Here is a 43,964-nt window from a genome sequence, read left to right on the forward strand (position 1 = left end):
TCGCACTCGCATCGCTTACCGCAATTCTTTTAAGTTACAGCTCAGTAAGACCATTTGCAATCTTTCCTAAATGGAGCACTGTACGCCGCGTCATAAAGCACATGGTAAGAACAAACAAAGAATACCGAGATCCGCATATCGAAAGAACGACACTGATGTAAACACCATAAAACAACCCAATCATAAGACTAAAACGATGAAATCCTCTGAAATCCGGGTGATTTCAGAGGATTTCATTATCCCTCAACGGCATTTCTACCCGGAATATTTCAGTATGCCGGCAGACATGAGCCCGGTTAGACATTTTTAGAACAGGTCATTTGTTTGAATTTCATCTTTCCAGAGATGGTCTTTCGGAAATGGCTTGGAATTCCATGCCTTCTGTGAAGTCCATTCAACCGGTGCATCAGTCCAGAACGGGTGAGCTGCCGGAAGCCCGAGAGGGAGAAATGCAAGCGCAGGTAAAAAAGGTGGCTATAAAATTTGCTTAAAAATTTAAGGATTTATTTCGCTTGTTTTTCAAATCTCTTGGGAAGAGTCACTTAGTGACCGCAAATTTAATAATTTTCCCGTAAATCAACGTCATTTTCGAGTAGAAATCATAGTTTGTTGAATATTAAATTGACAATTGTTTAGCAATTCCCCCAAAATATCATAATAAATAGCTGGAAATCAGCTCGTGTCGATATATAAGTGACTCTTCCCAAGAGTTGCTTAGTCCCAACATCGCTCTTGAGGTATCCAGAATTGGGGCGGTACAACCACCGGGGAAGTTCCTGGACAGGCTAATCCCGGAGATCCGAAGCCAAGGCTGACGGATGGTTGTGAATGATGCGTGGTCAAGACTATAATCTGCCGCCACGCAAGAGGATTAGAAGTATATTGACCGGAAGTGAATTATGGAGGAAAATACAGAGTGGTTTGCTATTAAGACCCGACAGGATTTCAAGGCAGAGGAAGTCCTGGCTGAATCATGTGAAGAAATTTTCTTCCCCAAAGAACGCATAAAGATGCCCGGCGGGAAATATCGCGAAAAGGCGACTATCCCCCATGTGCTTTTCATCAGGACCACCCGCGACAAGGCTCTCGCCCTGGAAAAAGACGGAAGGCTCTCTTCAGTAGCTTCAATCCCCTTTTGGATATACCGTTACCCCAAAAGTCCCGACATTCAAGTCATACCTCAAAAATCAATTGACCTCATGCGCCTTCTCACTGCCGATGACACTGCGGGATGCCGGATCTATACAGCCGAAAATTTCACGGTAGACACCCGCGTCAAAGTGACAGCAGGACAATACAAGGGATATGAGGGCTTTGTGAAGCGCATTGGAAAAAACAGGCATGTGGTGGTGAAAATAGAGGGCGTCTGCATGGTCATCCTCCCGTTCATTCACCCTGACCTCCTTCAAAAATTATAGAAACATACACAACTTATTGCTGATATTACTCACTAAACATCGGGCACCGGCACATAAACCTGCCGGCATCCCATTGACAACCGGACTATACTGAGACATGTCCAATCCCCGACTTGACATACGGTCCACAGATTTCTGTGACGCACACGCCATCGCCGACTCGGCTGCCGCCATATTTGAAGCGGCAAACGAGCTGGGACTTTTTATGTCCCATAGCAGGCGCTCGCGCGACGAAAAAGAGGTCAGGCAAGCCGCCGAAATGTGGGTAAGACATGTCGAATCCACAATAGACAGTCTCTCCCCTGCCGACGCGCTGACAGTCATCGCCCGATTTGACCTTGTCCACAGAATCGCGTTCAACAGCCCCGCACGCGAGCCCTACACAAGCCGCTATATCCTCCGGGCATTTGAGGCAAGCATAAGAGGCGATAAATCGGTCGACATATATGACCTGTACAGAGCGATCACCATCGAACTCAACAAACGCAACAAGTCATTTTTCGGCCGCCCGCTCGACTGGGCAAGCGACTGCCTTGCCCGCTGGCACAAGCAGTTCCGCCACGGCGAGTGCCTCGACCCGACACTCAGCGACTACGACATCACCCGCCGCGTCGACGCCCTCCTCACCTCCAACCTCGCCGCCTTCGAAGCCGCCAACGAACCTGCCTTCAAACGCACCCTCCTCACCCACCACCGCCCGACATTTCTCCATAATAATTGCTAAATAGCGAAGGAATACAACGAAGATTGTTGCAGCGATGGTAGATGATAAGGATTTTTGGATGAGTCTAAAAGGCTTAATTACCGTTTTGGTAATTTGTTGTGTGCTCTTTTTTATAGGATACGCATTGACTTACACTGCTAAATCTCCTAATGAGGCGGGTGATGCGGCAGGACTGGTAAACGGATTGTTTTCTGCCCTTGCTTTTGCCGGAGTAATATATGCCATATTCCTGCAACGTAACGAACTTGAACTGCAACGCAAGGAGCTTACTGACACAAGAGCCGAGTTCCAAATTCAGAATGAGACCCTGAAACGCCAGCGTTTTGAAAATACATTTTTCAATATGCTTCAATTACAGCAGCAGATTACGGACAACATAACCTATTCACACGCTTACAACAAGGAAAACGTAATTTATGGTAATAATCCCGACACCACTCGCTTTTCCCAAGTAAAAGTTGATTTAAAAGGGCGGGAGGTTTTCTATGGCGCGTTTGAAAGTGTCCCTCATGAAGCATCTGACGGTGAAGATTATTATGGCATGCGGGGTCTATTGGAAAAAGATGGCATGCGGGGATATGAAGACAATTTCACGCCAACCTATTTCGACCACTATTTCCGTCATCTATACCGTATATTCAAATTTGTGGCAACTTCACCGCTTATAAACGAAGAAGACAGATATGAATATGCTTCAATGGTTCGTGGTCAGCTCTCAAGGTACGAGTTAATATGGCTGTACTACAACGGGCTGTCGGCTTACGGACAAGAAAAGTTCAAGCCACTCATCGAAAAATTCGCTTTACTCAAAAATCTCCGTATTGACATGCTTGTGGAAGACATCGAAATAAAAAATCCATATACAAAATACGCTTATAGCCATCGCTAAATAACGATTCTAACATCAAAATCTCCAATTGCCACAACTAATTATGTCAGAGTCAGGACAAAATAAACGGATTGCCAAAAACTCCATTCTGTTGTATGTAAGAATGATTGTAGTTATGGCAATTGGTCTGTTCACCTCAAGAATTGTATTGCAGGCGCTTGGCGTTGAGGACTATGGTATCTATAATCTTGTCGGAGGACTTGTTACATTCTTTACGGTAATTAATGGGGCAATGTTGTCAGCAACTCAGCGATTTATCAATTATGGACTTGGCAACGGAGACAAGCATAAGCTGAAGGTAATTTTCAGCACAGCATGCACCATACATTTAATTATAGCTGCAATAATCATTGTTTTGGCAGAAACAATCGGGATTTGGCTATTGACTCACAAGTTACTTATACCGCAAGAAAGGTTTCCAGTGGCTATGCTTGTGTTCCAAATGAGTATGGCTACCGTAATAATTCAAGTTTTGACGTTGCCATATAATGCGGTAGTTGTGGCACATGAAAAAATGTCTGTTTTCGCTACGATTTCCATTATCCAGTCTGTGCTGTCATTAATTGTCGCCCTGTCGTTGCTGACATCATCAGATAGTGAGAGATTAAAGTTGTATGCCATTCTGACATGTTGCGTGCAGATAGTAATAGCTTTATTCTACTTTTTTTACAGCAAGGCCAAATTCAGCGAAAGTAGAAACTGGGTAAAATTCAACAAAGCAATTTTTAAGGAAATGTCCGTATTTGCCGGATGGTGCATGGTAGGATGCAGTGCCGGAATGATGTATACCCAAGGATTAAATATATTACTCGGAATGTTCTTTATGCCGTACGTTAACGCGGCAAGGGGGCTTGCAACAACCGTTCAAAATGCAGTCAACCAGATATTCAATAATGTACAAATAGCAGTTGTGCCGCAATTGATTCAATCGTATGCAAGAAAAGATTTCTCATATTTCTATTCTTTGATATTTAAAAGCTCAAAATATTTTTCTTTCTTATTGCTATTGGTGGCAGTGCCAATTGCAATAAGAGCGCCTTATATTCTTCAACTTTGGCTTGGCGAGTTACCGGAATATGTAGTTATTTTCGTTAGAATACTCTTGTGTATCAGTCTTGTGGATGCTATATCAGGACCGTTGATGAGGGCATCTGATGCTACCGGCGATATAAAAAAATATCATCTGGTTGTTGGTGGCGTACTCATGACAATTGTGCCTGTCGCATATATATTCCTTAAATTGGGTTATCCTCCTCAAAGTGTGTTTTACACATATTTGGTCATTTCAGTCTTAGCCTTGTGCGCACGTCTGATTATTCTGAGACAAAAGATACACTTGTCTTTAAGAGCATACATTGTGAATGTAATACTTCCAATTATCTATGTAACAACAATTACGGTGCCGGTTTCTTATTTGCTGTCTCAATACATAAGTCTTGATTTTGTTGGTCTTGTCCTGTTTGTCATCGCTTCCACAACAATTACCGTAATCGCAATTTATGTATTTGGAATAAACGATAATGAGAGGAAATTCATAAAAAACAAAGTTTCGATAATTCTACATAAGCAACATGATTAATCTCCCACACGAAAAATGTTATGGTTGTCAGGGGTGCTTGAATGTCTGCCCTAAAGATGCCATTTCCATGAAGGAGGATGGTTGTGGATACAGATATCCGTCCGTGGACTATAACAAATGCATCAGATGTGGTCTGTGTATTAAAGTCTGTCCTGAATTGAACGACTATGACTTGAATGCTCCGGCAAATGTGTATGCCGTCGTTTCGAAAGATAGATCAATTATTAAGACTACTGCCTCCGGCGGATTTTCAAGTGTTCTTGCTAACCATATAATATCCCATGGCGGTGTAGTTTACGGTTGCGCTGAAGAGAATTTTGAAAACATTGGACATATCCGCATTGACAATACCAATAATCTGGACAAAATAAAGAACAGCAAATATGTACATAGCGACATCCGCCTGACTTACCGAGAAGCCAAGGCCGATCTTGACAATGGCAAAGAAGTGTTATTTACAGGTACACCCTGTCAGATTTCAGGTCTTTTGGGCTTCCTGAGAAAACGTTACGACAATCTTTTGACAATGGATTTGGTTTGTCACGGAGTTCCGCCCATGAAAATGCTTCGCGAGCAAGTGCTTTCTTATCCTGAGGTAAAGAACGTGCCTCATGAGGATATATTCGTGGATTTTAGATGGAAGGAAGACCTCCGAAGCGGATACGGATGTATCCGCTTCGGATTGCGTACCGCAATCCGTAGCGGTGAACATATGAGAGTGGTCCGACAGGAAAATGACACTATAAATCCTTATATGCGTTGTTTCCAGACAGGAATCTCTTTACGAGAAAACTGCTTGCAATGTCCTTACGCTCGAAAAGAAAGAATTTCGGACATTACTGCTGCCGACTTTTGGGGACTTGGTCGGGATATAAATTCTGAAATGTTTGATCTTAATGGTGTTTCGCTTATTCTTGTGAATACGGCAAAAGGGATTCATTATTTTAATGAGATAAAAGATGCTTTCGACATACAGAAAAGAACATTTGAAGAGGCAAAATTACATAACAGATGCCTTTCACAACCTTTTGAAAGACTAAAAGAGCGAGATAGATTTCTGAAAATCTGTCGAGAAAAGGGGTTGAGAACTGCGGCAAAGGCTACCGATTCTGTCCATCGGTTTGAATCCAATGCTATTATACAGTGCTTACGAAAGAATCGGATAAGCAATTTCGGGGTAAGGTGTCTGTCTAAGGGATTAAGATTATTGCATATATTATAATGGAAAATAGAGATAAACCAATCGGTCTGATAACTTACCATGCGGCATACAATTTCGGCTCCGTGATGCAAACGTATGGCACGGTGAGAACTATAGAAAAATTGGGCCAATCAGTTGAGACCATTGATTATCGCACACCAAGCCAGACTTTTTGGTATCAGACTGACTTTTCCCGTAAAAAGGGGTTGCGCTCGATGATTGACAACTTCGGCTTCCAATTCATTAAGGCAGCGCGTAAGGAAAGAGCAAGAAAATATGAGGATTTCATTGCACGGTTTCTAAAACCGACCACCAAACGATATACCGGCTATGAGCAGTTGTGTGATGCCAATCTTGACTACGATGTGTTGGTTTCTGGAAGTGATCAGGTATGGAACATCGGCTGTGGCGAGTTTAAATATGAGCCACACAATGCTATATTGCCATACTTTCTTCAATTCGGCACTCCGAAAAAGAGAGTGGCTTACGCATCAAGTTTTGGCGGACAGACACTCCGCAATGTCAAGAAATACAAAGATTTGCTTTGTCAGTATGATGCACTGTCTACTCGTGAATCCATAATACGCGATTACATTGAAAAGGCTACCGGTAGAAACGTAGCACTGGTATGTGATCCTACTTGGCTTTTGGATAGGAGAGAATGGCTTTCATTGCCGGGAGTGTATCGCCCCGACATGAAACGTAAGTATATTTTCGTGTATGCGCTGTATTGGAACTTCAGGGCGCTTAACAACTGGCTTCCAAAGATAAAAGAACTTGCCGACAAAAACGATATGGATGTATACTGCGTCTCTCCGCTGAATTACCATCGCGACAAAGAGATAACCATGATTCAGGACGCAGGTCCGCTTGACATTTTGTCATATCTCGCAAATGCGGCATTGGTCATAACAAACACATTTCACGGCACTATTTTCTCAATGAATTTTGAAGTACCTTTCTATAGCTGCTGTGTCCAGCCCGGCTCACGTCAGGGACAGATGCTCGCTATGTGCGGACTTGAGGACAGGGTAATCAACAGCCCCTCAGAACTATTGGAAGACAGTGGATTTGACTGCGATTTCACAGAATCAACAAGTGCAATAAATAAACTGAGGAATAGTTCGATAGAATACCTAAAAAACAATTTGGATTTATGACAAATAACAAATCATAGACCAACGAATAGAATATGAAATATGACTATCTAATAGTAGGTGCCGGGCTGTTCGGCGCCACATTTGCGCATCTCGCCCGTAAGCAGGGCAAGCGTTGTCTTGTCATTGACAAGCGACCTCATGCGGGAGGCAATATATACTGCGAAGATATTGAGGGTATTAACGTACATAAGTACGGTGCACACATCTTCCATACATCTGACCGCGAGGTATGGGATTTTGTCAACTCTATCGTGCCGTTTAACCGCTACACCAATTGTCCTGTGGCTCAGGCCCCCGACGGCAAGCTCTACAATCTGCCGTTCAACATGAACACGTTCTACCGGATGTGGGGAGTCAAGACCCCGGCCGAGGCGCAGGCAAAGCTCGATGAACAGCGCCACGAGGCTGTGGAGCGCATGAAAGCCGACGGCATCGCAGAGCCGCGCAATCTTGAAGAGCAGGCGTTGACCCTCATAGGCAAGGACATCTACGAGCAGCTAATCAAGGGCTACACCGAAAAGCAGTGGGGTCGCAAATGCACCGAACTTCCTGCATTTATCATACGCCGGCTGCCGGTGCGCATGATATTTGACAACAACTACTTCAACGATGCATATCAAGGAATACCCATAGGTGGATACAACCGCCTCATCGACGGTCTTCTCGACGGCATCGAGGTGAAACTCGACGCCGATTTCTTTGCCGACCGCTGTCACTGGGAGTCGGTAGCTGATAAAATCGTGTTTACCGGAAAAATTGATGAATATTACGGCTACCGTTTTGGCAGGCTTGAATACCGCACCGTGCGCTTCGAGACCGAAATTCTCGATAACCCCAACTATCAAGGAAACGCAGTGGTCAACCATACTTCAGCCGATGTGCCATACACTCGCGTAATCGAGCACAAGCACTTCGAGAGCTTCGGTAATGCCGTCTACGACAATCCCAAGACAGTGATTTCGCGAGAATACTCCACAGAGTGGACCGACGGCATGGAGCCATTCTATCCCGTCAATGATGCCCGCAACCAGGCAGTTTACGAGCAATACCAAGCGCTCGCCGAGCAGGAAACCTCAGTGATATTCGGTGGGCGCCTCGCTGAATACAAATACTACGACATGGCACCTATTGTAGCCCAAGTCCTCAACCTATTTAAGTAAACCCAATGTCACGCCACGCTTACTGCATCATCGCACACAACGATCCATATTGTCTACAGACACTCGTCAGCACTATAGACGATGAGCGCAATGACATATTCCTGATACTTGATAAAAAAAGTGATATCAAAGATTTCGCCGGAATTAAAACCAGAAAAAGTCGTCTGATTACCCCCCCCAAGAGCAACGTATTGATATTCAATGGGGTAGCTTGTCGCAAATCCAAGCAGAATTACTTTCATTCAAGACTGCTATCGGATATGGGGAATATGATTACATTCATTTGTTGTCCGGGCAAGACCTGCCATTGAATACACAGGATTATATACACAGATTTTTCGATTCTTTGAAAAAAGGCACAAATCTGATTGGATTTGCACAAGGTGAGTTCAACCGACAAGACTTGGCTCTAAAGACAAATTATTATCATTTTTTTATTGACAAATACAGGTATCCAATACGATATGTCAGAGGCCTGCTCAATATTTACCGTGATGCAATGGTGTCATTGCAAAAGCGTATTGGTTTAAAAAGGCGGTGGAATATGAAACTCTATAAAGGGTGCAATTGGGTCTCGATAACCCCCGAGTTTGCCCGATACCTCGTGGATAAAGAACATTCTATATTGAAGATGTTCCGCTGGGTGCCCTGCGCTGATGAAATTTACAAGCAGACTCTGATGATGGAATCGCCATACAAACATACTGTTTACAGCAGAATACTTGATTTTGCAGGAATGACACGCAAAACCGACTGGACTCGGGGATGTCCTTATACATGGCATGAATATGATTTTCAGGAATTGATAACTTCAGATGCCCTGTTTGCAAGAAAATTCTCATCTAATATCGACAAAAAAATAATAGACAAAATATCTAACCATATTTTACTCAATGGAAGAAAAGAAGCAACCACGGATAAAGATACTCGTAGCTTGCCACAAAGCTGACCCCAACATACGCCAGGATGACATCTACATGCCCATACAGGTAGGCAAGGCGCTCCACCCCGAGCTCGACCTCGGGTTTCAGTGTGACAACACCGGTGACAACATCTCCGAGAAAAACGGCTCCTACTGCGAGCTTACCGCCCTCTACTGGGCATGGAAAAACCTCAAAGATGTCGACTATATCGGCCTCTGCCATTACCGCCGCTACTTCGACATGAGCAATGAACAATTATGTAAGATTGCTGATTCCAACGAAATATTGTTGGCAAAGCCTCTTACACTTCCTACATCAGTTTACAATGAACTTGTTTATTGGACATGCCTTGAAGATACCACTATATTTATAGATTCCCTTCTGTCTCTTTTCCCTGAATACAAGGAGGATGTAATATCATATTACTTTATGGGAAATAAATTCAGCCAATGCAATATGATGTTGATGTCAAAAGAAATGTTTGATGATTATTGCAATTTTATTTTTCTGGTACTTCAATTGACAGAAAGCAGGCTGAAAATTTCCGGTTACACGCGTCAACGCCGTGTACTTGGCTATCTTGCAGAAACGGCATTAGGACTATGGGCGAAACATAATAATCTTAATGTGAAAACGGTTGAAATTGTTATGGATACACCATCAAACAGAATAAAAGATCTGATTAATAATTTAAGATTTGATGCGGCTTTCAGACTTTCCAAACGTGTTAATTGCCCCACTACAGTCCCCATAGAACCACCTCTAAAAACCGGATTGATTTTAGATGGGATTATCTCTAAAGTTTATTAATACAGAACGAATGAATACGCCCTATATTTCCATAATTATACCTGTATATAATGTCGAAGACTTTATTGAAGCATGCCTGAATTCAGTAATCAATCAAACCTACAAAGATAATTTTGAATGTATTTTAATAGACGATTGTGGGAATGATAACAGCATGGAAATTGCTAAAAAGATTATTTCAAACTATCATGGTAATATAGAATTTAAAATTATAAGTCATTGCAAAAACAGTGGTTTATCAGCTGCAAGAAATACAGGAATTAAAAACGCAAAAGGAACATATATATTATTTCTTGATTCTGATGATGAATTAACAAAAACATCGTTAGAACTTCTTGCCAAGCCACTTAAAGAAGAAAAATATGATGTTGTCGTAGGCAGTTACGAGCTAATAGGTCAAGGACAGTTCGAGATATTGAAAATAGACAATGATATCAAGATTCTGAATCAAGAAGAAATCTTTAAAAAATTCATTTCACGCAAAATATATGAAATGGCGTGGAATAAGCTGATAAAAAGAGACTTTCTAATTGACAATAAAATTTGGTTTGAGGATGGATTATTACATGAAGATGTCCTTTGGTCGTTTTATCTATTTTACTACTGCCATAAACTAAAATTACTAATCGCACCGACTTATCGGTATAGAGTAAGAGAAAACGGAATTATTGGACAAAGAAATGCAAAAAACATCTTACATCTAAAACGAATATTTGATGACAAGCTAAAATTCATTAAGCAAAAAATTCTGTACAAGCACTATCCTGAACTGACAGAATATATGTATCGTCAGAAATTAGCCTTACTTAAAGGCTGTATAGTTTATAATATTGAGAAATCTGTTTTTAAGGATGTCCAACAACAAAAGTTATTGCTTGGCAATCACCACATTTCAATAAAAACAATTCCTTACTTAATCGCATCAAACATGCCTTACAAATTATTTAGTGTAATAATTAAAATATTTTCTCCTAAGTAAGTCGTAAAAATTAATTTATACTAAGCCGCATGGGCAAAATTGATATTGAGTTCAGATCCAAGAGCAGCCAACGCACGGTTGGTTGCATAGAGCATGGAATCTGTGGAACAATAATCTGCAGGTCTGAGCCATTTGCCCTTGAGGATTCTCCAGAGCGTCTCGATGATGGCAAAGATGGATTTCTTTTTGAAAAAAAGAAAAAGCTGTATCAATCATTAATTCATTTGCTAAAAATCCACAAGATATTGAGGCAATGATGTATGGTTGCCCGATTGTCGGAACAGAAGAAGCATTTGAGGGGTATGACATTGAATATGATAAAATCGGGGCACGATGCAATATACCAAAGGAATTTATTGATGCTATAGGTCAATTGAGAAATTCAAAGGGACGCTTGTTAAACAGTGCAAAATACTCTCGAATTACATTTCTTGAGAAATATGATACAAATGTGCTTAAAAATAAAATGACCGACTTTTTACGAAATGTAAAATATCCTACTTGATTCAATAAATTACAACGTGCTTCCGCTGAGGTAATGCTATTTCTCCATAACAATAGCTAAAGAAACAACAAGATATTTAGTAATATGTTATATTCTGATTCTTTTAAAGTCGGGATGGTCTATTTAGGACGTAAGGGTGGTGGTGCTACCTATTCTTACGAAATGTGTCGTGCATTATTGCGTAAGAATATAAAAATTTTCGCTATTGTCTCTGAAAATATAGAATCCCGTGACAGATGGATAAATCTTAAACAAGAAGGGAGCCTGATTCTATATTTTTTACCAACCTACACCAACCGATTTGAATTCATAAAAAGTTTTTTCCTGAGTCCTGGATATAAAAAATGTGTGAAGGAATTAAAAAAATGGAGTCCGGATGTCATTTATATCCCAATGCTTACATTAAATGCGTGGAAAATCGTTCGGCATTTTAACAGTGACAAGATTGTTACTACTATTCATGACTTAATTCCTCATCCGGGAGAAAGAAATCCTATACAAACTCTTATATTTAATTATATTAAACGAAAGAGTTCAAGATACATAGTTCTTACTGACAGTTTTAAATGCAAGGTCGCAGAGTGTTACGGAGTAACTCTAAATAAAGTCCTTGTATTACCACATGCCGGATTCTGTTTCAGAAAATCCGATACACCGCCGGATTTTGATATGATTCATTTTTCAATACTGTTTTTTGGCAGGATTACTCCATATAAGGGTTTGGGGGTTCTTCTTGGAGCGATTGATAAAATTAGAGATAGTATTCCCGAAATTAAACTTACAATCGCCGGGGAGGGAGAGCTTAGATCTTCTGAAATAGCTATGATTAAACGTAATTCGGACATAATTACTTTAATAAACCATTGGATATCGGAAGAGGAGATAGCTCAATTATTTGAGCAAAGTGATTTTTCATTACTCCCGTATACTGAAGCGTCTCAATCAGGGGTCGCTGCAGCATCCTTCGGGGCAGGAAGGACAGTTGTCGCAAGTGATGTCGGTGGACTGAAAGCACAAGTTGAAGCCGGTGGCGGAATTGTCATTGAAGCGGGTTCTTCAGAAGAATTGGCTGATGCGATAATTATGCTTTATAAAGATCCTCAGATTATAATAGCAAAGAATAAAGAAGCCTTTGCTTATTTTCAAAATGAATTGACTTGGGATGCTTCTGCATCAAAGCTAATTGAATTTTTACGTAATTGATTATAACTCGTATGTATTTATGAGGATAAATATTAGGCATAAATATCCCAGGTTTTGGGTAGCCTATTTTTGTGTCAGAATTTTTTATCTGTTATTTGATGTATTTGTCTACGGAAGAATATCCACGCTTGGCGATACTGCCAGATATTTAAGTGGAGGTAGTGCATTCCAAAATGGAGGTCTATCTTTATTTAATAGCACTTCTGTTATGGATATAATAGGTTTGATTCTTGGCCGAATATCTTTAGGAAATGAGCTGATTGCGAATCTCCCTTTTATGTTAATGTCTTTTTACTGTGTATATTGGACAATAACAAAAACAGAGATGTATAGATACATAAATAAGATTGTATTATTCATTCTTATTTCATTGCCTAATTTTTGTATTTGGACATCCATATTGTCAAAAGAGTCCGTCGGACTGGTCTTTTCTGCAATATTTAGTGTGTTGTTTATTAATTTTTTGAATAGAAAATTTAAAATCAGACTTAGAGATTATTTTGCAGCATATCTTTGTATTGTATTTAAGCCACAATATTTCCCATTTATATTTGGAAGTCTCCTCTTTATATACCTTTGTTCAAAATTACGAACTCCAGAGGCAAAGGGCTTGCTGTCCATATTTATTACAATCTTAGCTATTGCAGTATTATGGATTGCGCAGCCGCTTATTGATGTTTTAGCATTGCAGATGTATGCACATTTTGATTTTGCAGGAACCTCTACAAGGCCAAATATATTTGTCAATGAGGGCGATTTTATGCATTATGCGCCATATGGGATGTTACAGTCGTTTGTTGGACCTACATTTTCAGAAATGATTGGTTCTCCACTCAATTTTATTGCCGGACTGGAGGGCTGGGGTATTGTTCTGATATTTATCTGGCTTGCATCAAGAGGTATAATAAGAGTTGTGAAATTTGGCAAGCTTTCGCCCGTGCCATTATATTCAATTTCATTCACGGTGCTGGGTATATTATTTGTTCATTATCCTTTTGGTATTTTTAATGCCGGATCGGCAATTCGATATCGGACTAATTTTTTATTCTTGTTTATAATCTTGTTTTCATATTTGTATGCCTACTACAAACCCTCCAAAAAGCCAATGTATTCTATTTTGTGATAACTCTTTAAGGGAGTTGATCAATTTTAGAGAAGATGTTATAAACAGTTATGCGAATGCCGGTAAGCGTGTGATTTTGGTTGCTCCAAAGAATAGAGAATATAATCCTGAGTCTCCAAATATTAAATATATTCCTATTGATGTTGACAGAGGCGGAATGAACCCGATTCGGGATATAAAATATTTTATGAATTTATATGGAATATATCGAAGAGAAAGACCCGATTATATATTTCATTACACGATTAAACCTAATATATATGGTTCAATCGCTTCTAAGCTATTGAAAATCCCGTCAACTGCGATGATTGCCGGATTGGGATTTGTTTTCACTTCCGACAGTATCGGAAGTCAGATAGCGCGTAGGCTTTATAAGTTTGCCTTGAAATTTCCTGAGTGGGTGTTGGTGCTGAATAAATATAACAAGGATTTACTGATAAAGAAAAGTCTTATTTCCTCTGACCGGTTGATTCTCCTGAAAGGAGGGGAAGGTGTAAATCTATCTAAATTTGATATATAATGTGTAAATTTTTAATGATATCACGAGTGCTCTATGATAAGGGATATTCACAGTATGTAGAGTCAGCACGTCTAATTAAAAACTCCCATCCGTCTGCGAAGTTTATGCTCTTGGGTGATATAGATGAAGACTATCCTAATCATGTTCCTCGTGAGGTTGTGGAAAATGATGTCAGAAACGGACTGATTGATTATCTGGGCTACAGGTCAAATGTAAAGGAAATTATAATGGGCTGTGATTGCATCGTTCATCCGACATATTATAATGAGGGTCTGTCGCGTGTGCTAATGGAAGGCTTGGCGATGCGGAAGCCTATAATAACCACCGATATTCCAGGATGTAGAGAAACAGTCGATGATGGAGTAAACGGTTTTTTATGTGAACCTCGCAGTGTATTTTCTCTTACCGAATGTATTAAAAAATTTATCATGCTTTCGCATGAACAGCGTGTTATAATGGGAAAAGCCGGACGAATAAAAGCCGAAACTACTTTTGATATAAGTGATGTTATAAAAATATATCACTCTATAACAGATAAATACATGTGAAATTGGAATGTCGAATGGTAAACATTTCATTAGTGTCTATTCAGTGAACTCGCTGTGTCGGATGGCTTAGGGCTTACGACGTTATAGGGTGATACCGTGATGAAGCGGAATAAGGCGTTGCCATGCAGTAAGTGCGTGGCAACGTTTTTTGTTTATATTGGATTTAGGGAGGCTCTCCCGGTGTTGACCGGGGGGTTGAAGAGGCTTGAGTACAGGGGGTATGACTCGGCGGGGGTAGCGCTGATTAATGCTAATAATCAATACCGCTGCAGCTGCTTGCCTATTACATAGCCGTGCGCAAAGGGTGCAATGTCGACATGCCCCGCAACCTTGCGAAGTCCGTCACCGTCGAGTGACATCCGGCCCAATATTTAATCTAAGAAGAGGCTGTGTCATAAGCCGAACCCAACAGATACATCACCGTAGCGCGCCTTGATAAAAATTCCGATAACTGGTATGTCGGTGCAATCACCGATGAAAATCCAAGGACTGCAACCATTGACCTTGGTTTCCTGCCTAAAGATGGCAAATATGAAGCAACCATATATGAAGATGCGCCTGATGCCCATTGGAAAAACAATCCGCAGGCTTACCGGATCAGGACGATTAAGGTAAAACCCGGAATGAAACTTCGTCAACCGCTCGCACCGGGAGGCGGAGCCGCAATACAAATCAAGAAAATTTAAATCGCTTCTATAGTCCGAGGTTTCAATAAGTACAATTTCTCAAAAAAGATTGCTAAGGTTAAAAATTTAAACAAATGTTCTTTATGCTGGCTTGCGTGTGAACGTAGGTCAGTATTTTTTTATCTGACCGCCATCGTGATAACCACGGAAGAATACAGCTCTTTCATCGTAGATATCTCTCATCTCGGGGATAACATTCAACCATTAAGGCTAAATATATGTTGTATATTGTAAAAGTGTCTGTTAACCCTTATGTACGATCTGGTTATTATTATTGCGCTGATACTCCTTAACGGAGTTTTTTCCATGTCGGAAGTCGCCCTTATTTCTGCCCGCAAATCCAAGCTTGCCGCCGATGCAAAAAGCGGAAGCCGCAATGCCGCAACGGCACTGAAACTTCAAAGCGAGCCTGACCGCTTCCTGTCGACCGTACAGATAGGCATCACCCTCATCGGCATCCTCACCGGTCTTTTTTCCGGTGCCACCATAGCCACGGAGCTGGGCAATTACCTCGCGTCGTCGGGCATAGCGCCCAAGCTCGCCATGAGCCTGTCCAAAATCGTCATCGTGACGATAGTGACCTATCTCTCAATCGTCGTGGGCGAGCTTGTACCGAAACGCATCGGGCTTGGAAAAGCCGACACCATCGCCAAAACCGTAGCCGGACCGATGAAACTGCTCTCTATAATCACCTATCCGGTTGTGTGGCTGCTCTCCGTGTCGACATCTCTTCTAGTGAAGCTGCTAAACATAGGCAACAGCTCCTCGACAGTGACCGAAGAGGAAATCAAGTCGCTCATCAAGGAAGGCACCGATGCCGGTGAGGTAAGAGAAGTCGAGCAGGACATCATGGAGCGCGCGCTCGTGATGGGCGACAGCCGCATCGACGCCATCATGACGAGCCGCAAGGATGTCGCGGCTCTCACGATAGGCATGGACGAAGAAAACATCCGCAAGGTGCTTGCCACCGACCTACATTCGACCTATCCCGTGTTTGACCGCGAGAAAGAAGAGATATGTGGCGTCGTGTCGTTAAAGCAGCTCATATTATCGCTCGGCTCGCCCGGTTTCAATATTGAGAAAGAGCTTACATCCGGACTGTGCATGCCCGACACGATGACTTTCTATGACGCGCTTGAGACATTCAAGACCTCCGGCGAACACACGGCTCTCGTATATGACGAGTATGGCAACTTCCAGGGTATCGTGACTCTACGCGACATCCTCGACGGACTTATCGGAAACATCGTGCAGGGCGATGAAGGACCGATGATAGTCAAGCGTCCCGACAAGGAGGAATGGCTCGTTGACGGGCAATGCCCCATCTACGACTTCCTTGAATACTTTGGGTGCGAAGATCTCTACAAACCGTCAACCTACACCACTATCGGCGGTCTTATTCTGGAAGAGATGAAAAAGGTGCCTGTCGAAGGCGACCTCATCACATGGAATTGCTTCCGCCTTGAAATTGCCGACATGGACCGGGCGCGCATCGACAAGGTAGCGGTCGCCCGCACCACCCCCGACGCATAACCCCGATTACTTCTTTGACCTACGCCAGGAGCTAAAGCATACCGAGAGTCCTAATTCGGCAGTAAACACCGGCGTAGCGGAAATTTTATATCTTTGACGACTCAATTCTTTCCCGCTATAAACATCGGTCAATGATGTCTGAACAGTAGACGAGCCAGTTGGCACAACAAATCCAATGGAGGCTCGCAATCCTAAATGATGCCCCAAAATATACCATCCTGTCACTCTGGGGATCACGGTAAACATGCTATTACTACAATAATCGACCTGTAAACGACGCAGTTCATTGCGTCCTCGGCACTTCCCTAAATGTTCACCCTCTCCGGCATTTATCCAAGAAGAAACGCCAAGTCCCACCTCTGCCGACAGAAGAATATTCCTTATCACCATGCGGTATGTGGGAGCGACCGTAAAATATTGTATTCCAGCACACTTCTCTGAATCGTGATCAATATCCAAATAGCCGCTTTCAATCCCGAAATCCGCTATATCAGGCATCGGCACCATGGCTCCGGAAACCCGCCCATATTCTGCACTTACACCCCAATGTTGAAACGGATGCCAGAATATACCGAATCTAAATGAGAGTAAACTTTTCGTCAAATCGCCTCCTACATATCGGGGGTGGTCAGATGATATGGAGTTTTTCACCGCATATCCTACACCGAGAGAAAAAGATGCCCCATAACGGGTCTCGGCATAGATTGTGGAAATGGAATCAGTGGCACTTCCCTTTACCATAAACGTCACTATCAGCGACATCATGATTACTGTCACAATGCGTTTCATATCAAGGCAGTATTGGTAAGCATTACTCTTTCCGAAATATTTTCAAGGGTTTTGCCATCCCTGAACTCAAAAACGACCCGGAATTGAAACACCCCCGACAACGGCTCTCCATCAGGGACGTAAGCAAGATAAAAGTCATATTGCTCACGGACACTCTCAACCGGTGTCACCAATCTTTCACCCGTAGCGTCATATTCAAAATAAACCGCCCGCGGTTCAGTGTCATTATCATGAAGACTTAACGGCACAAGACATCTAAAATCGTTCATTACTCTTGCATTTCCGTTAACATCAATCGCCGTAATCCTGATTGCAGTTAACGGCTCAGGCAACTGATTTACATCGCCACTGCTTTGCGACCAACCCGGAATGACCCTTATCACCAAAGCCCCGGCATAACATTCGCCCGACACTGACATAGGAATTTCCAGTGAATTATCACACAACACCACATCAATCGACTCCATCTTTTGCTCGACAACATAATCGACACATTGAGTCGTAAGCCATATCATTGATAAGACCATTGCAAAAGGTATCCTCGCGGTAAAACAAGACATTAACATAACACTTATATAATTTTATTAAAGACCACTACACCCGTAAATTGAGTATTTCGAGTTAATTTCATAATAATCCACATAAGGAGATATATTCCATCGACTTTTCGAAGAGACTGGATGTTTAACGAAATCCCAACTACTTCTTTGACTTCCGCCAGGAGTTAAAGCTCCATACCAGACCTACTGTCGCACTAAACATCCTTGGAGCATGAATCGACTCGCTATACGAATCGATTACCGTGCCCTTGTACGCATCAGTTACCGAATAATTGAATTTCATAGTTCCCATAGATATGGAACACCCTACTGAGGCACATATTGCAAGATTAATCTTGTTGCTGACAAAATACATTGCCGATATACGCGGGACTATTGCAAAGAAACCTGAACCATCTACAGTAGATGACATGCGTCTCACATAATTAGTACCATCGTTTTTACACAAAAACTCAAAACTATGAGGATCAACCCGCATCACGACACCTAAACCTAACTCTCCGGTCAGCATCACCCGCTTGATTGCCACGCGATAAACCGGGGCAACAGTAAAATGAGCCTGACTCGTAGAATTGTCCTCTGCTGCTTCAACATACCCTCGATCAAAGCCAAAACATCCAACAGGAGGTCCTCCTTGTGAAGATCCGGCGTAACCCATTATATCAAATCGGGCATTAACTCCCCAGTGTCGTGACGGGAACCAAAAAAGTCCAAAATCCAACACGAACACCGGTTCACTAATATCGGTCAACATACATTTTGAAACACTCGAAACACCGGGATTTATAGATCGTCCACCACCAAGGCTATAATAGACGCCATATCTGTCATATCGAGACCGCTCATTATCCGATGCCGTGACCGTCATCAGTAATGCCGATAACATCCAAAAAGCCACTACAAATACACGTCGCATAATCATGAAGGATTTACTAAATTTATACTATCTGACATCGCCACCAGGGCTCTTCCGCTTTCAAACATCAACATCACTTCAAAGCGGTAAATCCCCGTGAGCGGCTCCCCATCAGGAAGATAGACAAGATAAAACTCCTTTCCATAGGGCACATATCTTATCGGCTGTGTAAACCGCTCACCGCTATCATCAAATTCAAAATCAATTACTCCCATCATATTTTGGGAAAGGGTAACGAGACTTTTAAAATCTTTCATAACGGTCCTATTGCCCTTGACATCTATTGCCGTAACCCGGATACCTGTCATGGCATCGGGCAAAATAAAACTATACCAAGTTTCGCTATTTCTTATATCATATCCATCCCAATCCAACAGCATCATTATCACCAGCGCATTTGACGGACAAGTGTTATCACAATATTCCGGAAATTTCGTTGAATTATTCCTCAGCATTACTTCAATCCCGGCTACCGGAGCGGTGACATCTTCTTCACGGATGCAATCGATTGAAAGCAGCAACAGCGCCACCACACTTATCCACAAAGTCTTTAATTTCAAAAAAGCTCTAATCATCTAACTTATATTTATTAATTATAATCCCTTCCACCCGTAAATTGAGTGATTTGAATTGATTTCATAATAATCCACATACGGAGATATATTCCATCGACTTTTCGGAGAGACTGGATGTTTAACGAAATCCCAACTACTTCTTTGACTTCCGCCAGGAGCTAAAGCTCCATACCAGACCTACTGTCGCACTAAACATACTTGGAGCATGAATCTGTCATGTCAAATAGCGCCACTATTCATACACAATCACCCATCCGCATGAGTCAAGCTGCTCACGAGTATATTCACGCCGCTGCAATACAATACTATCGTCATATGGCATTCCTTCCTTTACATCAAGAAAGAATACCTGCAACTTATCGCATAATTCAAATATTTCATCGCGACCTATATAATAGGCATATTCTATATCTGACTTCGGTTTCACCTCCCATGTATAACCACATGGAGCAGGCAATTTCGTATCAGGAAAAAATTCGGAAATTGTAATCCATATCTCGTCATTACTATTATTTACCACTTCAAATATAAACTTGCTTTCTTCCCTCTCGTCATTCCAACCACCATAACAACATTGCAAGCTTATAAAAGGCAATATCATGAACATATAATTTTGCACATGCAATCGTCCCATACGCTTAAAAGCCAAAATGATATATTGAAAATTCACATTTAAATTCTTCATAATCCACATATTTATGTTTATTCCACTCTCTTTTCGGCATTAGAGGATTATCAAAATCCCACCCTCTCTTATTGTTCAAATAATTCATCTCAGATTTATAGAAATTTTCAATATACTTATTGAAATACAAAAACGCGAGCAAAACCACCCTCTTCCAAAATCCCGACTATAGATATATTAATAATGCATCCTGTTACCACCGGAAGAATTTTTAGGGAGAGCTGCATGTTAATATTGATTTAATGTGATTATGACGATTTTTGCAAATATATACAACCTTAATTACATATCCAAATAATATTTTGAAATTATTAAATTTATTTAATTTACCAGGCGTCGCCTGCACCGACACCGACACTTAGACCCCAGAGAAGAGCCGGTGATGAATGATAATGCACACACATTTTTTGGGGTCTCGCTTGCTTTTAATGCGTTAAAGCTATAACTTTATGCGCAAAATTTAATTTTATTTCCAACTATCATTCATCACAATCTACAACTGTTTTATGTCAACTCATAAAGTTTCAGTCCTAATATTCAGCATTTTATCAGTAGTCATTTTCTCTGCATGTAATAAACGTCCGGTAATCACGGCGCCCGAAGAAGAGGATGCCTATGGAATCGTCTACGAACTTGGAGCCACGGGAAAATTCCGGGAGGCTATAGCCGCGAGCGACTCGCTGCTTGAAAATTTTACCATGAGCGACACCCTCAGAGTATATCTCATGATTGAACGCATAGTGGCGATGACCAATTCCGGAAATGTGGATGCAGCACTCGCATATTCCGACACTTTAGCCGAGTTCAGCAAGAAAAGCGGCATAAGCGAGGGACTTATGCAGGCTCTGGAGATAAAGGGACTAAGCAACCGGCGAAAGGGACGCTTTGACGAAGCGAAAAAGTATTATGCCGAGGCAATCGAACTTGCACGTGCCGAGGGAAATGTCGATATGGAACAGACATTGTCAGACATGATGGGTATAGTCTACGTCGAGTCGGGACATCCGCTTGAAGCCCTGGATTTTGAGCAACGTGCGCTCTCGCTCGCCGAGAGTCTTGCCGACACCACAGCCATGATTTCGGCGGCAGCGTCAATCGGAGCATGCTACGAGAGGTTAGGTCAATACACCGAAGCCGTCGATTTTCTTAACCGGCATCTAAGCGCCTCGCGGGAGATGAACCCGGTCTACAGGATAAAATTTCTCACCCCGCTTTTCTCGTCTTATCTCGCGCTCGACTCAATCAATGCGGCTGAACGCTGCGAGGCAGAGATGGAGATTGCCGCATCGGGGCTACCGCCTTACCATCAGAGTGCCGTAGCCGTCCTGACGGCAAAGTCACGGCTTTTAGCAAAAGAGAAGAGATACCGGGAACAGTGGGACACCTTCTGCCTGATAGACTCTCTCGGCACCCACGGAAAGTCGCCCGACATAATATTGACGGAGCGCGCCGAATGTCTCGCCAACATGAACGACTACAAAGGCGCCTACCTGCGCATGCAGAAAGCCTACGACTCGCTTGATTCAATACGCAAGTCAGACATCGACGCCGAGTTAAGCGAACTGTCGGTGCGCTATGACACTTACAGCAAAGAAATCGAGATTGAACGCCTGTCGATGAGACAACGCACCCTCGCTGCAATCGCGACAGGATGCCTCTTTATCGTCATCATCGTCATCTTGCTTGCCGTCAACATGCGCCGTCGCCAGAGCCTGCGCATGGAGAGAGAGAAGCATCTCCAGTATCTTCGCGGACTTGAGCAGGAACGATGCAGGATGGCGCGCGAGCTGCACGACGACGTGGCGGGCGAGCTGGTAGGGCTACAGTTTGGCATCGACACCCTTACCGCCGAAGAGCGCGACAGCCGCATCATGGATATAGCCCGCAAGGTGCGCACCCTCTCCCACGAGCTTATGCCGCCGCAATTCAAGGAACAGAGCTTCACCTCTCTGCTCGTTGACTATGTAGGGCGTCTCAACAGGCAGCACAGCCCCGGCTTTGTAGTGCTGACCGACGAAGGCACCTACGACTGGGAGGCTCTCCCGCCGGAACAGAGCCATGAACTGTACCGCATAACCCAGGAGGCGATTAACAATGCGCTGCGCCACGCCAAGCCATCCCGGATAACCATTACCCTTGACGGCAACGAACGCTTCTCGCTCACAATCGAAAACGACGGAGTGACAAAAGAGACGACCGACAGCGACGGCATAGGCATGCAGACTCTTAGGGCGCGTGTAGAGATACTCGACGCCGACATCTCCACCGCAATTCAAAACAGCAAATTCTCACTAACCATAACACAACGATGAAAACATTGCTTATTGTCGACGATCACCCCATTGTGCTCGAAGGAATACAGAGCGTGCTGTCAAAAAACGGCTTCAAGGTGCTGAAAGCGACAACAGCCGACCAGGCGATTGCGATCGCCGAACAGGTCAACGGAATAGACATGTATGTCGTCGACCTCTCGCTCAAGGAGGGCACCGACGGAATCACGCTTATCGAAACCCTGCGCGAAAAAGGACACTACCGGCCTACTGTCGTCTACACCATGCACGAGGAGCTATGGAACATATCCATACTGATGAAAGCCGACGTAGAGGGCATTGTGCTGAAAGGTGACAATATCAACGAACTTGTCTATGCCGTCAAGACCGTCGCCGAGGGCAACCGCTATCAGAGCGCAGCCTTTGACGAAAAGCGCAAAGAGGCGCTAAACACCACAGGCATACTCTCATCCAAAGACATCGAGATACTCCGCAGGCTCTCAGCCGGAGCCGGCAACCGCGAGATTGCCTCGGAAATGCAGATCAGCGAGAAGACAGTCGAATACCACCGCGCCAACATACTGCGCAAACTCCGGGCCAAGACCATGCTTGAAGCGACAAAGCGCGCCATAGCCCTCGGCATAGTCTACGTGTCGATGGTCACAGCCGTCATCATTCCACAGCCGGCTGCCGCCGCAGAGACCCTGCCCGAAGCTGTCGACCTCGGTCTAAGCGTGGACTGGGCCGACCGCAATCTCGGTGCCGACACCCCGCTTGATGCCGGCGGCTACTACGCCTTTGCCGAGACTGAGCCAAAAGCGACCTACGACTGGACGACCTACATCCACTGTGCCGGCGAGATAGGAACATGTAAAGACCTCGGCACCGACAACATCGCCGGCACACACTACGACCCCGCCACGCTGCTGCTCGGCGACGGGTGGCGCATGCCGACAGCTGCCGAATGTGAAGAACTGGTTGATGCCTGCACCTTCGCCGGCGACCAATATGGCGACACCTGTGTCGTAACGTTCTCCGCCCCCGACACCGGCAACCGCATCATCCTGCCCCTCGCCGGCTACATGACCGGAGCGCGCCTGTACACATTCAACTCAGAGGGAGCCTACATGACCGGCACCTGCGAGTTTGAATCCTACGGCGATGAATGGAGCGACATCGGCAACATCGCCATGCTCATGAACAGCAATCTGGCTCTCATAAGCTACGGGTCGCCCCAATTGGGGGTCACCATACGCCCGGTAAAAGAAAAAGCCTCGACATCTGTCGCCCCGGTCCTGTCAGCCTCTCCCGCGACAGTGACGCAGATATACACTGTCGACGGCAAGCCCCTCGGCAGTTCAATAGAAAGTCTCCCGTCACGCGGCATATTCCTGATTCTGATGTCTGACGGTCACTGCAAGAAAATCATAAAAAAATAATCCCGCCACCCGCCTGACAAAGGCGGAATCCGACCGGTCACAACCACGCCTTAGGGCAATCCCTAAATCATCATTAGGGATTACCCTAAGGCGTTCATTTTTAACACATTTCATCTTAATTTTTTGATATTTAATTAAAATAAAAACAATAACTTTAAGCACTGAAATGATAATAAACGACTAACCATCCATCACATTCTGACAATGAAAATTCATCATTATGGAATACCCTTGTCCGTGGCGGCACTGCTTCTGCCGGTGACACTCGGCTCCTGTTCCGATGACTTTGACCGCCCCGAAATGGCCTCACCCGAGGGACTCGGGTTTGAATTCAGCGTGATAATCGAGCAGGACAATTCATCACGCGCCGACGAAAGCGGATTTGCCGACGGTGACCGGTTCGGTGCTTATGTAGTCAACTACTCCGGAGGTCAACCGGGACAGCTCGCCCTCACCGGCAACCAGGTCAACAACGTGGCAATCGGCTACACTGCCGACGACAACCAATGGACACCCGCGACCCCCATCTACTGGCTTGACGACAAGACACCCGCCGATGTCTACGCCTACTATCCCTTTACCAACGGAATGTCGGATGTCGAGGCTCACCGCTTTGAAGTGAGCGCCGACCAGAGCATCGCAGGCACCGACGGAGACATGGGCACATATGAGGCGTCAGACTTCCTGTGGGCAAAAGCGTCGCGCGTCGCCCCGGGCACCCGCATCAACCTCTCGTTCAGCCACCGGCTCGCCGGAGTCAAGGTGGTCCTGGAGCAAGGAAGCGGATTTGCCGAGGGCGAGTGGGAGAAGCTGCCGCGCACAGTCACGGTCGACAACACAGTGCGCACAGCCTCCATCGACTTATCCACCGGCACAGCCACGGTCAACGGCACGTTTGACCGCCATGTCACCATGAACTCCGACGCGACCGACAGCTACCGCGCCGTAGTCGTGCCGCAGAGTGTCGCCGCCGGAAAAAGCACAATAGGCATCACCATTGACGGCACCGCCTACAATTATACCCGCGGCGAAGGCATGACCTACACCGCCGGAAAGCTCCATGTGTTCACCCTCAGGGTCGACAATCAGGAGCAGTCGGGCGACTACGCGCTCTCGCTCGTCAGCGAAGACATCACCCCCTGGGAAACCGACAACTCCTCCCATGACTTCGAGGCAAACTCCTACCTCGTGGTCGATGTGCCTACAGGCGGCACACTCAAAGAATGTCTCGCTAAGACAGGCGCCGACTTCTCGACAGTAAAAAACCTCAAAGTCACGGGAACTCTCTCAGATAAGGACTTCTATTTCATGCGTGATGAAATGTCGGTACTTACGGCAGTCAACCTGAAAGATGTTAAAGTTAGGTATCGTGGTACAGTTTATGACAAAGAGACTGGATGGCATGACAACGTAGATATAGTAAATAAGCTCCCAGATGAAGCTTTTCTTAATAAAACAACATTACATCGAGTTATATTACCGGAAACAATTGAGGTTATTGGACAAGCTTGTTTTGAAAGCTTAATCCTATCTTCGACAATTACAATTCCTGAATCAGTTAAAATAATCGAACGCGCTGCATTTCAATTAACCACAGGAGTATTTTCAATTATATTACCAAGTAAACTTACATCAATAGAAAATTCCGCTTTTAATTATTCAGCAGCACAAATAAATTTAAATCTGCCAAATTCATTAAAATATATTGGAGATTTGGCGTTTGCTTTTACAATAAATGCCTATGGCACATTCCAATTGCCGTCTAATCTTGAATATTTGGGGACAGAAGCATTTTTGTGTTGTGGAAAAGAATTAGATGGCGATATTGAAATCCCAGAAAAAATTAGTTTCATAGCTGCAGGTGCATTTTATAGCATGGGATTTAAAAAAGCGCCGAAATTAAGAATGCATGATGGGATTACCTGTATAGATGATAGGGCTTTCTTCCAGTTAAAATTTTCTGAACCGATTGTTTTCCCAAAGAATTTGACGACAATTGGCGAACAATCATTTAGTGAATGTTCATTTATTGGTGAGGTAAATTTACCGGATTGCATATCACGTATTGGAGCTGGGGCATTTAACCAGACAAATATAACCGGAACTTTTGAATTGCCAAAAGGAATTGAAGCTGTAGATGGTAAACAATACATGCCTGGAACATTTGCTTCAACTCAAATAAATAATCTCATAATAGGTGATAACATAGAGATTATTAGTTCTTATGCTTTCAGAAACAACAACAATCTTAGCTCTATAGCAATCGGTAAAAATGTATCGTTTATTGGAGAAGAAGCTTTTGCTTATTGTTCGTCTCTCAACACAATAGTCTGTCTGGCAAAAGAGCCGCCACTGCTTGAACAATCAGCATTTGCCGGTTTGCAAACGCTGAATTGTGTGGTTGAAGTGCCGGAAGAGTCTGTTGGTGCCTACAGAGCGGCAACGGGCTGGAGTTCATTTGGCAATATCACCCCTCATCATGAGTTAAGCCTGTCAATAACAAAGATAGACTGCCTTAACAAAGGAATCTCACGCGAAGTGGTCTTAAAAGCGAAAAGCGAATGGGAAATCGCAGAAATTCCATCCTGGATTCATGTCACTCCTGAGAGAGGCAGCATGGGAGGCGGTGTTGTTAAAGTAACAGTCGATCAACTTGCCTTAGGCTCAGGAAAGCGTGAAGGTGATATCGTATTTCGTTTGAAAGAGAGCGGCTACACAAACTATATGACTGTACGGCAATATGACTACTCCTATGAGGAAGACAAGGAGATTGTACTACAGAGCGCAAGCCGTGGCGGTTGCCGTCCCGTTCCGGTGTTTATTGTAGGAGAAGGCTATGGAGCGGAGTCTATCGTCAATGGAGACTTTATAAGGCGGGCACGAGAAACAATGGAACAACTGTTTGCCATAGAGCCTTATAAAAGCTATCGCGATATGTTCTCTGTCAGTACCGCAGTTTCGCTATCGCCGGACAATGGAATTACGGATATTAATACGCGTAACGAAACAAAATTCTCTATGACTTTCCCTTATTTTAAGTCAGAAGACGTGTCAAGACTGGAAAATTATGCAAAAACACTATGTCAAGAAATCGACAACAATAATATCGGCAACGCTCTGATTATTATCCTTGCCAACTGCAATGTATTCAACGGCGACTCTTATCATCACGTTGATGGCTGTGAGTTCGCATTTATCGGCAATTCCAATGAAATCTACCCATATGACAACCGTGGTCTCGTACAGCATTTTGCAGGCGGAGCAGCTTTTGGTGGTCTTGCAGAGGAAGGCATAGCTCATATGGATTTTATAAAATCTTGCAGCTGTTCCGGTTGCAATGGTCTGCCAACATATTATTCAGAGAAAGCCGCCGGACGATATGAAAATGTGACTTTATCTGGCAAAATGGATGAAGCTCCCTGGCGCGAGTTTATATTCCACCCTAAATATAGTGGCATCGTCGACATGTATGAAGGTGGCTATAAACACCTGCGTGGTGTATGGCGCTCAGAGCAAGAGAGTGTAATGAATAGCTACATACCCTATTATAACACTATATCGCGCTATACGATATACAAAGAGATTATGCGCAAGGCGGGACTCAACGCCTCTCTTGACGAATTTATTGCTAACGATAAAATCGAAATACCTCAATAATGAAACCGAATTATATATATCTAAGCACATTCCTGTTGCTTGCGCTACCGTCATGTACTGACGACTCCATCAGCGGCGACGGGCTTCCGGGCGACGGTAGCCGCAAAGAGGTCAGGCTACAGGCATCTATCGACCAGACCAATGTCTCGCGTGCCGATGACTCCGGATTTTCCGACGGTGACCGCATAGGCATCTTCGCGGTCAATTTTACCGACGGCACCAACCCCGGCACTCTCACCCCCGCCGACAATCTTGCCAGCAATGTAGGCTTCTCATTCAACGAGGCTTCCAATTCATGGGAGGGCGACCGGCAGCTTTATTTCAAAGACGACAAGACCCCGGTCGACTTCTATGGCTACTACCCCTATGACTATGACATGGCGGAAGTCGAAGCCTATCCGTTTTCCGTGCAGAGAAACCAGGCTGCCGAAGCTGCGGGCAACAGGCTGTCAGGCTATGAAGCCTCCGATTTTCTCTGGGCAAAATTGGCAGGCGTCACTCCGGCTACTCCGCTCGTCACCCTGACCTTCAAGCATATTCTCGCCGGCGTACAAGTAACGCTGGTAGAAGGCACGGGGTTTGAAGAAGGCGAATGGGCTATGCTCGACAAGTCGGTGCTTGTGGCGGGGACCAACCGCGACGCGACAATAAATCTCGCTACCGGCGAGACTACACTTGCAGGAGAAGGTGACGACAAGAGCATCATCGCCAATCCCTATAGAGACGATTACCGCGCAGTCGTAATCCCCCAGTCAGTCGAGGCAGGCAATACATTGCTGTCAATCACAGTCGACGGGCAGAGCTATGAGTTTACCAAGGAGATGACTATGACTTATCTTCCTTCAAAGCTCCATAAGTTCACTATCCAGGTCGAAAAGCCACTCCCCGAGGGAGATTTTGAATTCTCGCTGCTTGACGAGGCTATTACGGCATGGGAAAGTGACCTTACATCCCATAACGGCAGCGCCAAGGAATATATAATAATTGACATTCCGGAAGCGGGGACACTCTCACAAGTCATAAAGGAAAGTGGGATGAATCCTACCAAAATCGTCAATCTAAAATTGACCGGTTTCATGAATGACGCAGATTTTGAATATATACGCAACAATATCCCTGATCTTGAAGCGATAAATCTTGCAGAAATAGGGCTCAAAGCACAGCGGTTGCATGATGTCCTAAGAATTGGTGATGAAAATTTCATTAAAACAGGATTATTCTTGCCTGATTATGCTTTTTGTAGTATGTCCCAACTCAGATCGTGTGTTTTTCCCAAAAAGATAGGAGCTATAGGGATGAGTGCATTTTTAGGAACACCCTTGAGCGGTTCTCTTGAAATTCCCGAAGGTGTCATATACATTGGAAGCAGTGCTTTTGAAAATGTCAACATATATACTTCCGTTGATCCAAACAGACCTGGTAAAGTTATGGTAGAGAATAATTTGACAGGGACTCTTTCTCTTCCAAGCACATTGAAGTGGATTGGATATCAGGCTTTTGCCTATTGTAATTTTCAAGGTGAATTGCTACTGCCAGAAGGTATAGAAGAAATCGAAAATGGCGTTTTTAAAAAATGTGAATATTTCACAGGAGATCTCCACTTGCCTGAGAGTTTGACTAAAATAGGGCACTCTGCCTTTGACGAGATGAAAGGTATAACCGGATGGATAATACTACCAAGTAAGTTATTGAATATAAATGGATTTTCAGGGATGAAACCATCTGGTATCCAATTGCCTGAAAAACCGATTGAAATAGGGGTAGGGGCTTTTCGCGAATTCGAATATATGAATGGTTTAAAGATACCTGAAAGCGTGCTGGTTCTGCAAGGAGATTGCTTCAGAAATACCAAAATAAAGCATCTTATTCTACCCTCTGGGATTTCATCAATCCCAACGAATTGCTTTAGTGGTTCTGAACTTGATTCTATTACCATTCCGGATAAAGTAGAAGTTATCGAATCTTTCGCTTTTAATGAATCTAAGCTTGAATCAATTGTACTTTCTGCAAAACTACAACGTATAGATAATTACGCCTTTAGAGACTGTTATAACTTAAACTATATCAGATGTAATGCTATAGAGCCTCCGCAAATTTCAGAAAACACTTTTGACGGTGTTAATAAGGACAACTTTACTATTGAGGTTCCGGAACAGAGTGTTGAAGCCTATCGCAATGCTCCGGGATGGAGCGAATTCAGGAGAATTGCAGCCTACAGAAATTTTGTAGCTCGCCCATCGAAATACAATGTGCTTAACCGTGGTGGTAGCCGGGAGATAACACTTAATGCCGATGCCGGATGGGAAATGACAGAGTGTCCCTCATGGTGTCATATCGACAAGACTTCCGGCACGCAGAAAACAACGCTTAACCTTACCGTCGACCCACTTTCCCTGGGGCAGCAGCCCAGATTCGGACAGATTACCTTCCGGCTGAAAGGCGATGAAGAGTATCTGACCCATATTGATGTAGGTCAATATGACTATGAATATGACGAAGATGAGTACCTTACAATACAGAAAGCGACAAGAGGCAACGGAATCGACATCGTGATAATAGGTGATGGCTATGACGCCGCCGACATCTCTTCCGGGCTATATCTGGATGACATGAAGCAGGAAATAGAATATTTCTTTGCAGTTGAACCTTACACGACCTATCGTGATTATTTCAATGTCTATACCGCCTTTGCGCTGTCTGATGACAGCGGTGTCGAGTCAATAAATGCATGGCGCAATACTAAATTTCATGTATCGCTCGGTGATGGTTGTGGCAAAGACGGAGTACGTCTTTCTGCCGACTATGTTGCAGCACTGGACTATTGTGCAGAAAATGTACCTCCCACGATTTCCAAACAGCATGCGAAAATTGGTTGTATTATTGTAGCAAATTCTGATATTAGCGATGGTATAACTTACATTGGTGAGTCATTTTGCTCCGTTGTATCAAAAAGCACTTTGCCCTATCCTTCTGATGCAAGAGGCGTAATTCAGCATGAAGCTGGCGGTCATGGTTTCGGCTGGCTCGGCGATGAATATATCTATCATAATGATTTTATAGACAGATGTTCATGTCCATGTTGTGGTCATGCGAATGAGCTTCTGAAAGAGCATTCCATCGGGCATAGCCTGAATTTGTCATTGACCGGTAAATATGACGATGTGCCTTGGAAACATCTGATTTTCAATCCTGCATATAGTGATATTGTAGATATTTTTGAAGGTGGATATTTTCATTCACGTGGAGTCTACCGCTCGGAAGGCAACTCATGCATGAACAACAATGTGCCATATTTCTCTACCTGGAGTCGCCAGCTTATTGTGCAGCGCATCATGAAATTAGCTGGTGAGACTTTTACTCTTGACAACTTCTACGCAAATGACAGCCGCGAGACCGGGCGTGACTTTACTTCGACAAGCCGAAGCGGAGACATCAATGTCTATACCCCGACACGCCATCGCAACGCTCCCGTAAGAATCAACAACTATAAATTTGGAAAGAAAGGAGCTAAAAGATGAAAACCTCTATTAAACATATAATTACCTATTCTCTTCCACTGATGCTCGCGTCATGTGCCGAGGACGCTATCGACATGCCCGGCTCAGTCAATGAAAACATGCCGATAAGGCTTGGCGCCGCTTATCCTACAGCGTCAAGAGCATCGGACGCCGGCTTTGAAGACGGTGACAACATGGGCGTATATGTCATGGACTATCAGAACGACACGCCTCAGGAGATTACCGGCGATGACATACACGCCGACAACGTAAAGTTCAAGTTCAACGGCTCTGACAACTCATGGTCAGGGGCGACTGAAATATATTGGACTTCAAATACCACGCCTGTAGATATTATCGGGTATTATCCATTCATGTCCACCATTGACGACGAAACGTCAATTCCATTCTCGATAGCCCGCCGACAAGACCTCTCCGGCAACGAAAATGAACCGGGCGGCTATGAGGCTTCCGACTTTCTTTGGGCGAAAGCTTTGAAAGTGATGCCTACCTCATCAAGAGTCAATCTGACTTTCTGTCACCTTATGGCTGGAGTACGTATCACTCTTGCTGAAGGCGACGGCTTTGCCGCAGGTGAATGGGCGACACTGGAAAAAAATGTACTTGTCTCAAATATCATTCCTTCAGCAACAATAAATCTTGCCGAGGGAACAGTGACCGGAGTTGAAGGAAGCCCTATAAGCGTTACCCCCTACAAACATAACGAAGACTGGAGAGCGATAGTGATCCCTCAGAAAGTCAGCGCAGGCGAGATTATAGCTATATCAGTAGACGGCATCAGCTACAAGCTCGTTAGGGAGGAAGGAATCACCTACCAAGGGGGAAAACTACACTCTTTTACAATCACAGTCAACAAACTGTCCTCCACGGGCGATTATGAGTTCAATCTCTCTGACGAGGCTATAAGCGCGTGGATTGACGATGTAGAGTTCCGAGACGGCATAGTCAGAAATTATCTGACGGTAAATGTAGAAAGGCGCGGCGACCTGAAAAATATCATAGCATCAATGGGACTAAGCCCTGCCACTATCAGCAGCCTTAAACTCACAGGTGAAATCAATGAGGAAGATTTCAGGTTTATGCGCGAAGAGTGTACGGCACTTAAATCACTTAATCTGTCGGAAGTCAAGTCGTGGGACGGTGAGCGCGAAGACGTGATTCCAGCTAATGCAATGAACAAAAAGTCGACGTTGTCGCATATCGTATTCCCTAATTCACTCAAAATCATTGGCAGCGGAGCATTTTATCGTTGTGGTCTTATGGGCACACTTATAATACCGGAAGGAGTTATAAAAATTGGCGAACTGGCACTTATCCCGGCTGGATATGCTACTAGTGATGGTGTTTTTAATAATTGTAGTAATCTTGTTGGTGAATTAATATTACCATCTACACTGGAATTAATCGAAGATAACGCGTTTGCAAACACCAAGTTTACTGGAGAGCTTCATCTGCCAGAATCACTTAAAACAATTGGGAAATCAGCATTTCATGATAGTAAATTCAGCGGACAACTTGAAATTCCTGAGAATCTTGAAAATCTGGGTAGCTATGCTTTTTATAATACAAATTTCACAGGAGATCTTGTAATTCCAGATAAAATAACAGATATTGAGAATTATACATTTGCCAATTGTGCATTTTCGGGTAATCTCACTCTTCATGAAGGGTTAAAATCTATTGGGGAAGAAGCGTTTGCACAATGTGGATTTAGAGGAGAATTAACCTTTCCGTCTACGTTACAAATAATTTCGATTCGCGCTTTTGCAGGTAATAATATAAGTGGTATCGTTTTTCCTAAGAGTCTCACTTACATCGGAGGCGGAGCATTTATGGAATGTAAATACCTGAGTGGGAATATAGAAATTCCTGAGAAGATTGAAAGAATCAGCCCATTCCTTTTCGCTGGATGTAAGCAAATAACAGGACTGACATTGCCGAAACATACTATTTCTGTTGGCGGTGCTGCTGTTTACGGATGCACTTCATTAAATACTATTATAAGTAATAGTATTGAGCCTCCACTTGTAATTAATCAATCTGAACAAGAATATTATTGGATGTATATAAATGAGGCAAAGATAACTTTACCTATTGGTCCATTTGACGGCATATCCAAGAATAACTTTACCCTTGAGGTTCCCGAGGAGTCTGTCGACCTTTACCGCAGGGCTGAGGGTTGGAAGGAGTTCTCGCGGATTTCGGTAAGTACGGATTTTGTCTGCCGCCCGTCAACAGCATGTGCATTAAACACTCGCCATAGCGAATCCATCGTGCTTGACAGTGATGGAGAATGGGAAATAACCGCCAAGCCGGAATGGTGTGAAGTGAACAAGAGTGAAGGTTCTGGAAAGGAACAGATAGTGCTTACAATCACGGAGATGCCAAAAGGTTCCGGAAACAGAAATGACTATGTTGAGTTCACACAGAAAGCAACAGGCTACACGACCAGGTGTGAGGTTAGCCAGTATGACTACCAATATGGCGAGGATGAATGTGTGACTTTGCAAAAAGCGAGCAAGGGTAACGGCATTGACATACTCTTCTTAGGCGACGGCTGGGATGCAGCCTCAATAGCCGACGGCAGCTATCTAAGTCTCGTCAACGAGCAGATGGAAGACTTCTTCGGAGTGGAGCCATATCTTACATACCGCGACCGCTTTAATGTCTACGCATGTATATCCCTCTCGCAGGAAACCGGGGTAAACACCCGCGCCAACTGGCGAAACACTCGCTTTTCCACTTTCTATGGATATGACTGCGACGGAGTAGGGTCACTTCAGCCTGATAATGTTGATGATATTTTCGATTATGCGGTCAGTCATACACCGATGACAGCCGAGAAGATGCCCCGGTCACTCGTCATACTCACCCTGAACAGTGACGAATATGGCAGCGCAACGACTCTTACGGAAAATGGCAGCGCGGTAGCAATATGCTCCCCAAGCGTCGGGACATACCCGATGGATACACGCGGAATCATTCAGCATGAGGCGGGTGGACATGCTTTCGGCAAACTTGCTGAAGAAAGAGTCACCAAGAACAGATATATAAGCGATAACGAAAAAACGATTATAATGAGCTATCAGAGAAAAAGATGGTTCCAAAACATATCATTGTCGGGCAAAATGACCGACGTAGCATGGAATCACTTTATCTTAGACCCGCGCTATAGTAACTCTGTAGATATATTTGAAGGTGCCTACGGAAAAGCACGCGGCGCTTACCGCTGCGAGATAAACTCCTGCATGAACTATGGCATCCCCTACTTCAACGCCATCAGCCGCCAGGACATCGTAAGGCGCATACTTGAATATTCGGGTGAAGGATTTACAATGGAAAAATTCTATGCCAACGACTCCGACAAGTGGGGCACCACCTCGACAAGCCGCGCCGCAATGGTTGACGATACTGAAAGCTACGTGGCGTCGGGCTCACATCATCCGGTAAGAATAGTCAAATCGAATAAATATTAAACAATCATGAAATCATATCACAACCTGCTCCTGCTCGGAGCCGCTGCAATGATGGCAGCATGCTCATCGGACAATGCGCCCGATGTTAACAAAGACAATGAGATAGCATTTATATGCGATTACGAAAACTCATCACGCGCCACTGATAGTAACTTTGAGAGCAACGACCGCATAGGCATCTATATGGTAGCCGAAGGAAACACACTGCAAGTGGGCGGAAACGAACTTAACAACGAGCCGTTCACCTTCAACGGCACAGAGTGGAAAGCGGCGCGAAAGGCTTACTGGAACGAAGGCAAGCACACAGTCTACGCCTACTATCCTTATTCAAAAACGGTAGATGACACCGAGGACTATACATTCACTGTCGCCACCGACCAGTCAACCCACGAGGGCTATACCGCATCAGACTTTGTGTGGAGCAGCAAGGAGGATGTAGAGGCATCGGCATCGCCCGTGAAACTCACATTCGCCCACCGCATGAGCAAGGCGATAATAAAGCTTGAGAAGAGCGAGGATTACGAGGGGGAAATACCCTCCGACTGTCAGGTTTATGTCCACAACACCGTAGCCACCGCGTCAATCGACCTGTCGACGGGCGGTGTGTCAAAAGACCCCTATGCCGAGACCGCATCGATACAGGCTCAGAAAATCACCGACACGGAATTTCAGGCTATTGTGGTGCCGCAGAATATCGAGTCGCGCCGTCCGCTCGTAGAGGTTGTCACCCAGGGTGTCAGCTACCTCATGGAGGGCCGGCTTTCGTTCAGGCAGGGCTATAGCCACACTATCGTGGTGACTCTCAGCAAGAATCCTTCACAGACAAAGATTGAAATAGGCGGCTCGATAGGCGGCTGGAACTGATAACTCAAATATTATGAATAAACTCACCACACTTGTATGTCTCTTTGCAGCGGGTATCGGCACTCTTTCTGCCGCCACCCGCTACAAAGGCGACTTCAACAATGACGGAAAGGTGGATCTCGCCGACATGGTTGTGCTCGCAAAGGCTATCAACGAGGAGAAGACCGACCGGTCGCTCCATGACCTTAATGCCTCAGGCTCCGTCGATGACGCTGACCTGCATTGGCTCGCCGACCTGATTATATCGGGGAAACTCATCGAGGATGTCGGAATAAATATCGGCATAGGAGGATGGGATGACGGAGGTGAAGACTTCGGGGGCACTGTGGGCGCTGCCTACAGCCGTGCCGCAGGCGCGCAGGGATTTACCTTTTTTGCTGAAAGTCCGAGATATGACTACAGTAATAATGTGACATACGTCGACTTCGGGCTTAAATCTGATTCGGAATCGGGCAATATCTGCGCCATCTGCTTCAAACTGCGTGTCCCTGACGCTGACTTTCCGGATGGGGACTTTGTAGAGCTTTACGAGGCAGCAGTGGCGGGTCACGGCATATATGGCAAACCCGTAATCGAAAGCCGCTCTCCTGAAGAGAAGGAATTGCGTTTCATCGTGTTTTCACCCTCTCTTGACGCCATTGCCGATGACTCGGCGCCGATAGGACGCCTGAAATACAACCTCCCGGAAAGCAAGCCGGGAAGCTTCACAATCACGGAGAGCCACGCGATAGTCAAGGGGAGCGACAACGTATGGGAAATTGATGGTAGTGGCAATAACTTTGCCGACATGTGCTACCGCCCCTTGTCATCAATATCAATCGAGCATGACGGGACTGAGGAAATAGCCGTGGGCGAGCAAAAAGAGCTCCGGGTAATCTTCAATCCGGATGACGCTACCGACAAATCAGTCGAGTGGAGCAGTGACAACACTGATGTCGCCACAGTCGATAACTCCGGCGTGGTCACAGTCAACGATAAAGGCACGGCGACAATAACCGTCAGGACTCTTGACGGCAGCAACCTTGAGGCAAGCTGCATGATACAGGGCGTGACAAATACATCCGGCATCATGGATGCCGAGTCAGACGTAACGGCTGTCGACATTTATTCGGCGAAAGGCATTCTGCTACGTAAAGCAGTGGATAAGGATGAGGTCAACTCGCTGCCCGCAGGGCTTTATATACTGCGTAGCGGAACAAAATCATATAAAGTCGTGAAATAACATCTCGAAGATAACCTCAAAGCCCATTGAGAGTAGTGGAAGACTTCGTCGGTCGCTGTCGCGGCCGGCTCAAGTCTTCCACTTTTTTATCGGCGTGCCGAGGGGATTATGATTTAATCTGATTTCAATGATTATTTTTACAAAAAATACAATATATTTCACAAATTCATACAATATTTGATTTTATCCTTATCGAGGCTTAAACATTACATTTTGTCAACGATTTATCGCACACTATTATAAATGATGTGCAATAATGACATTTTTAGCACAAAATGAAAACTCATTTATAAAAAGATTGTTTATCTTTGCGTACAAGCGAAAGTTAAAATTATCAACTATTACGAAATTTATCTAAGGTATATATATGGATCATATAAAACAAGTCGCCAAAAGAATGAGAGGGCTGCGCGATGCTGTCGACATGACGGTCGAGGAAATGGCAGCGGAGTGTGAAATAGATATCGAGCTGCTCAAGGCATATGAGAGCGGCACCACCGACATACCTGTCAGCTTCCTTCATCGCCTCGCCACTACCTTCGGCGTAGAGCTGACCGCCCTGCTCTTCGGGGAGGAGCCGAAGATGAACTCTTATTATGTGACACGCTCAGGCAACGGAGTGAAGGTAGAGCGCACCAAGGCATACAGCTACCAGGATCTTGCGGCAGGATTTCAGCGCAGAATCATGGCTCCGTTCATAGTGACCGTGGAGCCTGTCGCACATGACACTCAGATGACACTTAACACCCATGACGGTCAGGAGTTCAACTATGTGCTTGAAGGCGAGCTTGAAATATCGGTTGCCGGCAAGGTAATCACTCTGCACGAGGGCGACAGCATAATGTTTGACGCCCGCCGACAGCATGGATTGCGCGCGCTCGGCGACAAGGCGGTGAAGCTTATCGCGATAATATCCTGACGATACACGAAGATATCTACTACTACAGTCTATAAATTACAGCACTATGCTTGAAAAATTTCTTGATAAGACCAAATTTGAGTCCTATGAGGACTTTATGGAAAATTTCCACGTGAATGTGCCGGAAGATTTCAATTTCGGCTATGACGTGGTTGATGCATGGGCAGAGAAAGAGCCCGATAAACGCGCCCTGCTATGGACCAATGACAAGGGCGAGAAAATCCAGTTTACATTTGCCGACATAAAGCGCGAGAGCGACAAGACGGCATCGTTTCTACAGTCGCTCGGCATAGGCCGCGGCGACATGGTGATGCTCATCCTGAAGCGCCATTATCAATTCTGGTTCTCCATCATAGCGCTCCATAAACTCGGAGCCACAGTCATCCCCGCTACCCATCTTCTTACAGAAAAAGATATCGTATACCGGTGTAAGATGGCAGGCATAAAAGCAATCATCTGCACCGGCGACAAGGTGGTTGTCGACCATATCGAGAAAGCGATGCCCTCATGCCCGACCGTGAAGGCACTCGTGTCGACAGGACCTCTGGTGCCGGAGGGATGGTATGACTTCAACAAGTCAATCGACGAGGCAAAACCGTTTGTGCGTCCCGAGAAGGTCAACAGCAACGACGACATCTCACTGTTGTATTTCACGTCGGGCACCACCGGAGAGCCGAAGATGGTGGCTCACGTCTTCACATATCCGCTCGGTCATATAATCACGGCAAGCTACTGGCATAATCTGTCGGAAGACAGTCTGCATCTTACACTTGCCGACACAGGCTGGGGCAAGGCTGTGTGGGGCAAGCTTTACGGACAATGGATTGCCGGGGCAAACGTGTTTGTCTATGACTTCGAGAAGTTTGAGCCGGTGGATGTGCTGCATATGATTCATAACTACGGCATCACTTCATTCTGTGCGCCGCCTACCGTGTTCAGGTTTCTCATACGCGAAGACCTGTCAAAATTTGACCTGTCCACTCTCAAATACTGCACTATCGCAGGCGAGGCGCTAAATCCGAAAGTATATGAAGAATGGCTGCGTCTCACCGGCATAAAGCTGATGGAAGGCTTCGGACAGACCGAGACCACGCTTACCATAGCCACCTATCCATGGCTTGAACCCAAGCCTGGCTCGATGGGCAAGAAAGGTCCGCAATATGACATTGACCTTATAGCCCCCGACGGACGCCCCGTGGAGGATGGCGAACAGGGTGAAATCGTCGTGCGCACTCACGGTAAAAAGCCGCTCGGACTGTTTAAGGAATATCTCCACGACCCCGAGCTGACCCATGCCGCATATCATGACGACATATATCACACGGGCGACGTGGCATGGCGCGATGAAGACGGTTACTTCTGGTTTGTCGGCAGGACCGACGATGTGATAAAGTCATCAGGCTACCGAATCGGCCCGTTTGAAGTGGAGAGCGCGCTTATGACCCATCCTGCCGTCGTGGAATGTGCCATAACCGGAGTACCCGACGAGATACGCGGTCAGGTCGTGAAAGCGACAATCGTGCTTGCCAAAGACTATCTTGAACGCGCCGAACACTCGGCAGAGGACCTTATAAAAGAGATCCAGAATCACGTGAAACGCGTCACCGCGCCTTATAAATACCCGCGTATCGTGGAATTTGTCAAGGAACTGCCCAAGACTATAAGCGGAAAAATCAGGCGTGTGGCTATACGAGACAACAATAAAGAAAAATAATCGTTTTCTTATATATGTCACGACACGCTTATAAACGCATAGCCATAAAAATAGGCTCCAATGTGCTCACCCGCCCCGACGGCACCCTTGACATCACCCGCATGTCGGCTCTTGTCGACCAGATAGCCGAGCTTCACCGCAAAGGCATAAGGGTCATCATGATTTCATCGGGCGCTGTCGCGTCAGGGCGAAGCGAGCTTCACCTTGGCGACAGGCTTGACTCGGTATCGGCGCGACAGCTCTATTCGGCGGTAGGACAGGCAAAGCTTATCAACCGCTACTATGAACTGTTTCGCGACCACGGCATAGCCTGCGGACAGGTTTTGACAACAAAAGAGAATTTCTCCACACGCCGCCACTACCTGAACCAGAAGCACTGTATGGAAGTGATGCTCGCCAATAATGTCATTCCTATTGTCAATGAAAATGACACTGTGTCGGTGACTGAGCTTATGTTTACCGACAATGACGAGCTGTCAGGGCTCATCGCTTCGATGATGAACATGCAGGCTCTTATAATACTCAGCAATATTGACGGAGTATATGACGGAGACCCGTCAATCCCGGGCACCCGTCTCATCACCGATATCAGGGAAAATGATGACGCCTCAGGCGGCATAACCGAATCGCGTTCTTCCCTTGGAAGGGGTGGAATGGCGACAAAATACCGCATAGCCACTAAAGTGGCGGCTGAAGGGACCGCGGTCATCATTGCCAACGGCAAGAGAGAAAATGTGCTTATCGACCTCCTGACTCCGGAGAAGGATGTGCCACACACCCTTTTCCATCCGTCGCCGGAAGCCGCTTCCGGTCTAAAAAAATGGATAGCCCACAGCGAAGACTTCGCCAAGGGAAATATCATTGTCAACGACGGTGCGGCTGAAGCCATCCTCTCGCCGGTAAGAGCAAGCCTGCTGCCTGTAGGGGTAACTTCTATTGACGGAAACTTCGAGGAGGGCGACATTGTCAGCGTGAGCCGCGCCGACGGTAAAATCATCGCCTGGGGCAGAATAGGCTATAATGTCGATGATGCCCGCAGAGTAGCCGGCGAACGTGAGGCAAGACCTCTCATTCACAGCGACTACCTTTATATCGATTTATAATAACAACACTTACTAATAAATGAAACGCTTATCACTTATCATGATTGCGCTGACAATGTTGTCGGCTGTGGCATTTGCCACTGAAAAACTCACTGAAGTAAACGGAGTGAAATTTGGATGGAAATTTGACCGCTGCGACCTCGCACTAAGCAATGTGGAGAACAAGCAGACCCGCACAGATGGGGAAGAGACAAAAATATCTTACGGACCGGCAGTGTGGGGACATATCGAATGGACCGGCAGCGTGCTTGACTTCTATCGCGACAAGCTATATCAGATTGGTTTTTACAAAACATCAGCCACCGACGACATGACCACCTACGAGCAGACCAAGACAAGGCTCTCAGCCGCTTATGGCAAATATGCCCAGCTGAAAGGAGAGGATGAAAAACTGATGTGGCGCGCACGCAACGGCAATCTTGCAGTGCTGCAATACGCGGAAGAAACCACTCCCGACGGCAAAAAGCAGTATTCAACCTACCTGTTTTTTGTTGACCACAAGGAAGTGCTCAAGAAAGCCAAAAATGTAGAAAATGAGCTTCGCGAGCTCATGTATGGTAAATAAGTCATGGCTAATATAACACCTATGCTGGAAGCATCACGGCGGGCTTCACGCGAAATTGCCCTCAGGTCACCTGAGGAAACAAACTCTCTGCTGCTGATGCTTGCCGACGCTACAGAAGCGGCAATCCCCGACATACTCCGGGCAAACGAAAAAGACCTTGCCCGAATGTCGCCTGACAATCCTAAACGCGACAGGCTTCAGCTTACAGAGTCACGCATAAGGGACATCGCTTCCGACATGCGTTCAGTAGCTTCGCTACCCTCCCCTCTTGGAATATCGCTGAGTAAAACCACACGGCCAAATGGCATGACTATCGAAAAAGTCACAGTGCCGTTTGGTGTCATCGGCATCATCTATGAAGCGAGACCCAATGTAACGTTTGACGTGTTTTCGCTATGTGTCAAAGCAGGCAGCGCATGTATCCTTAAAGGAGGCAGTGACGCGCAAGCTACCAACGAGTGTACAGTTGCGCTCTTGCAGCGTCTGCTCACAGAGAACGGATGGAATGAATACTGCGTGACACTGCTCCCAAACAATCATGAGACCACGACAGAGATGCTTCATGCCACAGGTTATGTCGACCTTATAATACCGCGCGGTTCTAAAAAGCTCATAGAGTATGTGCGCGACAACGCACGCGTACCCGTAATCGAGACAGGCGCCGGAGTATGTCACACATATGTCCACACCTCGGCAAATCTAGATATCGCACGTGACATCGTATTTAATGCCAAGACACGACGCGTGAGCGTATGTAACGCGCTTGACACCCTCGTTATTGACGCGGCATTGCTCAGCCAGCTCCCTTACATATGCTCTCCGCTGTCAGAAAAGCATGTGGAGATATATGCTGATGAAGCTTCCTACTCGGTGCTTGACGGTATATACCCCTACCTGCACCGTGCAACAGAGGATGATTTCGGCAGGGAATGGCTTGATTATAAAATGTCGGTCAAGGCGGTTGACGGCTTAAATGAAGCCATAAAATTCATCGACAGCCACACATCACGCCACAGCGAGTGTATCGTAGCTGAAGACAAAGCCGCCCAACAGGCATTTCTCAAGGAGATAGACGCCGCATGTGTCTATGTCAACGTGTCGACCGCGTTTACCGACGGAGGGCAGTTTGGATTCGGAGCCGAGATTGGTATCTCCACCCAGAAACTGCATGCCCGCGGACCTATGGCACTTCCGGAAATCACGACTTACAAATATATCGTGACAGGCAACGGACAGACCCGCAGCTAAACTATACTTACCGGATTCTGCGGCAAGCGTGACGAGAGAATACGCCACTGCTGCGGATAAAGATTATTGGCGCGCCGCCCGAGATTTTTCACAAATCCGAGCGGTGTGCCTTTATATGTAAGAAGCACATAACCGACAGGAGCGTCCTCAATTGTCACAGCCTCACGCCTCAGATATGCTATTGCCGTGTCATAACCGACCTCGCTGACAGCAAAGGCATCGCGATTCAACCCACGGCTCATGGCAAGCGACTGGGCAGGCAATATATCCTTACCCTTTATATGCCCCACCTCAATTCCGCGATGTATTACGTCAAGAGTCTTTTCTATACGCGCGACATCATGCGCCAGCGGAAACGCCACAATCCTGTCTCCTTCGACCATCCACCGGTATTTCTCAGGATTCAATATACGTGACTTACACTCGGAGGAAACCGCACCTTGCTTTACTGCTCCTGAAATCTTGCCGCCTGCCGCAACACATCCCCCTTTTCTGATAACAGCCACAGTCAGTCCCTCTCCCTTCACCCTGCCGGGCAAAAAGTGATAACAACCGTCACGATATACTATCCCCCAATCAGCAGGGAAGGACAGCTCGACTATCTCCGCATCGTATTCGGAAAGAATCCACCTTACCATATCCTCATTCTCCTCGCGGTTGAACGTGCAGGTGGAATAAATAAAGATTCCTCCTCCGCGCAAAGCACCCCACAGATTATCGACAATCTCCTTCTGCCTGGACGCACACTCTGCGACAAGCGACGGCGACCACTGCGCGACAGCCTCGGGGTCCTTTCTGAACATTCCTTCACCCGAACATGGCACATCGGCGGCAATTACGTCAAATTCGCCATTTAGCTTGCGAAATTTGCGCGTATCGCCCTTCGACACCATAATACCCTCATAACCCCACTTAACAAGATTCTCACGCAAAATTTCAGCGCGCAAAGGGACATACTCATTTGCCACCACAAGCGAACCCTCAGGAAGCGCGTCTATAGCTGCAGTCGTCTTGCCCCCCGGAGCAGCACAGGCATCAAGATACCTCACAGGGCGAGATTGCTCCACGACATGACTTATTATGTAATCATAAACCATAGAGGAGGCATCCTGCACATAATATTTACCCTGATGCAATGCCGGGTCAAAAGTAAACGGGACACGCTCCGCAAGATACCGCCCCCTGTCACACCAGGGAACCGGCTCCCCGTCAGGAACGGAATCCACCTTTGCTTTATTAAATCTTACGCTTACTGTCGGCTCTCCTTCAAGAGCCTCTGCAAGACCGTCAAAATCGGTTTTAAATCCGGCAGGTAACATAATGATGTAATTACAATAATCGGTTGGGGTATGGGTAAAAAAAAGAGGCTGCAAGGGTTGCTTGCAGCCTCGAAGGGGGCGGTTACCTACTCTCCCACTTTCGCAGTACCATCGGCGTGGCGGGGTTTAACTTCTCTGTTCGGAATGGGAAGAGGTGGAGCCCC

Annotated in this window: 37 protein-coding genes, 1 rRNA gene and 2 pseudogenes (1 of these 40 only partly in view); 32 read left to right on the forward strand and 8 right to left on the reverse strand. The window is 45.3% G+C overall.

Annotation, left to right across the window (positions count from 1 at the left end; translation table 11 throughout):
- The 9 genes and pseudogenes from E4T81_RS13310 to glf all read left to right on the forward strand — a co-directional run.
- Nucleotides 1-161: the end of a hypothetical protein gene (locus tag E4T81_RS13310; RefSeq protein ID WP_135045380.1), read on the forward strand. Its footprint begins 1,471 nt before the window's first position; the window shows 161 of its 1,632 coding nt (coding positions 1,472-1,632); the start codon falls outside the window, past its left edge; the stop codon is at nucleotides 159-161.
- 738 nt (nucleotides 162-899) lie between these two features.
- A complete protein-coding gene (locus E4T81_RS13315; RefSeq protein ID WP_135045382.1) occupies nucleotides 900-1,418 on the forward strand; it encodes a transcription termination/antitermination protein NusG in 519 nt (172 codons plus the stop codon).
- A 97-nt stretch (nucleotides 1,419-1,515) separates the two neighbouring features.
- On the forward strand, nucleotides 1,516-2,142 hold the full coding sequence (locus tag E4T81_RS13320; RefSeq protein WP_135045384.1) for a hypothetical protein: 627 nt from the start codon (nucleotides 1,516-1,518) through the stop codon (nucleotides 2,140-2,142).
- Between the two features lie 124 nt (nucleotides 2,143-2,266).
- Complete coding sequence (locus tag E4T81_RS13325) at nucleotides 2,267-3,031, forward strand: putative phage abortive infection protein (protein WP_135045386.1); 765 nt, start codon at nucleotides 2,267-2,269, stop codon at nucleotides 3,029-3,031.
- 43 nt (nucleotides 3,032-3,074) lie between these two features.
- Entirely contained in the window at nucleotides 3,075-4,610 is a 1,536-nt protein-coding gene (locus E4T81_RS13330; RefSeq protein WP_135045388.1) for a lipopolysaccharide biosynthesis protein, read from the forward strand.
- Nucleotides 4,603-4,764, forward strand: a pseudogene (locus E4T81_RS16125) (4Fe-4S binding protein); the annotation flags it as partial. The gene E4T81_RS13330 and the pseudogene E4T81_RS16125, both read left to right, overlap by 8 nt.
- A gap of 3 nt (nucleotides 4,765-4,767) precedes the next feature.
- Nucleotides 4,768-5,832, forward strand: a complete 1,065-nt coding sequence (locus E4T81_RS13335) for a Coenzyme F420 hydrogenase/dehydrogenase, beta subunit C-terminal domain (RefSeq protein ID WP_245207082.1) — start codon at nucleotides 4,768-4,770, stop codon at nucleotides 5,830-5,832.
- The gene (locus E4T81_RS13340) at nucleotides 5,832-6,971 is read left to right on the forward strand and encodes a polysaccharide pyruvyl transferase family protein (protein ID WP_135045392.1); all 1,140 of its coding nucleotides are present in this window, start codon (nucleotides 5,832-5,834) and stop codon (nucleotides 6,969-6,971) included. The genes E4T81_RS13335 and E4T81_RS13340 overlap by 1 nt, the downstream gene beginning before the upstream one ends.
- 32 nt (nucleotides 6,972-7,003) lie before the next feature.
- Nucleotides 7,004-8,131 carry a UDP-galactopyranose mutase gene (glf, locus tag E4T81_RS13345; RefSeq protein WP_135045394.1) on the forward strand — a complete coding sequence of 376 codons (1,128 nt, stop codon included), beginning with the start codon at nucleotides 7,004-7,006 and terminating at the stop codon, nucleotides 8,129-8,131.
- Between the two features lie 53 nt (nucleotides 8,132-8,184).
- Here the strand turns inward: glf and E4T81_RS13350 are convergent, their stop codons facing one another.
- Nucleotides 8,185-8,373 carry a hypothetical protein gene (locus tag E4T81_RS13350; protein WP_135045396.1) on the reverse strand — a complete coding sequence of 63 codons (189 nt, stop codon included), beginning with the start codon at nucleotides 8,371-8,373 and terminating at the stop codon, nucleotides 8,185-8,187.
- Here E4T81_RS13350 and E4T81_RS13355 point away from each other — a divergent pair.
- The 11 genes and pseudogenes from E4T81_RS13355 (at nucleotide 8,343) to E4T81_RS13410 (ending at nucleotide 16,961) form a co-directional block, all read left to right on the forward strand.
- The gene (locus E4T81_RS13355; protein ID WP_167761918.1) at nucleotides 8,343-9,080 is read left to right on the forward strand and encodes a beta-1,6-N-acetylglucosaminyltransferase; all 738 of its coding nucleotides are present in this window, start codon (nucleotides 8,343-8,345) and stop codon (nucleotides 9,078-9,080) included. The two genes, E4T81_RS13350 and E4T81_RS13355, sit on opposite strands and share 31 nt — an antisense overlap.
- On the forward strand, nucleotides 9,025-9,864 hold the full coding sequence (locus tag E4T81_RS13360; protein WP_135045400.1) for a DUF4422 domain-containing protein: 840 nt from the start codon (nucleotides 9,025-9,027) through the stop codon (nucleotides 9,862-9,864). The genes E4T81_RS13355 and E4T81_RS13360 overlap by 56 nt, the downstream gene beginning before the upstream one ends.
- Nucleotides 9,865-9,874: 10 nt before the next feature.
- The gene (locus E4T81_RS13365; RefSeq protein ID WP_167761921.1) at nucleotides 9,875-10,843 is read left to right on the forward strand and encodes a glycosyltransferase family 2 protein; all 969 of its coding nucleotides are present in this window, start codon (nucleotides 9,875-9,877) and stop codon (nucleotides 10,841-10,843) included.
- A gap of 29 nt (nucleotides 10,844-10,872) precedes the next feature.
- On the forward strand, nucleotides 10,873-11,100 hold the full coding sequence (locus E4T81_RS15795) for a hypothetical protein (RefSeq protein WP_209308203.1): 228 nt from the start codon (nucleotides 10,873-10,875) through the stop codon (nucleotides 11,098-11,100).
- Nucleotides 11,097-11,348 (forward strand): hypothetical protein, encoded by a 252-nt coding sequence (locus tag E4T81_RS13375; protein WP_135045406.1) that lies wholly within the window; start codon nucleotides 11,097-11,099, stop codon nucleotides 11,346-11,348. The genes E4T81_RS15795 and E4T81_RS13375 overlap by 4 nt, the downstream gene beginning before the upstream one ends.
- 84 nt (nucleotides 11,349-11,432) lie before the next feature.
- Nucleotides 11,433-12,551, forward strand: coding sequence for a glycosyltransferase family 4 protein (locus tag E4T81_RS13380; protein ID WP_135045408.1), 1,119 nt, complete (start codon nucleotides 11,433-11,435; stop codon nucleotides 12,549-12,551).
- A 19-nt stretch (nucleotides 12,552-12,570) separates the two neighbouring features.
- On the forward strand, nucleotides 12,571-13,674 hold the full coding sequence (locus E4T81_RS13385; RefSeq protein WP_135045410.1) for a hypothetical protein: 1,104 nt from the start codon (nucleotides 12,571-12,573) through the stop codon (nucleotides 13,672-13,674).
- Between the two features lie 16 nt (nucleotides 13,675-13,690).
- Entirely contained in the window at nucleotides 13,691-14,194 is a 504-nt protein-coding gene (locus E4T81_RS13390) for a glycosyltransferase (RefSeq protein WP_209308204.1), read from the forward strand.
- Nucleotides 14,194-14,742, forward strand: coding sequence for a glycosyltransferase (locus E4T81_RS13395; protein ID WP_135045414.1), 549 nt, complete (start codon nucleotides 14,194-14,196; stop codon nucleotides 14,740-14,742). The genes E4T81_RS13390 and E4T81_RS13395 overlap by 1 nt, the downstream gene beginning before the upstream one ends.
- 410 nt (nucleotides 14,743-15,152) lie before the next feature.
- Nucleotides 15,153-15,428, forward strand: a pseudogene (locus E4T81_RS16130) (glycoside hydrolase family 97 C-terminal domain-containing protein); the annotation flags it as partial.
- Between the two features lie 252 nt (nucleotides 15,429-15,680).
- On the forward strand, nucleotides 15,681-16,961 hold the full coding sequence (locus E4T81_RS13410; protein ID WP_135045418.1) for a hemolysin family protein: 1,281 nt from the start codon (nucleotides 15,681-15,683) through the stop codon (nucleotides 16,959-16,961).
- Between the two features lie 6 nt (nucleotides 16,962-16,967).
- Here the strand turns inward: E4T81_RS13410 and E4T81_RS13415 are convergent, their stop codons facing one another.
- The 5 genes from E4T81_RS13415 to E4T81_RS13435 all read right to left on the reverse strand — a co-directional run bounded on the left by E4T81_RS13415 (nucleotide 16,968) and on the right by E4T81_RS13435 (nucleotide 20,486).
- The gene (locus tag E4T81_RS13415) at nucleotides 16,968-17,750 is read right to left on the reverse strand and encodes a hypothetical protein (protein ID WP_135045420.1); all 783 of its coding nucleotides are present in this window, start codon (nucleotides 17,748-17,750) and stop codon (nucleotides 16,968-16,970) included.
- On the reverse strand, nucleotides 17,747-18,277 hold the full coding sequence (locus tag E4T81_RS13420; RefSeq protein WP_135045422.1) for a hypothetical protein: 531 nt from the start codon (nucleotides 18,275-18,277) through the stop codon (nucleotides 17,747-17,749). The genes E4T81_RS13415 and E4T81_RS13420 overlap by 4 nt, the downstream gene beginning before the upstream one ends.
- Nucleotides 18,278-18,449: 172 nt before the next feature.
- Nucleotides 18,450-19,232 carry a hypothetical protein gene (locus tag E4T81_RS13425; RefSeq protein ID WP_135045424.1) on the reverse strand — a complete coding sequence of 261 codons (783 nt, stop codon included), beginning with the start codon at nucleotides 19,230-19,232 and terminating at the stop codon, nucleotides 18,450-18,452.
- Nucleotides 19,229-19,801, reverse strand: coding sequence for a hypothetical protein (locus E4T81_RS13430; RefSeq protein ID WP_135045426.1), 573 nt, complete (start codon nucleotides 19,799-19,801; stop codon nucleotides 19,229-19,231). The genes E4T81_RS13425 and E4T81_RS13430 overlap by 4 nt, the downstream gene beginning before the upstream one ends.
- 232 nt (nucleotides 19,802-20,033) lie before the next feature.
- Complete coding sequence (locus E4T81_RS13435) at nucleotides 20,034-20,486, reverse strand: hypothetical protein (RefSeq protein ID WP_135045428.1); 453 nt, start codon at nucleotides 20,484-20,486, stop codon at nucleotides 20,034-20,036.
- Nucleotides 20,487-20,992: 506 nt separating this feature from the next.
- Here E4T81_RS13435 and E4T81_RS13440 point away from each other — a divergent pair.
- From E4T81_RS13440 to E4T81_RS13495, 12 genes are all read left to right on the forward strand, one after another.
- Nucleotides 20,993-22,798 (forward strand): tetratricopeptide repeat-containing sensor histidine kinase, encoded by a 1,806-nt coding sequence (locus tag E4T81_RS13440; RefSeq protein WP_135045430.1) that lies wholly within the window; start codon nucleotides 20,993-20,995, stop codon nucleotides 22,796-22,798.
- A complete protein-coding gene (locus tag E4T81_RS13445) occupies nucleotides 22,795-24,195 on the forward strand; it encodes a response regulator transcription factor (protein ID WP_135045432.1) in 1,401 nt (466 codons plus the stop codon). The genes E4T81_RS13440 and E4T81_RS13445 overlap by 4 nt, the downstream gene beginning before the upstream one ends.
- 204 nt (nucleotides 24,196-24,399) lie before the next feature.
- Entirely contained in the window at nucleotides 24,400-27,852 is a 3,453-nt protein-coding gene (locus E4T81_RS13450; protein ID WP_135045434.1) for a fimbrillin family protein, read from the forward strand.
- On the forward strand, nucleotides 27,852-31,370 hold the full coding sequence (locus E4T81_RS13455) for a fimbrillin family protein (protein ID WP_135045436.1): 3,519 nt from the start codon (nucleotides 27,852-27,854) through the stop codon (nucleotides 31,368-31,370). Before E4T81_RS13450 ends, E4T81_RS13455 begins: the two co-directional genes overlap by 1 nt.
- Nucleotides 31,367-34,846 carry a fimbrillin family protein gene (locus E4T81_RS13460; protein WP_135045438.1) on the forward strand — a complete coding sequence of 1,160 codons (3,480 nt, stop codon included), beginning with the start codon at nucleotides 31,367-31,369 and terminating at the stop codon, nucleotides 34,844-34,846. The genes E4T81_RS13455 and E4T81_RS13460 overlap by 4 nt, the downstream gene beginning before the upstream one ends.
- A 6-nt stretch (nucleotides 34,847-34,852) precedes the next feature.
- The gene (locus E4T81_RS13465; RefSeq protein WP_135045440.1) at nucleotides 34,853-35,710 is read left to right on the forward strand and encodes a fimbrillin family protein; all 858 of its coding nucleotides are present in this window, start codon (nucleotides 34,853-34,855) and stop codon (nucleotides 35,708-35,710) included.
- A 13-nt stretch (nucleotides 35,711-35,723) separates the two neighbouring features.
- On the forward strand, nucleotides 35,724-36,932 hold the full coding sequence (locus E4T81_RS16035; RefSeq protein WP_135045442.1) for an Ig-like domain-containing protein: 1,209 nt from the start codon (nucleotides 35,724-35,726) through the stop codon (nucleotides 36,930-36,932).
- A gap of 367 nt (nucleotides 36,933-37,299) precedes the next feature.
- Nucleotides 37,300-37,851, forward strand: a complete 552-nt coding sequence (locus tag E4T81_RS13475; RefSeq protein WP_135045444.1) for a helix-turn-helix domain-containing protein — start codon at nucleotides 37,300-37,302, stop codon at nucleotides 37,849-37,851.
- A gap of 46 nt (nucleotides 37,852-37,897) precedes the next feature.
- Nucleotides 37,898-39,565: an AMP-binding protein gene (locus tag E4T81_RS13480; protein WP_135045446.1), complete on the forward strand. Its 1,668-nt coding sequence runs from the start codon at nucleotides 37,898-37,900 to the stop codon at nucleotides 39,563-39,565.
- A gap of 14 nt (nucleotides 39,566-39,579) precedes the next feature.
- Nucleotides 39,580-40,668 carry a glutamate 5-kinase gene (gene proB / locus E4T81_RS13485; RefSeq protein WP_135045448.1) on the forward strand — a complete coding sequence of 363 codons (1,089 nt, stop codon included), beginning with the start codon at nucleotides 39,580-39,582 and terminating at the stop codon, nucleotides 40,666-40,668.
- Nucleotides 40,669-40,687: 19 nt separating this feature from the next.
- Nucleotides 40,688-41,233 (forward strand): hypothetical protein, encoded by a 546-nt coding sequence (locus tag E4T81_RS13490; RefSeq protein ID WP_135045450.1) that lies wholly within the window; start codon nucleotides 40,688-40,690, stop codon nucleotides 41,231-41,233.
- A 3-nt stretch (nucleotides 41,234-41,236) separates the two neighbouring features.
- Nucleotides 41,237-42,481: a glutamate-5-semialdehyde dehydrogenase gene (locus E4T81_RS13495; protein WP_135045452.1), complete on the forward strand. Its 1,245-nt coding sequence runs from the start codon at nucleotides 41,237-41,239 to the stop codon at nucleotides 42,479-42,481.
- Here the strand turns inward: E4T81_RS13495 and E4T81_RS13500 are convergent.
- Together E4T81_RS13500 and rrf are read right to left on the reverse strand one after the other, a co-directional pair.
- Nucleotides 42,478-43,800, reverse strand: a complete 1,323-nt coding sequence (locus tag E4T81_RS13500) for an rRNA cytosine-C5-methyltransferase (RefSeq protein WP_135045454.1) — start codon at nucleotides 43,798-43,800, stop codon at nucleotides 42,478-42,480. The two genes, E4T81_RS13495 and E4T81_RS13500, sit on opposite strands and share 4 nt — an antisense overlap.
- A gap of 73 nt (nucleotides 43,801-43,873) precedes the next feature.
- Nucleotides 43,874-43,964: ribosomal RNA gene (rrf, locus tag E4T81_RS13505) — 5S ribosomal RNA — on the reverse strand; the annotation flags it as partial.

Source organism: Barnesiella sp. WM24, from assembly GCF_004570975.1.
Taxonomy (GTDB): domain Bacteria; phylum Bacteroidota; class Bacteroidia; order Bacteroidales; family Muribaculaceae; genus Muribaculum.

Coding starts and splice junctions, on each gene's coding strand:
- E4T81_RS13315 (WP_135045382.1), top strand. CDS start 900: ATGGAGGAAAATACAGAGTGGTTTGCTATTAAGACCCGACAGGATTTC.
- E4T81_RS13320 (WP_135045384.1), top strand. CDS start 1,516: ATGTCCAATCCCCGACTTGACATACGGTCCACAGATTTCTGTGACGCA.
- E4T81_RS13330 (WP_135045388.1), top strand. CDS start 3,075: ATGTCAGAGTCAGGACAAAATAAACGGATTGCCAAAAACTCCATTCTG.
- E4T81_RS13340 (WP_135045392.1), top strand. CDS start 5,832: ATGGAAAATAGAGATAAACCAATCGGTCTGATAACTTACCATGCGGCA.
- glf (WP_135045394.1), top strand. CDS start 7,004: ATGAAATATGACTATCTAATAGTAGGTGCCGGGCTGTTCGGCGCCACA.
- E4T81_RS13350 (WP_135045396.1), bottom strand. CDS start 8,373: ATGAAAGTAATTCTGCTTGGATTTGCGACAAGCTACCCCATTGAATAT.
- E4T81_RS13360 (WP_135045400.1), top strand. CDS start 9,025: ATGGAAGAAAAGAAGCAACCACGGATAAAGATACTCGTAGCTTGCCAC.
- E4T81_RS13365 (WP_167761921.1), top strand. CDS start 9,875: ATGAATACGCCCTATATTTCCATAATTATACCTGTATATAATGTCGAA.
- E4T81_RS15795 (WP_209308203.1), top strand. CDS start 10,873: ATGGGCAAAATTGATATTGAGTTCAGATCCAAGAGCAGCCAACGCACG.
- E4T81_RS13375 (WP_135045406.1), top strand. CDS start 11,097: ATGATGTATGGTTGCCCGATTGTCGGAACAGAAGAAGCATTTGAGGGG.
- E4T81_RS13380 (WP_135045408.1), top strand. CDS start 11,433: ATGTTATATTCTGATTCTTTTAAAGTCGGGATGGTCTATTTAGGACGT.
- E4T81_RS13385 (WP_135045410.1), top strand. CDS start 12,571: ATGAGGATAAATATTAGGCATAAATATCCCAGGTTTTGGGTAGCCTAT.
- E4T81_RS13395 (WP_135045414.1), top strand. CDS start 14,194: ATGTGTAAATTTTTAATGATATCACGAGTGCTCTATGATAAGGGATAT.
- E4T81_RS13410 (WP_135045418.1), top strand. CDS start 15,681: ATGTACGATCTGGTTATTATTATTGCGCTGATACTCCTTAACGGAGTT.
- E4T81_RS13415 (WP_135045420.1), bottom strand. CDS start 17,750: ATGAAACGCATTGTGACAGTAATCATGATGTCGCTGATAGTGACGTTT.
- E4T81_RS13420 (WP_135045422.1), bottom strand. CDS start 18,277: ATGGTCTTATCAATGATATGGCTTACGACTCAATGTGTCGATTATGTT.
- E4T81_RS13425 (WP_135045424.1), bottom strand. CDS start 19,232: ATGATTATGCGACGTGTATTTGTAGTGGCTTTTTGGATGTTATCGGCA.
- E4T81_RS13430 (WP_135045426.1), bottom strand. CDS start 19,801: ATGATTAGAGCTTTTTTGAAATTAAAGACTTTGTGGATAAGTGTGGTG.
- E4T81_RS13435 (WP_135045428.1), bottom strand. CDS start 20,486: ATGAAGAATTTAAATGTGAATTTTCAATATATCATTTTGGCTTTTAAG.
- E4T81_RS13440 (WP_135045430.1), top strand. CDS start 20,993: ATGTCAACTCATAAAGTTTCAGTCCTAATATTCAGCATTTTATCAGTA.
- E4T81_RS13445 (WP_135045432.1), top strand. CDS start 22,795: ATGAAAACATTGCTTATTGTCGACGATCACCCCATTGTGCTCGAAGGA.
- E4T81_RS13450 (WP_135045434.1), top strand. CDS start 24,400: ATGAAAATTCATCATTATGGAATACCCTTGTCCGTGGCGGCACTGCTT.
- E4T81_RS13455 (WP_135045436.1), top strand. CDS start 27,852: ATGAAACCGAATTATATATATCTAAGCACATTCCTGTTGCTTGCGCTA.
- E4T81_RS13460 (WP_135045438.1), top strand. CDS start 31,367: ATGAAAACCTCTATTAAACATATAATTACCTATTCTCTTCCACTGATG.
- E4T81_RS13465 (WP_135045440.1), top strand. CDS start 34,853: ATGAAATCATATCACAACCTGCTCCTGCTCGGAGCCGCTGCAATGATG.
- E4T81_RS16035 (WP_135045442.1), top strand. CDS start 35,724: ATGAATAAACTCACCACACTTGTATGTCTCTTTGCAGCGGGTATCGGC.
- E4T81_RS13475 (WP_135045444.1), top strand. CDS start 37,300: ATGGATCATATAAAACAAGTCGCCAAAAGAATGAGAGGGCTGCGCGAT.
- E4T81_RS13480 (WP_135045446.1), top strand. CDS start 37,898: ATGCTTGAAAAATTTCTTGATAAGACCAAATTTGAGTCCTATGAGGAC.
- proB (WP_135045448.1), top strand. CDS start 39,580: ATGTCACGACACGCTTATAAACGCATAGCCATAAAAATAGGCTCCAAT.
- E4T81_RS13490 (WP_135045450.1), top strand. CDS start 40,688: ATGAAACGCTTATCACTTATCATGATTGCGCTGACAATGTTGTCGGCT.
- E4T81_RS13495 (WP_135045452.1), top strand. CDS start 41,237: ATGGCTAATATAACACCTATGCTGGAAGCATCACGGCGGGCTTCACGC.
- E4T81_RS13500 (WP_135045454.1), bottom strand. CDS start 43,800: ATGTTACCTGCCGGATTTAAAACCGATTTTGACGGTCTTGCAGAGGCT.